Origin of the sequence: Ruegeria profundi (assembly GCF_001507545.1) — a bacterium.
Classification (GTDB): domain Bacteria; phylum Pseudomonadota; class Alphaproteobacteria; order Rhodobacterales; family Rhodobacteraceae; genus Ruegeria; species Ruegeria profundi.
Genome location: NZ_LQBP01000007.1, coordinates 111,287 through 166,336 on the forward strand (window position 1 = coordinate 111,287; position 55,050 = coordinate 166,336).

61 protein-coding genes (2 of these 61 only partly in view) are annotated in these 55,050 nt (G+C 57.4%); 29 read left to right on the forward strand and 32 right to left on the reverse strand.

Annotation, left to right across the window (positions count from 1 at the left end):
* From AVO44_RS14250 to mdh, 8 genes are all read right to left on the reverse strand, one after another.
* Positions 1-127, reverse strand: partial view of a 2-oxoglutarate dehydrogenase E1 component gene (locus tag AVO44_RS14250; RefSeq protein WP_068338098.1) — the 5' portion only. The gene continues 2,831 nt to the left of window position 1, outside the view; the window shows 127 of its 2,958 coding nt (coding positions 1-127); it begins with the start codon at positions 125-127; the stop codon falls past the left edge of the window.
* A 39-nt stretch (positions 128-166) separates the two neighbouring features.
* Complete coding sequence (locus AVO44_RS14255) at positions 167-871, reverse strand: sulfotransferase family 2 domain-containing protein (RefSeq protein ID WP_068338100.1); 705 nt, start codon at positions 869-871, stop codon at positions 167-169.
* 57 nt (positions 872-928) lie between these two features.
* Entirely contained in the window at positions 929-1,471 is a 543-nt protein-coding gene (locus tag AVO44_RS14260) for a DUF805 domain-containing protein (RefSeq protein WP_068338102.1), read from the reverse strand.
* Positions 1,468-2,013, reverse strand: a complete 546-nt coding sequence (locus tag AVO44_RS14265; RefSeq protein ID WP_068338104.1) for a DUF805 domain-containing protein — start codon at positions 2,011-2,013, stop codon at positions 1,468-1,470. The genes AVO44_RS14260 and AVO44_RS14265 overlap by 4 nt, the downstream gene beginning before the upstream one ends.
* A 19-nt stretch (positions 2,014-2,032) precedes the next feature.
* Positions 2,033-2,914, reverse strand: a complete 882-nt coding sequence (sucD, locus tag AVO44_RS14270; RefSeq protein ID WP_068338108.1) for a succinate--CoA ligase subunit alpha — start codon at positions 2,912-2,914, stop codon at positions 2,033-2,035.
* A 42-nt stretch (positions 2,915-2,956) separates the two neighbouring features.
* A complete protein-coding gene (locus AVO44_RS21065) occupies positions 2,957-3,118 on the reverse strand; it encodes a hypothetical protein (protein ID WP_157769983.1) in 162 nt (53 codons plus the stop codon).
* 234 nt (positions 3,119-3,352) lie between these two features.
* Positions 3,353-4,546, reverse strand: a complete 1,194-nt coding sequence (sucC, locus tag AVO44_RS14280; protein WP_068338112.1) for an ADP-forming succinate--CoA ligase subunit beta — start codon at positions 4,544-4,546, stop codon at positions 3,353-3,355.
* Between the two features lie 426 nt (positions 4,547-4,972).
* Positions 4,973-5,935 carry a malate dehydrogenase gene (gene mdh / locus AVO44_RS14285; RefSeq protein WP_068338114.1) on the reverse strand — a complete coding sequence of 321 codons (963 nt, stop codon included), beginning with the start codon at positions 5,933-5,935 and terminating at the stop codon, positions 4,973-4,975.
* Between the two features lie 161 nt (positions 5,936-6,096).
* Here mdh and AVO44_RS14290 point away from each other — a divergent pair, with 161 nt between their 5' ends.
* The gene (locus AVO44_RS14290; RefSeq protein WP_068338116.1) at positions 6,097-6,852 is read left to right on the forward strand and encodes a sulfite exporter TauE/SafE family protein; all 756 of its coding nucleotides are present in this window, start codon (positions 6,097-6,099) and stop codon (positions 6,850-6,852) included.
* On the opposite strand, the gene AVO44_RS14295 is transcribed toward AVO44_RS14290, so the two are convergent.
* Positions 6,849-7,148, reverse strand: coding sequence for a hypothetical protein (locus AVO44_RS14295; protein WP_068338118.1), 300 nt, complete (start codon positions 7,146-7,148; stop codon positions 6,849-6,851). The genes AVO44_RS14290 and AVO44_RS14295 overlap by 4 nt on opposite strands.
* 170 nt (positions 7,149-7,318) lie before the next feature.
* On the opposite strand from AVO44_RS14295, the gene AVO44_RS14300 reads away from it, so the two are divergent.
* From AVO44_RS14300 to AVO44_RS21330, 10 genes are all read left to right on the forward strand, one after another.
* Positions 7,319-8,176 (forward strand): HpcH/HpaI aldolase/citrate lyase family protein, encoded by an 858-nt coding sequence (locus AVO44_RS14300; protein WP_068338120.1) that lies wholly within the window; start codon positions 7,319-7,321, stop codon positions 8,174-8,176.
* Between the two features lie 6 nt (positions 8,177-8,182).
* Positions 8,183-8,737, forward strand: coding sequence for an NnrU family protein (locus AVO44_RS14305; protein WP_068338122.1), 555 nt, complete (start codon positions 8,183-8,185; stop codon positions 8,735-8,737).
* Between the two features lie 12 nt (positions 8,738-8,749).
* Positions 8,750-8,956 (forward strand): DUF1737 domain-containing protein, encoded by a 207-nt coding sequence (locus AVO44_RS14310; protein ID WP_068338124.1) that lies wholly within the window; start codon positions 8,750-8,752, stop codon positions 8,954-8,956.
* A complete protein-coding gene (locus AVO44_RS14315; protein WP_068338126.1) occupies positions 8,956-9,984 on the forward strand; it encodes a MaoC family dehydratase in 1,029 nt (342 codons plus the stop codon). Before AVO44_RS14310 ends, AVO44_RS14315 begins: the two co-directional genes overlap by 1 nt.
* A gap of 54 nt (positions 9,985-10,038) precedes the next feature.
* Entirely contained in the window at positions 10,039-10,710 is a 672-nt protein-coding gene (locus tag AVO44_RS14320) for a DUF1194 domain-containing protein (protein ID WP_068338128.1), read from the forward strand.
* Positions 10,711-10,914: 204 nt separating this feature from the next.
* On the forward strand, positions 10,915-11,298 hold the full coding sequence (sdhC, locus tag AVO44_RS14325; RefSeq protein WP_068338130.1) for a succinate dehydrogenase, cytochrome b556 subunit: 384 nt from the start codon (positions 10,915-10,917) through the stop codon (positions 11,296-11,298).
* Between the two features lie 11 nt (positions 11,299-11,309).
* Positions 11,310-11,681 (forward strand): succinate dehydrogenase, hydrophobic membrane anchor protein, encoded by a 372-nt coding sequence (locus AVO44_RS14330; protein WP_068338132.1) that lies wholly within the window; start codon positions 11,310-11,312, stop codon positions 11,679-11,681.
* Positions 11,682-11,706: 25 nt separating this feature from the next.
* Positions 11,707-13,515, forward strand: a complete 1,809-nt coding sequence (gene sdhA, locus AVO44_RS14335) for a succinate dehydrogenase flavoprotein subunit (RefSeq protein ID WP_068338134.1) — start codon at positions 11,707-11,709, stop codon at positions 13,513-13,515.
* 12 nt (positions 13,516-13,527) lie between these two features.
* Positions 13,528-14,307, forward strand: coding sequence for a succinate dehydrogenase iron-sulfur subunit (locus tag AVO44_RS14340; RefSeq protein ID WP_068338135.1), 780 nt, complete (start codon positions 13,528-13,530; stop codon positions 14,305-14,307).
* Between the two features lie 134 nt (positions 14,308-14,441).
* Positions 14,442-14,582: a hypothetical protein gene (locus AVO44_RS21330; RefSeq protein ID WP_169794860.1), complete on the forward strand. Its 141-nt coding sequence runs from the start codon at positions 14,442-14,444 to the stop codon at positions 14,580-14,582.
* Positions 14,583-14,839: 257 nt separating this feature from the next.
* Here the strand turns inward: AVO44_RS21330 and deoD are convergent, their stop codons facing one another.
* The 3 genes from deoD to AVO44_RS14360 all read right to left on the reverse strand — a co-directional run bounded on the left by deoD (position 14,840) and on the right by AVO44_RS14360 (position 17,980).
* Positions 14,840-15,553, reverse strand: a complete 714-nt coding sequence (gene deoD / locus AVO44_RS14350; protein WP_068338139.1) for a purine-nucleoside phosphorylase — start codon at positions 15,551-15,553, stop codon at positions 14,840-14,842.
* 17 nt (positions 15,554-15,570) lie between these two features.
* Positions 15,571-15,888 (reverse strand): H-NS histone family protein, encoded by a 318-nt coding sequence (locus AVO44_RS14355; RefSeq protein ID WP_068338141.1) that lies wholly within the window; start codon positions 15,886-15,888, stop codon positions 15,571-15,573.
* A 124-nt stretch (positions 15,889-16,012) separates the two neighbouring features.
* Positions 16,013-17,980 (reverse strand): protein meaA, encoded by a 1,968-nt coding sequence (locus tag AVO44_RS14360; RefSeq protein WP_068338143.1) that lies wholly within the window; start codon positions 17,978-17,980, stop codon positions 16,013-16,015.
* 143 nt (positions 17,981-18,123) lie between these two features.
* On the opposite strand from AVO44_RS14360, the gene AVO44_RS14365 reads away from it, so the two are divergent.
* From AVO44_RS14365 to AVO44_RS14390, 7 genes are all read left to right on the forward strand, one after another.
* Entirely contained in the window at positions 18,124-19,512 is a 1,389-nt protein-coding gene (locus AVO44_RS14365) for a 1-acyl-sn-glycerol-3-phosphate acyltransferase (RefSeq protein WP_068338145.1), read from the forward strand.
* A gap of 111 nt (positions 19,513-19,623) precedes the next feature.
* Complete coding sequence (gene ccrA / locus AVO44_RS14370; RefSeq protein WP_068338146.1) at positions 19,624-20,910, forward strand: crotonyl-CoA carboxylase/reductase; 1,287 nt, start codon at positions 19,624-19,626, stop codon at positions 20,908-20,910.
* Positions 20,911-21,116: 206 nt separating this feature from the next.
* Complete coding sequence (locus AVO44_RS21070; protein WP_157769984.1) at positions 21,117-21,338, forward strand: hypothetical protein; 222 nt, start codon at positions 21,117-21,119, stop codon at positions 21,336-21,338.
* Entirely contained in the window at positions 21,274-21,993 is a 720-nt protein-coding gene (locus AVO44_RS14375) for a helix-turn-helix transcriptional regulator (protein ID WP_068338148.1), read from the forward strand. Before AVO44_RS21070 ends, AVO44_RS14375 begins: the two co-directional genes overlap by 65 nt.
* Before the next feature lie 83 nt (positions 21,994-22,076).
* A complete protein-coding gene (locus AVO44_RS14380) occupies positions 22,077-22,715 on the forward strand; it encodes an acyl-homoserine-lactone synthase (RefSeq protein WP_068338151.1) in 639 nt (212 codons plus the stop codon).
* A 57-nt stretch (positions 22,716-22,772) separates the two neighbouring features.
* Entirely contained in the window at positions 22,773-24,305 is a 1,533-nt protein-coding gene (locus AVO44_RS14385; RefSeq protein ID WP_068338153.1) for an ATP-dependent DNA helicase, read from the forward strand.
* The gene (locus tag AVO44_RS14390) at positions 24,302-25,030 is read left to right on the forward strand and encodes an SDR family oxidoreductase (RefSeq protein WP_068338155.1); all 729 of its coding nucleotides are present in this window, start codon (positions 24,302-24,304) and stop codon (positions 25,028-25,030) included. The genes AVO44_RS14385 and AVO44_RS14390 overlap by 4 nt, the downstream gene beginning before the upstream one ends.
* 3 nt (positions 25,031-25,033) lie before the next feature.
* On the opposite strand, the gene AVO44_RS14395 is transcribed toward AVO44_RS14390, so the two are convergent.
* Positions 25,034-25,801, reverse strand: coding sequence for a TIGR02186 family protein (locus AVO44_RS14395; RefSeq protein ID WP_068338157.1), 768 nt, complete (start codon positions 25,799-25,801; stop codon positions 25,034-25,036).
* Positions 25,802-25,803: 2 nt separating this feature from the next.
* Positions 25,804-26,724: a sulfite exporter TauE/SafE family protein gene (locus tag AVO44_RS14400; RefSeq protein WP_068338159.1), complete on the reverse strand. Its 921-nt coding sequence runs from the start codon at positions 26,722-26,724 to the stop codon at positions 25,804-25,806.
* 13 nt (positions 26,725-26,737) lie between these two features.
* On the opposite strand from AVO44_RS14400, the gene AVO44_RS21075 reads away from it, so the two are divergent.
* On the forward strand, positions 26,738-26,896 hold the full coding sequence (locus AVO44_RS21075) for a hypothetical protein (RefSeq protein WP_157769985.1): 159 nt from the start codon (positions 26,738-26,740) through the stop codon (positions 26,894-26,896).
* A 163-nt stretch (positions 26,897-27,059) separates the two neighbouring features.
* Here AVO44_RS21075 and AVO44_RS14405 read toward each other — a convergent pair whose 3' ends face one another.
* From AVO44_RS14405 to trpS, 11 genes are all read right to left on the reverse strand, one after another.
* Complete coding sequence (locus AVO44_RS14405; protein WP_068338161.1) at positions 27,060-28,028, reverse strand: ABC transporter permease; 969 nt, start codon at positions 28,026-28,028, stop codon at positions 27,060-27,062.
* Positions 28,028-29,122 (reverse strand): ABC transporter permease, encoded by a 1,095-nt coding sequence (locus AVO44_RS14410; RefSeq protein WP_068338163.1) that lies wholly within the window; start codon positions 29,120-29,122, stop codon positions 28,028-28,030. Before AVO44_RS14410 ends, AVO44_RS14405 begins: the two co-directional genes overlap by 1 nt.
* Position 29,123: 1 nt before the next feature.
* Positions 29,124-30,653, reverse strand: coding sequence for an ABC transporter ATP-binding protein (locus tag AVO44_RS14415; protein ID WP_068338166.1), 1,530 nt, complete (start codon positions 30,651-30,653; stop codon positions 29,124-29,126).
* 85 nt (positions 30,654-30,738) lie between these two features.
* Positions 30,739-31,737, reverse strand: coding sequence for a BMP family lipoprotein (locus AVO44_RS14420; protein ID WP_068338363.1), 999 nt, complete (start codon positions 31,735-31,737; stop codon positions 30,739-30,741).
* Between the two features lie 159 nt (positions 31,738-31,896).
* The gene (locus AVO44_RS14425; protein WP_082677505.1) at positions 31,897-32,310 is read right to left on the reverse strand and encodes a GNAT family N-acetyltransferase; all 414 of its coding nucleotides are present in this window, start codon (positions 32,308-32,310) and stop codon (positions 31,897-31,899) included.
* A complete protein-coding gene (gene tsaB / locus AVO44_RS14430) occupies positions 32,307-32,891 on the reverse strand; it encodes a tRNA (adenosine(37)-N6)-threonylcarbamoyltransferase complex dimerization subunit type 1 TsaB (protein WP_068338168.1) in 585 nt (194 codons plus the stop codon). Before tsaB ends, AVO44_RS14425 begins: the two co-directional genes overlap by 4 nt.
* Complete coding sequence (locus AVO44_RS14435; protein WP_068338170.1) at positions 32,881-33,444, reverse strand: NifU family protein; 564 nt, start codon at positions 33,442-33,444, stop codon at positions 32,881-32,883. Before AVO44_RS14435 ends, tsaB begins: the two co-directional genes overlap by 11 nt.
* A 69-nt stretch (positions 33,445-33,513) precedes the next feature.
* On the reverse strand, positions 33,514-34,107 hold the full coding sequence (locus AVO44_RS14440) for a 2-hydroxychromene-2-carboxylate isomerase (protein ID WP_205626547.1): 594 nt from the start codon (positions 34,105-34,107) through the stop codon (positions 33,514-33,516).
* Between the two features lie 8 nt (positions 34,108-34,115).
* Entirely contained in the window at positions 34,116-34,571 is a 456-nt protein-coding gene (locus AVO44_RS14445; protein WP_068338174.1) for a universal stress protein, read from the reverse strand.
* A gap of 65 nt (positions 34,572-34,636) precedes the next feature.
* Positions 34,637-35,500, reverse strand: a complete 864-nt coding sequence (locus AVO44_RS14450; protein WP_068338176.1) for a branched-chain amino acid aminotransferase — start codon at positions 35,498-35,500, stop codon at positions 34,637-34,639.
* Between the two features lie 58 nt (positions 35,501-35,558).
* Positions 35,559-36,587, reverse strand: coding sequence for a tryptophan--tRNA ligase (gene trpS / locus AVO44_RS14455; RefSeq protein WP_068338178.1), 1,029 nt, complete (start codon positions 36,585-36,587; stop codon positions 35,559-35,561).
* A gap of 86 nt (positions 36,588-36,673) precedes the next feature.
* On the opposite strand from trpS, the gene AVO44_RS14460 reads away from it, so the two are divergent.
* Positions 36,674-37,360, forward strand: coding sequence for a rhomboid family intramembrane serine protease (locus AVO44_RS14460; RefSeq protein ID WP_068338180.1), 687 nt, complete (start codon positions 36,674-36,676; stop codon positions 37,358-37,360).
* Here the strand turns inward: AVO44_RS14460 and murJ are convergent, their stop codons facing one another.
* The 3 genes from murJ to AVO44_RS14475 are packed head-to-tail and all read right to left on the reverse strand — an operon-like array spanning position 37,361 to position 42,850.
* On the reverse strand, positions 37,361-38,902 hold the full coding sequence (murJ, locus tag AVO44_RS14465) for a murein biosynthesis integral membrane protein MurJ (RefSeq protein WP_068338182.1): 1,542 nt from the start codon (positions 38,900-38,902) through the stop codon (positions 37,361-37,363).
* A complete protein-coding gene (locus tag AVO44_RS14470) occupies positions 38,899-41,718 on the reverse strand; it encodes a [protein-PII] uridylyltransferase (RefSeq protein WP_068338184.1) in 2,820 nt (939 codons plus the stop codon). The genes murJ and AVO44_RS14470 overlap by 4 nt, the downstream gene beginning before the upstream one ends.
* The gene (locus tag AVO44_RS14475; protein ID WP_068338186.1) at positions 41,678-42,850 is read right to left on the reverse strand and encodes a penicillin-binding protein activator; all 1,173 of its coding nucleotides are present in this window, start codon (positions 42,848-42,850) and stop codon (positions 41,678-41,680) included. Before AVO44_RS14475 ends, AVO44_RS14470 begins: the two co-directional genes overlap by 41 nt.
* 86 nt (positions 42,851-42,936) lie before the next feature.
* Between AVO44_RS14475 and rsmI the strand changes: the two genes are divergently transcribed.
* The 3 genes from rsmI to gshB all read left to right on the forward strand — a co-directional run bounded on the left by rsmI (position 42,937) and on the right by gshB (position 45,161).
* On the forward strand, positions 42,937-43,794 hold the full coding sequence (gene rsmI / locus AVO44_RS14480; protein WP_068338188.1) for a 16S rRNA (cytidine(1402)-2'-O)-methyltransferase: 858 nt from the start codon (positions 42,937-42,939) through the stop codon (positions 43,792-43,794).
* A gap of 1 nt (position 43,795) precedes the next feature.
* The gene (locus AVO44_RS14485; protein ID WP_068338190.1) at positions 43,796-44,167 is read left to right on the forward strand and encodes a YraN family protein; all 372 of its coding nucleotides are present in this window, start codon (positions 43,796-43,798) and stop codon (positions 44,165-44,167) included.
* A 61-nt stretch (positions 44,168-44,228) separates the two neighbouring features.
* Positions 44,229-45,161 (forward strand): glutathione synthase, encoded by a 933-nt coding sequence (gshB, locus tag AVO44_RS14490; protein ID WP_068338192.1) that lies wholly within the window; start codon positions 44,229-44,231, stop codon positions 45,159-45,161.
* Here gshB and AVO44_RS14495 read toward each other — a convergent pair.
* Genes AVO44_RS14495 through cobU form a run of 4 tightly spaced genes read right to left on the reverse strand, consistent with a single transcriptional unit; the run spans position 45,158 to position 48,780 of the window.
* Positions 45,158-46,672 carry a YifB family Mg chelatase-like AAA ATPase gene (locus tag AVO44_RS14495; RefSeq protein ID WP_068338194.1) on the reverse strand — a complete coding sequence of 505 codons (1,515 nt, stop codon included), beginning with the start codon at positions 46,670-46,672 and terminating at the stop codon, positions 45,158-45,160. The genes gshB and AVO44_RS14495 overlap by 4 nt on opposite strands.
* 45 nt (positions 46,673-46,717) lie before the next feature.
* Positions 46,718-47,602 (reverse strand): glutathione S-transferase, encoded by an 885-nt coding sequence (locus AVO44_RS14500; RefSeq protein WP_068338196.1) that lies wholly within the window; start codon positions 47,600-47,602, stop codon positions 46,718-46,720.
* Positions 47,603-47,659: 57 nt separating this feature from the next.
* Positions 47,660-48,238 (reverse strand): histidine phosphatase family protein, encoded by a 579-nt coding sequence (locus tag AVO44_RS14505; protein ID WP_068338198.1) that lies wholly within the window; start codon positions 48,236-48,238, stop codon positions 47,660-47,662.
* Positions 48,235-48,780 carry a bifunctional adenosylcobinamide kinase/adenosylcobinamide-phosphate guanylyltransferase gene (cobU, locus tag AVO44_RS14510; RefSeq protein WP_420865721.1) on the reverse strand — a complete coding sequence of 182 codons (546 nt, stop codon included), beginning with the start codon at positions 48,778-48,780 and terminating at the stop codon, positions 48,235-48,237. Before cobU ends, AVO44_RS14505 begins: the two co-directional genes overlap by 4 nt.
* 76 nt (positions 48,781-48,856) lie before the next feature.
* Between cobU and AVO44_RS14515 the strand changes: the two genes are divergently transcribed.
* From AVO44_RS14515 to AVO44_RS14540, 6 genes are all read left to right on the forward strand, one after another.
* Positions 48,857-49,735: an RNA polymerase factor sigma-32 gene (locus tag AVO44_RS14515; protein ID WP_068338200.1), complete on the forward strand. Its 879-nt coding sequence runs from the start codon at positions 48,857-48,859 to the stop codon at positions 49,733-49,735.
* Positions 49,732-50,544 carry a ChaN family lipoprotein gene (locus AVO44_RS14520; RefSeq protein WP_068338202.1) on the forward strand — a complete coding sequence of 271 codons (813 nt, stop codon included), beginning with the start codon at positions 49,732-49,734 and terminating at the stop codon, positions 50,542-50,544. The genes AVO44_RS14515 and AVO44_RS14520 overlap by 4 nt, the downstream gene beginning before the upstream one ends.
* A gap of 63 nt (positions 50,545-50,607) precedes the next feature.
* Positions 50,608-51,819, forward strand: coding sequence for a bifunctional phosphopantothenoylcysteine decarboxylase/phosphopantothenate--cysteine ligase CoaBC (coaBC, locus tag AVO44_RS14525; protein WP_068338204.1), 1,212 nt, complete (start codon positions 50,608-50,610; stop codon positions 51,817-51,819).
* Entirely contained in the window at positions 51,819-52,274 is a 456-nt protein-coding gene (dut, locus tag AVO44_RS14530) for a dUTP diphosphatase (protein ID WP_068338206.1), read from the forward strand. The genes coaBC and dut overlap by 1 nt, the downstream gene beginning before the upstream one ends.
* On the forward strand, positions 52,274-53,341 hold the full coding sequence (locus tag AVO44_RS14535; RefSeq protein ID WP_068338208.1) for a HesA/MoeB/ThiF family protein: 1,068 nt from the start codon (positions 52,274-52,276) through the stop codon (positions 53,339-53,341). Before dut ends, AVO44_RS14535 begins: the two co-directional genes overlap by 1 nt.
* A 307-nt stretch (positions 53,342-53,648) precedes the next feature.
* A protein-coding gene (locus AVO44_RS14540; protein WP_068338210.1) for a M3 family metallopeptidase crosses the window boundary here: on the forward strand, positions 53,649-55,050 show its 5' portion. Its footprint extends 614 nt past the window's final position; only the first 1,402 of its 2,016 coding nucleotides appear in the window; the start codon lies at positions 53,649-53,651; its stop codon lies off the right edge, out of view.

Sequence of the window (55,050 nt, forward strand, 5' to 3'; positions counted from 1 at the left end):
CCCATGCGGCGTCTACCGCACCGGGGTTCTTGGTGTATTGGGCATATAGCTGCTCCAGATACTCGGCATTGTGTCCCTGCATAAAGCTAGAGGCGTGAAATGCGGAATTGGGCGTATGTTCGGTCATGTGCGAACCTCGAATGGGTAGGCGGTTTCGGTTTTGGTTTCAGTGTTGCGGCTGGTCTGGATAACCCAGTGTATCAAATACCCAGGCCATGTTTCGTCGAACGACATCTATTGTTTCAGGGTCATAATAGTCTGGCACAGGTATGCCCTTTCGTCTTTCTTTCATGGATTTGTCGTGTCCGAGTTTAAAACCGTTTTCCGGCAGACCAAATCCAGCGAGCGTTTCTTTCAAGTCGGCGACAAGGTGTTCTTTGCGAATGAAACGATCAACAATCAGTTTATTATCGATCGAAACGATGTCCCAATCTATCGACCATGTGCCCGACAAGACGAACGATCTGAACTGCTCGAATTCGGTTTTCGCGTCCTCCGAAGGCAGATTCTTCTGGTATTTCATAAAATGAAACTGCGACACCACCCGGTCGAAAGGATCGCGGACATTTGCGATCTTGGTATAGCTGTCAAATGTCTTGGCACCCAGGTTTTCCCTTACGTTTATGGCCGACATATGATTGCGCCAAGGGTGTTTGTGCCTGTGCCACAACCGCAGAATGCGATGGGTGTTCTGCGTTCTGGGTCCACGTGCCCCCACAATCCCATGTTTTGAGATCCTGACCTCTCCGTTCGGCAACTCACCCAGCCCCGGTTTTTCACACAAGGGCTGCAGGGCTTTTTCGGTCGAGGTGCCCGCCGTTTTGGTCGTCTTCAGGTAAATGAACTTGTGCTTGTGGCAAACCAGGACCATCTCATTGATCCTTTCCGGTTTGTGGCTGAGTGAAACCAGATTTTCCTGCGTGTCCGATCATGGGGCAACCTCATGCGGGTTCGGGCCGTATTGGTTGGCGCCCGGTTGGCTGGGGCGGGTCAGCCACCACAGCACCAGAAGAGGCGACACAAAAAGGATCAGCAGTGTCGGAATGACGATCAACAGCGTGGCGCGGGTGAACAGGATGTCCAGATTGCCGCCATGCTGGAAATGGGACGCCAGGCCGATGCCGAAGATCAGAACCGCGCCAGCGCCGAGGATCAAAAGGATCGGCAGCAAGGCATAAAGCCCACTGCGCCCGGTATCATGCATCCGCCGCCACGCGACGGCCAGATGTGGGAAGAATACGATCAGGCTGACGATGCTTTGCACCGGTTGCGAGGACGTTGCGGTAACGGATTTCACCTCATCGCTCTGGCTGACCGAGACTTGCGTGAAGAACTGCCAGTCGATGATCCCTGCGATGATGTTCCAGATCACGATGAACAGGAAAAAGAACCAGTATTCGGGCCGCGAGGCTCTCCCAGAGAATGTGAAGAACTTGGAGAAACAGGTGCGGATGGCGTCGGAGAAGGTCATGCGGTTAACTCCGAAGCATTTGGCCCGTATTCGTTGGTTCCGGGTTCAGAAGGAGTTGTGCCCCACAATACGATTACTACGAATCCCAAGAGCGAAAGCACAAGTTGTGGTACCCCTAGCAGGAAAGCAAAAATCAAAGCTAATTTCACCGAAATCAGCCCTAACAGACCCACAAAAAAGGACAGCATAGGGCCAAAGAAAAAAGCTAGAAAAAGCGCGAGCCAAGCATACCAACCCGGGAATCCAATATCGTGCACTCGACGTGTGAGCATTGCCGCAAAAGGTACGAGGACCAAAAGCGACACAACGAGGCTTCCAATTCGAGGGCTGTAATCAGTGACATTGGATATCTCGTGCGTCTGTTCACCGGTCAGCAAATCTGTAGTCGTGGTAAACTCTTGATAAGTCGTCGGACCAAGAGCCAATAGATCGAATGTCAGAGCAGCTAACAGCAATAACAATATCGGAGTCACATACATCCAGTATTCCGAGCGGGAGGCCCGCCCGGAAAATGACAGAAGTGTTTTGACACTAAACTGCATAGCTCTGCGCTGATTCCTATCAACCAATCGCTTCCAGCACAGCCTCGCCCAGCTGCGCCGGGCTTTCGGCCACGACGATACCGGCGCTGCGCATGGCTTCGATCTTGTCCTCGGCACCGCCTTTGCCGCCGGCGACAATCGCGCCCGCGTGGCCCATGCGGCGGCCCGGAGGGGCTGTGCGGCCTGCGATGAAACCGGCAACTGGCTTTTTGCGGCCCTTCTTGGCCTCATCCGCCAGGAACTGCGCGGCTTCTTCCTCGGCCGAGCCACCGATTTCACCGATCATGATGATCGACTCGGTTTCGTCATCGGCAAGGAACCATTCCAGCACGTCGATATGCTCGGTCCCTTTGATCGGGTCGCCGCCGATGCCGACGCAGGTGGATTGGCCCAGACCCACATCAGTGGTCTGCTTGACGGCCTCATAAGTCAGGGTGCCCGAACGTGACACAACACCGACCGAGCCGCGCTTGTGGATGTGACCGGGCATGATGCCGATCTTGCAGGCGTCAGGCGTGATGACACCGGGGCAGTTCGGGCCGATCAGGCGCGATTTGCTGCCTTCCAGCGCGCGTTTCACCTTCATCATGTCCAGAACCGGGATGCCTTCGGTGATGCAGACGATCACTTCCATCTCGGCATCAATCGCTTCGAGGATCGAGTCGGCCGCAAAGGGAGGCGGCACGTAGATCACGCTGGCATTGGCTTCGGTCACATGCTTGGCCTCGTGGACCGAGTTGAACACGGGCAGGTCAAGATGGGTCATCCCGCCTTTGCCGGGGGTCACACCGCCGACCATCTTGGTGCCATAAGCAATGGCCTGTTCAGAGTGGAATGTGCCCTGCGAGCCGGTAAAGCCCTGACAGATCACTTTGGTTTTTTCGTCGATGAGGACTGCCATTTTTAGGAGTCTCCTGAATTTGCCGCGCGATGAGCGCGAGTGTTAAGCCTCCGAGGCGATAACCGCCCCTCCAAGTTTTTTTCCTTCGGCTTTGCCGCCATGGGAGTGATGCAAACGAATGACTTCAAAACGTTCTGCACCATTCGATTGAACAAACACGGAGTCGATCTTGGCGCGGCTCATGGACTTTTCGATTTCGGCCATCGCGTCTCTCCAGTGATCGAAGAGTCCCAAATCTCGGTAAAGGTTGCCGGATTGTCTGACTAGCGCTGCGGAGACAGGGCCATCTTTCAATGAGCATACTTCTCGCATTTGGGAAACGTAGATTGTGTCAGCTCGATTTGGGTCAGCTAGACGGTTCTCCTTCGCAACAAAGATCACGATGACCAGTGCAGCGAAGGCTAACAGCGCTATGGCTTCTCCCACTCCCATTTCAGCTTAACCCTTAACCGCTTTCACGATCTTCTCAGCACCGTCTTTCAGGTTGTCCGCCGCGATCACGTCCAGGCCAGAGGTGTTGATGATCTCTTTGCCTTTCTCGACATTCGTGCCTTCCAGACGTACGACCAGCGGAACCTGCAGGCCGACCTCTTTCACCGCTGCGACAACGCCCTCGGCGATGACGTCACAGCGCATGATGCCGCCGAAGATGTTGACCAGAATGCCTTTGACGTTCGGGTCCGAGGTGATGATCTTGAACGCTTCGGTCACTTTCTCTTTGGTCGCGCCGCCGCCCACGTCGAGGAAGTTGGCAGGCTCAGCCCCATACAGCTTGATGATGTCCATGGTGGCCATCGCCAGACCGGCACCGTTCACCATGCACCCGATCTCACCATCCAGAGCGATATAGTTCAGGTCGTATTTCGACGCTTCCAGTTCCTTGGGGTCTTCCTCGGTCTCGTCGCGCAGTTCGGCGATGTCGGGGTGGCGGTAGACTGCGTTGCCGTCAAAGCCGACCTTGGCGTCCAGCACTTTCAGATCACCTTTGTCCGAAATGATCAGCGGGTTAATCTCCAGCATCTCCATGTCCTTCTCGACGAAGGCGGCGTAAAGCTGGCTCATCAGTTTGACGCATTGCTTGACCTGCGCGCCTTCCAGCCCCAGCGAAAAGGCGATGCGGCGGCCATGATAGGGTTGGTAGCCGGTCGCAGGATCGACCGAGAAGGACAGGATTTTCTCGGGCGTGGCAGCAGCAACCTCTTCAATGTCCATGCCGCCCTCAGTCGAGCAGACGAATGAGATGCGACTGGTCTGACGATCTACCAGCAGGGCCAGGTACAATTCGCGTTCGATGCCAGACCCGGCTTCGATATAAATGCGGTTGACCTGCTTGCCTGCGGGGCCGGTCTGATGCGTGACCAGTGTGCGGCCCAGCATCTTCTTCGCTTCTTCGGCGGCTTCTTCCACCGACTTGGTCAGACGTACACCGCCCTTTTCGCCGGCATCGGCTTCTTTGAAAGACCCCTTGCCGCGACCACCTGCGTGGATTTGTGCTTTGACAACCCAAAGGGGGCCATCCAGTTCACCGGCTGCGGTTTTGGCTTCCTCGGCGCGCAAAACCGCGCGACCTTCGGAGACCGGAGCGCCATAGCTGCGAAGAAGAGCTTTGGCCTGATATTCGTGAATGTTCATCGAAACTGTCCCGTCTGACTACGATTAAGTCGTTATAGACGGCTGTAGAGCAGAAATATAAAGGCTTTTTTGCTGCCTTAGGACTTTTTCGCTAAGATTTTCGACTTTTGTGATCACAGAATTTTTGGGTGTGATCACAAGATACCCGTTGATGTGGGCCGATTGATTTGAGCAGCCGCATCGATTCTTCAAATCAACACCTGGGGCAATCGCCTACCCGATAGTCCTGAGTGCGGTTACGACCCGAGAAAAATGATCGCGTCGTGTTGCATTCCGCAGACCAGGTTTGGAGGCATGTCGGATTTTATCAGAGTTGACGGAAAGAATGTTAGACGCGCGCCGATAGCAGAACCCGAACAGGTCAGCCAAACAAAAAATGCGCGCCCGAAGACGCGCATTCAGAATCATAGTCGGTTACACCGAGTTTTATGCCAACGAGTTGTCGATGCCTTTGCAAGCCTCGATCAGACCCTTCACAGCATTGACCGAGTTGTCGAATCCGGCTTGCTCTTCATCGTTCAGGGTGATGTTGACGATTTTTTCAATGCCGCCAGCCCCGATTACGGTGGGGACACCTACGTACATGCCAGTCACACCAAGCTCACCATCGCAATAGGCGGCGCAGGGTAGGACGCGTTTTTGGTCTTTCAGATATGCCTCGGCCATTTCAATCGCCGACGTTGCCGGGGCGTAGAAGGCTGATCCTGTTTTCAGCAGACCAACAATCTCGGCGCCGCCGTCGCGGGTGCGCTGTACGATCGCGTCCAGCTTGTCTTGCGAGGTCCAGCCCATTTTGACCAGATCGGGCAGCGGGATGCCCGCAACGGTCGAATAGCGAACCGACGGCACCATGGTATCTCCGTGGCCGCCCAGAACGAAGGCAGTGACGTCTTTCATGGACACACCGAATTCTTCGGCCAGGAAGTGCCGGAACCGGGCCGAGTCCAGGACGCCAGCCATGCCGCAGACCTTATTGTGCGGCAGGCCAGAGAATTCGCGCAGTGCCCAGACCATCGCATCCAGCGGGTTGGTGATGCAGATGACGAAGGCGTCAGGCGCATGGGCGGCGATGCCTTCACCGACGGATTTCATGACTTTCAGGTTGATCCCCAGCAGATCGTCACGGCTCATCCCCGGTTTGCGCGGTACACCTGCCGTTACGATGCAGACATCGGCACCTGCGATATCCTCGTAGGACTGGGTGCCTTTCAGCTTGGCATCAAAACCCTCTGAGGGCCCGGATTCAGCGATGTCGAGCGCTTTGCCTTCGGGGATGCCTTCGGCGATGTCGAACAGGACGACATCACCCAGTTCTTTCATTGCTGTGAGGTGGGCGAGCGTGCCGCCGATCTGACCTGCGCCGATCAGCGCGATCTTGGGTCTGGCCATTTGGATTGTCTCCGGTCGGTTTTGAAGTCGCGGTTGTGCTAGTCGGTAAATGACTTTCGCGCAAGGGTTATGCAGCGCGGCATGCAACCGCATACAGTTTGCACCGGGCGCGCTGATTGCGCTAAACGGCTTTTTAGACAAGCCAATATACGGGATGCCGCATGTTCGAACTGAACCTGATGTTTTTTGCCGTCGCAATTCCGGCGGTGATCTTTGCGGGCATCTCGAAGGGCGGGTTCGGGTCAGGCGTGGCCTTTGCGTCGTCGTCGATTCTGGCGCTGATACTTGAGCCGGGGCAGGCGCTTGCACTGATGCTGCCCATTCTGATGGTCATTGATGTGGCGACCCTTGGCCCGTATTGGAAACGCTGGAGCTGGCCTGACTCGCGCTTGTTGATTTTGGGTGCAGTCCCTGGGGTCGCGCTGGGCGCTTGGCTATACCGCGCGACCGATGATGACCTGCTGCGTTTGCTGATTGGCGGAATCTCGGTCGGATTCGTAGCCTGGCATTTCGCCCAGAGCAAAGGCCTGATCCGCGGCTTTGAAAAAAGACTGCCGCCAACTGCCGGGTTGTTTGCCGGGCTGGTCGCCGGGTTTACCAGTTTTGTCAGTCATGCCGGCGGGCCGCCTGCAGCTGTTTATCTGCTGTCGCAACGCCTGACGAAGACCGAGTTTCAGGCATCCACTGTGCTGGTCTTCTGGGTCATCAACATCACGAAATTCGTTCCCTACGCCTTTCTCGGTATGTTTACCTGGCACACGGCATGGGCTGATCTGCTGTTGACACCTTTTGCACTGCTGGGTGCCTGGCTGGGCGTCCGGGCGCATTTCATGCTGTCCGAACGGCTGTTTTTTGGCATTGCCTATGTATTGCTGATCATTACTGGCAGCAAACTGATCTGGGATGCCTTGACTTAGATATTGGGTGGAAGGGCTTCTGTGATTGCCTCATAGTCCCGACCCGCTGCGACCAGGCAGCTTGTTCCGTCCGGCAGCGTTACCGTGATCGTCCAGCTGCCGGTCTGATCCGAAGCAAAAAGCTCCATTATCGCACCTTGTCGCGCGAGTCCGATGGCGTGGCGCGTTTCGCCATACGTGCCTGCCAGTCGTTTCACCATTTCGTCGCGTGGGGCGCAGGTGCGGGCCTGTACCTGCTGAGCGGCCAGCACCATGATACCAAGGCCCGTCGTCAATTTGATCAGCATGTTTTTCATCTGCAAACTCTCCTGATTCCATCTGGCCTTCAGCTTGGGGTTGGCGGACCCAAATTAAGTTAAGCCTACGCACGTTGCTTGGCTCATGCTGCGTTGCGGCGATTTTGTCCTTGAACTTTCCAGAAAAAAATGCCCCATTTCGCGCAATTTTGTTGCAAAGGGAGAGGCCAATGGACGCCCGTCAGCGCCCCTATCGCTCAGTTTTGTACATCCCCGGCTCGCGCGAGCGGGCACTGGACAAAGCCCGCACCTTGCCGGTGGATGCGATCATCTTTGATCTCGAAGACGCGGTGGCCGCTGAGGAAAAGGCAAATGCGCGCCAAACGCTGAGCGGGGCGCTGGCGGCTGGTGGCTACGGTGAACGCGTCAAGATCGTACGCATCAACGGCTTGGATACAGAATGGGGCCGCGCCGATGCCGAGGCGGTCCGTGATATGGACGCTGATGTTGTGTTGCTACCCAAGGTGAACGCAGCCGCTGACGTGGACGCCCTTGCTGCCATCACGGGTGACAAGCCGGTCTGGGCGATGATGGAAACGCCGCGCGGCATGCTGAATGCAGCTGAGATTGCGGCTCATCCGCTGATGGCAGGTTTTGTGATGGGCACAAATGATCTGGCCAAAGACCTGCAAACCCGGTTCCGCGCCGACCGCCTGCCGCTGATGACCTCATTGGGTTTATGCCTGCTGGCCGCCAAGGCCGAGGGGCTGATCATTGTCGACGGGGTATACAACGCGTTCAAAGACACTGATGGTCTGGCCGCTGAATGTGAGCAGGGCCGCGATATGGGTTTTGATGGCAAGACTCTGATTCACCCGGCGCAGATCGATATCGCCAACGCGGCTTTTGCGCCATCGCAGGCTGAGATTGATCTGGCGCGCCGTCAGATTGCTGCGTTTGAAGAGACCGAGGCGCAGGGTCAGGGTGTTGCAGTGGTCGATGGGAAGATCGTTGAAAATCTGCATGTTGTAACAGCCCGCGAAATTCTGGCAAAAGCAGAGGCGATTTCAGCTTTGCAAGCGGGGTAGGCCAGTATGGGCTTTGTTCTTCTGATCCTTGGGGTGGCACTGTGGTGGGCCGCCCATTTGTTCAAACGTGTCATGCCCACGCAACGCGCGGCGATGGGCGACGCGGGCAAGGGCGCGGTGGCGCTGTCACTGGTTGCTGCAATCCTGTTGATGATCTTCGGCTATCGCATGACCGATTTCATCTATGTCTGGGCGCCACCGGCATTCATGATCCACATCAACAACCTTTTGGTGCTTATCGCGATCTATCTGATGAGCCCGGCCGGAACCAAGGGCCGCTTGCTGCACAAGCTCCGCCACCCGATGCTGGGCGGGTTCAAGCTGTGGGCTTTCGCGCATCTTCTGGTCAATGGCGATCTGGCTTCGATCATTCTGTTCGGCGGCCTGCTGGCTTGGGCGGTGGTCGAGGTGATTGTCATCAACCGCTCCGAGCCTGAATGGACCCCCGGTGAGCCCGGCACCTTCGGCAAGGACGCGATGTTCTTTGCTGGCTCGATCGTGCTGTTGGGCATCATCGGTTACATCCACGGGCTGGTTGGTCCTTGGCCATTTCCGTCGTAAGGAGCTGATGCAATGGCAAAACTCTACCGGCTGCTGACCGAGGAAGACACGTCAGCCTTCTGCCACAAGGTCTCGGACGCGCTGGCCAAAGGATGGGAGCTGTATGGCGACCCCTCATACGCGTTTGACGAATCCAGCCGTATGATGCGGTGCGCGCAGGCCGTGATCAAAGAGGTCGATACCGACTATTCACCCGACATGAAACTGGGACAGCAGTAATGGCAAAAACCAATCCGGGCCGCTTTTTCGAGGATTACTCAGTTGGGCAGGTGCTGCACCACGCTGTGCCGCGCACCGTAACGGATGGAGAGCGCGCGCTGTATCATGCGCTGTATCCCGCACGGCATGCGCTCTATTCCTCGGACGAGTTCGCCCGGAACTGTGGCCTGCCGCAAAGCCCGATTGACGATCTGGCCGCGTTCCACGTGGTTTTTGGCAAAACCGTACCTGATATCTCGCTGAACGCAGTGGCAAATCTGGGTTATGCCGAAGGGCGGTGGCTAAAGCCGGTCTATCCCGGTGACACGTTGCGCGCGGAGTCTGAGGTGATCGGCGTCAAAGAGAACTCGAACGGTAAGACCGGGGTGGTGTGGGTCCGCACGCGTGGCTTTAACCAGCGCGACGAGGTTGTGATCGAGTATGTGCGCTGGGTCATGGTGCGCAAATCGAACCTTGACGCCCCTGCACCCGAAGCCGTTGTTCCGGATCTGAAAAAGGCGCTTGATCCGCAGGATCTGGTGGTACCATCGGGGTTGGATTTCTCGAATTACAACTTTGTTCAATCGGGCGAGGGACATCGCTGGGGCGACTATGAAATTGGCGAAACCATTGATCATGTCGATGGCGTAACTGTGGAAGAGGCTGAGCATATGCTGGCCACGCGCCTCTGGCAAAATACGGCAAAAGTGCATTTTGACCTGACGTTCCGACCAGATGGCCGACTGATCTATGGTGGGCACGTGATTTCGATGGCGCGGGCCTTGTCGTTCAACGGGCTTGCAAATGCGCAGATGATTGTCGGTCTGAATGGCGGGGCGCATGCCAACCCTTGTTTCGCCGGCGACACGATCAAGGCTTGGTCCGAAGTTCTGGACAAGGCTCAAACCACTGTGCCGGGCATTGGGGCCATTCGCTTGCGACTGGTTGCAACCAAGGGCGGTGAGCCGTTTGTTTTGAAAAACGAAGACGGTCGGTATCAACCAAATGTCCTGCTTGACCTTGATTATTGGGCTCTGATGCCGGTCTGAGGTGACGCACACTCATGTGATCACAGCTTCCCCTATTCGTGCTAGGCTGCGGCTATGGTCCTGCTGCGTTCCCTTCTTGCCTGCCTGTTTCTGACACCGCCTGCGCTGGCGTGTGATCTGGCTTTGGCGTTGGCCGTGGATGTATCGGGATCGGTCGACACAAAAGAATACCGCATCCAGATGGACGGATTGGCCGAAGGGTTGCGTGATCCTCTTGTGTCAGAGGCACTGGTGCGCGGGCAGGCACAGTTGATGCTTGTGCAATGGACCGGCTCGTCGCGCCAGAAAGTGACGATCCCCTGGACCAGAATCGACAGCTTTGACGCGCTTGAACGTTTTGCCGCTCAGGTCGCCAGCGATCCCAGAGTCTGGCGCAACTTTTCCACGGCCATTGGTGAAGCGCTTGAGATGACGATGTCCAGTTTTGATGCTGTGTCAGACTGCAAACGCCATCTGATAGACATTTCGGGTGATGGGGTCTCAAACGAAGGGGTAGAGCCGTCCGAACTACACAATACGCTGCGGAGCAGGGGTGTCACGGTCAACGCCATCGCGATCGAAGAAAGCGAACCGGATCTGACGGCCTATTTCTTTGAAAACGTCATTGTCGGTGAGGGCGCGTTTGTTGTCTCGGCCGCGGGTTTTGCGGACTACCCTGACCGTATCCGGAAAAAGCTGCTGCGCGAGGTTGTGCAACAGTCGGCAGCTTTGGAGCAGCGGCAATAGATTCGTGATCACGATGCTTTTCCCCTGAAAACGCTAACATAATGAGGATTGAATAAATTTTGTGATCACAGTGCGATTTAGTGTGATCACGTATTGGCAAAATTTTCGATTTTGAGCCCATTTTACCCATTTTTACTCAAGCAGCACGTGACAGAGGATCAAAAAAGGGTAAAACCACCGGTAGCCAATGAAAGAGGAGCCGACATGGCCGATGTCAATCGGGGCAACCGCCCGCTCTCGCCACATATTATGATTTACCGCCCGCAGATGACGTCCGTGTCATCGATCATGGTCCGTTTTTCGGGGCTGGGTGTTTTCGCCGTTGCAATCCTGATCGTCTGGTGGCTGCTGGCCGCTTCGACCTCGGAAAGCGGGTTTGTTGCCATTGACGGATTTCTGCGCAGTGGGTTCGGGGATATCCTTCTGACCGTAGCGACCTGGGCGCTTTGGTATCATACCTTGGGTCGCCTGCGGCACGTCTTATGGGATTTCGGATATTGCCTTGACGTTAAAGTCGCCGAAAAACTGGGTCTGGGCATGTTCATTGGCGCGACCCTCCTCACCGTTATCACCGTGCTTGTGGTGTAAGGAGACGGCACATGCGATATCTGACAGACCGTAAACGCGCACAGGGTTTGGGCGCAGGTAAATCCGGCACACGAACACATTGGCAGGTGATGGTTCGGGCAATGATCCTGACCGTGCTGATTCCGATATTCATATTCACGTTTGGCGCAGGCCTTGGCGGCACCTACGAAGAGGTTGTGGCCTATTTCAGCCGCCCCTTCCCGGCGATCGTAACTGCCCTAACTCTGATAGTGGGCATGCTTCAGTTGATGTACGAAGCTCAGGAAACGATCGAGGATTATGTTCACGGAATTATGGAAAAAGTCTCTCTCGTTGCGATGTGGGCCCTGGGCTACACGCTGATTGCGGCCGGGCTGTTTGCCTTGGTCAAGCTGGCCCTTTAACGGCGCGCGATAAGGAACAAGAAGAATGACAGCAGCATATGAATATGAAACCCACGAATACGACGTCGTTGTCGTAGGCGCAGGTGGTGCGGGTCTGCGTGCAACGCTTGGCATGGCAGAGCAGGGCCTGCGAACAGCCTGCGTCACCAAGGTGTTCCCGACACGCTCTCACACAGTCGCTGCGCAGGGCGGTATCGCGGCATCCCTGTCCAACATGGGCCCAGACCATTGGCAGTGGCACATGTATGACACCGTCAAAGGCTCGGACTGGCTGGGCGATACCGATGCAATGGAATACCTCGCCCGCGAAGCACCCAAGGCGGTTTATGAGCTTGAGCACTACGGCGTGCCGTTCAGCCGGACCGAAGAAGGCAAGATCTATCAGCGCCCTTTCGGCGGCCACACTACTGAGTTTGGGGAGGGTCCCGCAGTTCAGCGTACCTGTGCCGCCGCAGACCGGACCGGTCACGCGATCCTGCATACGCTTTACGGGCAGTCGCTGAAGAACAACGCCGAGTTTTACATCGAATACTTCGCCATCGACCTGATCATGTCAGACGATGGTCAGTGTCAGGGTGTCGTCTGCTGGAAGCTGGACGACGGCACGATGCATGTCTTCAACGCAAAGATGGTGGTGCTGGCGACAGGCGGCTATGGCCGGGCTTATTTCAGCGCGACCTCCGCCCATACCTGCACCGGCGACGGTGGCGGCATGGTGGCCCGTGCGGGTCTTGCGCTGCAGGACATGGAATTCGTTCAGTTCCACCCGACCGGCATCTACGGCTCGGGCTGTCTGATCACCGAAGGCGCGCGCGGCGAAGGCGGTTACCTGACCAACTCGGAAGGTGAACGGTTCATGGAGCGTTATGCGCCCCAGTATAAGGACCTGGCGCCGCGCGACTATGTCTCGCGCTCGATGACCATGGAGATCCGTGAAGGCCGGGGTCACGGTGAGAATGGCGACCACATTCACCTGAACCTCAGCCACCTTCCGGCCGAAGCACTGGCCGAGCGCCTACCGGGAATCTCGGAATCGGCGCGTGTATTTGCGGGCGTCGATGTGACCAAGGAGCCGATCCCGGTTCTGCCGACCGTGCACTATAACATGGGCGGTATCCCAACCAACTATTGGGGTGAGGTTCTGAACCCGACGGCCGACAACCCGACCGCTGTTGTCCCCGGCCTGATGGCCGTGGGTGAGGCTGGCTGTGCATCGGTCCATGGTGCGAACCGATTGGGTTCGAATTCGCTGATTGACCTTGTGGTGTTTGGCCGCGCGGCAGCGATCCGCGCTGGTGAGGTTGTTGATGCGAAGGCTCCGAACCCGGTTCTGAACCAGGCGTCGGTCGACAAGGCCTTTGATCGCTTCGACGCGGTGCGAAACGCAAGCGGAGCCATCCCGACCGCCGATCTGCGGCTTGAGATGCAGCGAACCATGCAAGAGGATGCTGCCGTATTCCGGACCGCCAAAACTATGGCCGAAGGCGTCGAAAAGATGACAGCGATTGCCGCCAAGATGGACGACCTCAAGGTCAGCGACCGCTCGTTGGTCTGGAACAGTGACCTTATGGAAACGCTGGAACTGACCAACCTGATGCCAAGCGCGCTGGCCACCATTGTCGGAGCTGAGGCGCGCAAGGAATCTCGCGGTGCCCACGCGCACGAAGACTACACCGAACGCGACGATGAAAACTGGCGTGTTCACACCGTCAGCCGGGTTGAGGGCAACAAGGTTGAACTCAGCTATCGCCCGGTCATCGTCGACCCGCTGACCACCGAAGACGAAGGTGGCATCAGCCTCAAGAAAATCGCGCCCAAGGCGCGGACGTTCTAAGGAGAGGAACACATGGTACAACTGACCCTCCCCAAGAATTCACGGATCACGACGGGGAAAACCTGGCCCAAGCCTGAGGGTGCCAAGAAAGTTCGTAAGTTCCAGATTTATCGCTGGAATCCGGATGACGGCAAAAACCCACAGCTCGACACCTATTTTGTCGATATGGACAGCTGTGGCCCGATGGTTCTGGATGCTCTGATCAAGATCAAGAATGAGATCGACCCGACCCTGACCTTCCGCCGATCATGCCGCGAAGGCATCTGCGGGTCCTGCGCGATGAACATCGACGGGATCAACACGCTGGCCTGTATCTATGGTATGGATGAAATCATAGGCGACGTGAAGATTTATCCGCTGCCGCACATGCCGGTGGTTAAGGACCTGATCCCCGATCTGACCCACTTCTACGCGCAGCATGCGTCGATCATGCCGTGGTTGGAAACCAAGACCAACCGTCCTGCGAAAGAGTGGAAGCAGTCTATTGAGGACCGCAAGAAACTGGACGGCCTGTATGAGTGTGTGATGTGCGCCAGTTGCTCGACCTCGTGCCCAAGCTATTGGTGGAACGGCGACCGCTATCTTGGGCCCGCAGCGTTGCTGCACGCCTACCGCTGGATCATCGACAGTCGTGATGAAGCCACGGGTGAGCGTCTGGATGAACTTGAAGACCCCTTCAAGCTGTATCGGTGCCACACGATCATGAACTGCGCCAAGACCTGCCCGAAAGGTCTGAACCCGGCCAAGGCGATCGCTGAAATCAAAAAAATGATGGTCGACCGTTCGATCTAGGTACCCAAAGAAATGCACTTGCCGTTTTGCGGCAAGTGCATGGCGAGGTTGCAAAACTATGCGATGTTGCCAGCCCTGAACGTGACTATCTTGCGTGCAGGGAGGAGTGATTGAACCGAAAAGGGATCGCTCCGATGGAAAAACAAACCTCTAAAACAAAAGCAGCCGAAGCGCTGGAATTGCTGGAACAGGCTTGGGCCTACTACACGCCAGAACCCGCACCGGTATCAGGTGCTCGTGAGCCTGAGTTGTTTGAGTACGCAAACGCCGCCTGACGCTTGAAATCGCGGTTGGGTTGGGCAACTGATAGAAATGCCCTTCTTGTTGCTACTGCTGGCCGCCGGAGTGTTCGCCTATTTCTTTTGGCGGTCGCGGACGACTTCTTTGACGCGCGATTGCAGATGGCGGCAGCATCGTAAGGAAGGCGTCTGGAAATGCGCCTATTGCGGCGCGCAGCAAAAGGGCGAGGATGCGCCCACTATTTGCTTAAATGGGAAATAGAAGGGCAGGGCGCTAACTGCGCCCTGTTTATTCAGTCATTGTCCGAAAAAGCTGAGTGCAGGGCGATCTCGACCATATCGCCGAAACTGCTTTCACGTTCTGACGAGGGCAAGGCCTCACCGGTCAGCAAGTGATCAGACACCGTCAGAACGGCCAACGCCCGGCAGTTGTGGCGCGCGGCCAGAATGTAAAGCTCGGCGGCCTCCATCTCGACCCCAAGAATGCCGTGGCGCACCATCTGTTCGTTCAGATCGGGGCGTTCATCGTAGAATACGTCCGAGGAGTATATTCCGCCGACATGGATGGGCGTTCCCTTGGTCGCCGCCGCTTGTGCGGCCGCTTGAAGCAATCCCCAATCGGCGCAAGGCGCAAAGTTCAGTTCTTTAAGGATACCACGAGACGGAGTGCTGAGCGTTGTCGAGGTCATCGCCAGGATCACATCGCGGATTTTAACGCTTTCCTGCATGGCCCCGCAGGACCCGATGCGGATCAGGGTTTTTGCGCCGAAATCACGGATCAACTCGTTGGCATAGATCGACAAGGATGGCATGCCCATCCCGCTGCCCTGAATCGTAACCCGGTTTCCCTTCCATGTTCCAGTGTAGCCCAACATACCCCGGACGTTATTGACCAGAGTCGCATTCTCTAGAAAGTTTTCCGCTGCCCATTTTGCCCGATACGGATCACCGGGCATAAGAACCGTTTCAGCGATTTCACCTTGTTTCGCGCCGATATGAATTGTCATTCTTCAGTTAATTCCTGTCAGATTTCCAAGTCCGAAATATCAGCGCCGGCTTTCAAAGCGTCATGAACCCATTGCGGTTTGCGCCCCCGGCCTGACCAGGTTTGTTCTGGGTTGGCAGGGTTTTTGTACTTAGCGTTTGCCTTTTTTCCTTTTGATGACTTTGAGCTGACACCCGATAGTTCCGCAAGAGAAAACCCAAATTCCGCCGCGGCCTTTTCAGCAGCTTTCAAAGCCTCTTGGCGTTCGCGTTTTTCTGCATTTTTCAGTGCTATTGCGACTTTGTCGCTCAATTCAAGAAGTTCCTTTCGCGACATTTTTTCAAGGTTGATCGCCATTCGTCTTCTCCATTCCGAAAATTGACCCAAGCAGACGTAATGGCCCACCGTTGTTTCAAATTCGGTATCTATCCATCTCTTGCCAAAAGGCAATAGATATAGACATTATTAAGTTGTTGTAGTGTTATTCTGCCGCCATATTTTGCGGATCAACCAGCGTTATGATATCCCCCATTATCGAATTAAGCTCAAAATTCTTGGGTGTATAGATTTTGGAAACACCCATTGCCCTGAGTTTTGCAGCATCTTCATCCGGGATAATCCCGCCTACAACAACGGGGATATTGTCCAGCCCGGCATCGCGCAAACGACTCATGACATCCTGCACCAGCGGTATGTGGCTTCCTGACAGGATCGACAGGCCGATAACATGGGCTTGGTCTTCAATCGCGGCTGTTACGATTTCTTCCGGAGTTAATCGGATGCCCTCATAACTGATATCCATGCCGCAGTCGCGGGCGCGAAACGCGATTTGTTCGGCGCCGTTGGAATGGCCGTCCAGCCCGGGCTTACCGACCAGAAATTTTAGACGGCGGCCCAGCTTGTCACTGACAGCGTCAACAGCGGCACGCAAATCCTCAAGACCCTCTGTCTTGTTCGAGACGGACCCGGATACACCTGTTGGACCGCGATAGGTTCCGAAAACCTTGCGCATCTCTTCCGCCCACTCACCTGTTGTCGCTCCGGCCTTGGCTGCGGCGATCGAGGGTTCCATCACGTTAGCTCCGGATTGGGCCGCTTGGCGCAGCGCGGCGAGGGCTGTGGCAACGGCGGTGTCATCACGTTCGGCACGCCATGTGTTCAGTCGGTCGATTTGGTCCTGCTCCACCGCGGGATCGACAACCATGATCCCGCCATCCTCGGTTTGCAGGGGTGACGGCTCTCCCTCAGTCCATTTGTTCACACCAACGACAACGGTTTCGTTACGTTCAATACGGTTGAGGCGTTCGGCGTTGGAATCCACAAGACGAGACTTCATGTATTCGATAGACGCGACCGCACCGCCCATCGCATCCAGGTTTGCCAACTCAGCGCGTGCACCGTCCTTAAGCTCTTCAACTTTTGCGTCCACCACGGGGTTTCCGTCGAACAAATCTCCGTATTCCAACAGGTCGGTTTCATAGGCCAGGATCTGCTGCATCCTCATAGACCATTGCTGATCCCATGGGCGCGGCAGGCCAAGGGCTTCATTCCATGCGGGCAACTGCACGGCACGGGCACGGGCCTTTTTTGACAGGGTTACAGCCAACATCTCGATCAGGATGCGATAGACGTTGTTTTCAGGTTGCTGTTCGGTCAGGCCAAGCGAATTCACCTGAACCCCGTAACGGAATCGGCGGAATTTTGGGTTCTCGACGCCATAGCGTTGTTGCAGGATTTCATCCCAAAGATCGACAAAAGCCCGCATTTTGCACATTTCGGTAACAAAGCGAATTCCAGCATTCACAAAAAACGAAATTCGGCCACAGAGTGCCGGGAAATCCTCGGCCGGAACACGTGGGCGCAGCTCGTCCAGAACGGCGATGGCTGTTGCAAGCGCGTAGGCCAGTTCCTGTTCCGGTGTCGCGCCCGCCTCTTGCAGGTGATAGGAACACACATTCATCGGGTTCCACTTGGGCACGTTCGAGTAGCAGTACTCAGCTACATCCGCGATCATCTTGAGCGACGGCTTGGGCGGGCACACATAGGTGCCACGGCTCAGGTATTCTTTGATCAGGTCGTTTTGCACGGTTCCCTGCAACTGAGAGACATCTGCGCCCTGCTCCTCGGCCACCGCGATGTATAGCGCCAGCAGCCATGGCGCTGTCGCGTTGATCGTCATCGAGGTGTTCATCTGCTCCAACGGAATCTCGTCGAACAGAACGCGCATATCCCCAAGATGGCTGATCGGTACACCGACCTTGCCAACTTCGCCGCGTGCCAGCGTGTGGTCGCTGTCATACCCGGTCTGGGTCGGCAAATCGAATGCGACCGACAAACCGGTTTGCCCCTTGGCCAGATTTCCACGGTACAGCGCATTTGACGCCTTGGCGGTGGAATGACCGGCATAGGTTCGGATGAGCCAGGGGCGATCTTTCTGCGACTGCGTCATATCTGATCCTCGTGAATCGACTGAGTAAGAATATTGCGTTACAAGGTTCTAAATCGTAATTTTAGCGATATGTCAATTCGCTGCGTCGCGGCATCCGGACTGTTCAGATTGTAGGGCAGGAGGATTGGTGGCAGTGTGCAGCCATGACTCAGACCGTTGAGCTTCCGCTTTGGCTGTTTTTGCTGATCCTGGTGTTTGCCGCGGTCACGTTTGCCTCGCATTTCCTTTTTCCTTCTGTGCGTTGGTTTTTCCGGCGTCGTCTTGAGCGGGCGGTCAAACGCCTGAACGAACGCCTGCAGCGACCGATACAGCCGTTCAAACTGGCGCGTCGGCACGACATGATTCAGCGCCTGATATATGACCCTCAGGTCGGACACGCCGTTCAGAGTTTTGCAAAGGAAGAAGGCGTTCCCGAGGCCGTGGCGTTCGAAACCGCGCGCCGCTACGCGCGAGAGATCGTTCCATCCTTTTCCGCGGTGGCTTATTTCAGCGTCGCCATTCGTCTGGCGCGTATGTTGAGCAATGCGTTTTATGACGTGCGGCTAAGCTATATGGACGAAAAAGCCCTGCGTAATATCGACCCCGAAGCCACGGTTGTTTACGTGATGAACCACCGCAGCAATATGGACTATGTCCTGGTGACTTATCTTGCTGCCAATCAATCAGCCCTGTCTTATGCGGTGGGGGAATGGGCCAGAGTTTGGCCTCTCAGCCGCTTGATCCGCGCAATGGGGGCGTATTTTATTCGCCGCAAGTCGGGCAGCGAGCTCTACCGTCAAGTACTGGCTTGCTATGTGCGGCACGCGACCGAGGCCGGTGTTACCCAGGCAATGTTCCCCGAGGGCGGGCTGAGCCTGACCGGTGGATTGGGGCGACCGAAGCTGGGCCTGCTCAAGTACATCATTGATGCCACCGACCCCGAAGGCCGGGACGTTGTGTTCGTGCCGGTTGCCTTGAATTATGACCGCGTGCTTGAAGATACGATTTTGACCAAAGCGGCACTGGGAAACCAACGTCGTTTCCGAGCGAGGATCGGGGTCATTGCGTGGTGGATAATCAAACAGATCGGGCGACGGCTAGTCGGTCGTTACAAGCGCTTTGGCTTGGCATCCGTCCGGTATGGGCAGCCGATCTCGCTGAGCGCATTTCGGGCGGATCACGAAGCGGATCTTACAACGGATCTGGCCCGCGATCTGATGGCAGGGCTTACAGACGCTCTCCCACTGGTCCCGAGTCCTGCGGCGTGTTGGCTGGTGCAGGAGAAAGGTGAAATCCCCGAGAGGGATCTAGTTACCCTGATCGACAAGCTATTGCGAAACAACGGGACCGAGACGCCAATCGATCGTGAAGCGATTGAAAGTGGCGTTCAGCAATTGGTGGATCGTCGCATTCTGAAACGTGAAAATGGAAAGATATCCTCATCCGGGCAAAGGATTGATCTTCTGAACTACTACGCATCGTCAGCAGCCCTAAGCGAAGAGCGTGTTCTTTCTGCATCTGCAAAGGAAGTTTCTGCAGTCGCTGGGTCATAAAATTACAAAAACGGATCAAAATGGGTTGCAATATTGCTTGATGGAAAATAACCATCGGGTAAAGCTGGCGATTCTGCATCGCGGCAAGAATTTTGGACAAGGGAGGCCAATATGGCTCTGGACACCGACAGTGGCATCGCGTCGTACGAGGCACCGGAAAAAGACCTTTATGAGATGGGTGAGATCCCTCCGATGGGATATGTCCCGAAGCAAATGTATGCGTGGGCCATCCGCAAAGAGCGCCATGGCGAGCCAGATACCGCCATGCAGTTGGAAGTGGTCGACGTTCCCAAACTGGACAGCCACGAAGTGCTGGTTTTGGTGATGGCTGCTGGTGTGAACTATAACGGTGTCTGGGCGTCACTTGGCAAACCGATCAGCCCGTTTGACGGTCACGGACAGCCGTTCCACATCGCCGGGTCCGATGCGTCCGGTATCGTTTGGGCGGTGGGCGACAAGGTCAAGCGCTGGAAAGTAGGGGACGAGGTTGTCATTCATTGCAATCAGGATGACGGCGATGACGAATACTGCAATGGCGGCGATCCGATGTATTCCCCAAGCCAGCGAATCTGGGGTTATGAAACACCGGACGGCTCGTTTGCTCAGTTCACCAACGTACAGGCCCAGCAGTTGATGCCGCGCCCAAAGCACCTGACCTGGGAAGAAAGCGCGTGCTACACCCTGACCCTGGCCACCGCATACCGGATGTTGTTTGGGCATGAACCGCACGACCTGAAGCCGGGTCAGAATGTTCTGGTCTGGGGCGCGTCGGGTGGTTTGGGCTCGTACGCGATCCAGTTGATCAATACCGCAGGTGCCAATGCGATCGGCGTGATCTCGGACGAAAGTAAACGCGATTTCGTCATGGGGCTTGGCGCCAAAGGCGTGATCAACCGTAAAGACTTCAACTGCTGGGGGCAGCTGCCTACGGTGAACACTCCGGAGTATTCAGAGTGGTTCAAAGAGGCCCGCAAATTCGGCAAAGCCATCTGGGATATCACCGGCAAGGGTGTGAATGTCGATATGGTGTTTGAACACCCGGGCGAAAGCACATTCCCGGTTTCAACCTTCGTGGTGAAAAAGGGCGGTATGGTCGTGATCTGCGCTGGAACCACCGGCTATAACCTAACTTTTGACGTGCGCTATATGTGGATGCATCAAAAGCGTCTGCAAGGTTCTCATTTTGCGCATCTGAAACAAGCCGCAGCCGCGAACCAGTTGATGATCGAGCGTCGTCTTGATCCGTGCATGTCCGAGGTTTTCTCGTGGAAAGAGTTGCCCGAAGCGCATATGAAAATGATGCGAAACGAACACAAGCCCGGCAATATGTCGGTTCTGGTTCAGGCACCGCAGACCGGGATGCGTACCTTGGAAGAGGTGTTACACGCACGCGGTTGAGCCAGAGTTAAAAAGGCGCTGACGCCCGCAAATCGTTACAACGGTTTGCGGGCGTCCTCTTTTTCGCGGGCAGGTTCAGGCTTTCTAAAGGGTTAGAAACGACAGCCCCGCTATTTTTGGGGAGTAGAAAGCAGTGAATATGCCGAAAATTATTGCTCATGCTATAGTTGTGTTAACCCTTCGTTAACCGTTTCGGAGAGACCTTGATGGCGCAAAATGAGTGGATACTGGACGTGTTGTCGGACCTCAACGCCTTCGCCGTTGAGAACGGTTTGATCGCGCTGGCCGAGCAGTTGGATGACACCAAACTGATCGCCGCGGCCGAGATCGCGTCCATGCAGGCTAAGGTGCGGACGCCAGCGGATGGGAACAAAACTAGATTTGAGCCAGGTTCTGGAGGAATTGGAAAACACCAGCACGCTGGATGAACTCAGCGATGTTGCCGTTCGGCTGCGGGACAGCCTGAGGGTTGAACACCTCATTTATCATTGGGTCGATGGTGCCGGTGATCAATATGGCTATACGACTTATCCAGATGCTTGGGTCCAGCGTTATCTGGAAAGAAGCTATCATCGCATAGATCCGGTGATCGTGGGATGTTTTCAGCGGTTCCATCCGGTTGATTGGAAAAAACTAGACTGGTCTAGTAAACCGGCTAAGGCATTCCTGAAAGATGCGCAAAGCCACGGCGTCGGCAATCAGGGATATTCGATCCCGATCCGGGGGCCTAACGGGCAATTTGCCTTATTCACCGTCAACCATTCCTGTGACGACAGCACATGGCAGGATTTTGTTGAAAGCCACGGGCGTAGCCTGATTTTGATCGCGCATTATTTCAACCGAAAAGGATTGGAATTTGCGAGTGACCGGCAACCCGGTTCACCTCGGGGGCTTTCACCGCGCGAGGTGGACGCAATGACTTTGCTGGCGCTGGGCTACAGCCGGGCGCAGGTGGCGCATTCTCTGTCAATCTCCGAGCATACGCTGCGGGTGTATATTGAGGGCGCGCGCGCAAAACTCGGCGCCCAAAACACCACCCACGCCATCGCGACGGCACTTAGCCGGGGATTAATAGTGGTTTAAAGAGGCGCGCGGTCTCAGAACGAGAATTTAACTATGCTTCCGTACCCCTTTCGTTCCTGCAATGGGCGACAAGGGGAAAAGTCATGTTGCGCTATCTTTACGCCGACGAATTGTACAAATTTCCGGATTTGGCGGACGGGATGTTCCGGGACCGGGCAGACCAGTTCAAAACCCGGTTGGGCTGGGATGTTCACGTCGATGTACATGGGCAAGAGAAGGACCAGTACGACGACCTGAACCCGTTATACGTCATTTGGGAAGAAGACGATGGCAGTCACGGCGGCTCGATGCGCGTCATGCCCACCACGGGTCCGGTCATGGTAAATGATGTGTTTGGGCATCTAACAGGGGGCCAGCCGATCTGCAGCCCGTTGATCTGGGAGGTTACGCGGTTCTGCCTCTCTCGCACGGCCAGCCCTCATACGGCTGGCGCGATCATGTTGAGCGGGGGCGAGATGATGGAGGGGTTTGGCCTGACCCATATTGCCGGTGTCTTTGATGCGCGCATGATTCGGATTTACCGCCTGATCGGATCGTCGCCGGACGTGCTGGGATCAGAAGGAAAAGGACGCGATCAGATTTCTGTTGGGCTGTGGCCCTATTCCGCCCAGGATTGCACCCGCGTGGCAGAGCGCGCGGGTATTCCGCGTGAGCTGTCCCGGCTGTGGTTTAAGACAGCTTTTGGCACCGGGCGGCAGCAAAGGTTCCCTCTTTCGGCGTGACGGGGAAACCCAAATCATTCTCTGGTGATAGCTGGCGTGGGCCTGTAGGGTCGCGCCATGTCTTTACCTCCTGTAACTTTCTCTGACGATCAGGCCGCCGCCTATGACAACATCTCCGAGATGTTGAAAGCGGCCGGTGTCGACCTGGATGATGACGCGCTGTTGAAATTGCCGGGTGGCGGCAAGTCTGGTGTCATGGCGGTGATCGGAAAGGCAGGATCGGGCAAAACCCTGCTATTGGCCGAGCTCTACAAGGCGCTTGCGGGAACCGGTGTTCAGATCGTTTCGGGCGATTTCGAAAGCCGCAAAGCGCGGGATAAGCGAAGCCTTGCGATTTTGGCGCCCACCAACAAGGCCGCAAGCGTCCTGCGTCTGCGCGGTGTGCCGGCCACAACCATTCACCGGATACTCTATACCCCGGTCTATGATCCGGAATACGAGAGAATCGCCGAATGGTTGGCGGGCAATGATGAACGCCCCGAGATTGAGGGCCTGACGGATGAGGCTTTGGATCGCGCCGCCGCGTTTTATGAAAAGAACAAATCAATTCCCGGCGCGCTGGCGGCGGCTGGCTTGCGCGGGTCTGATTTCATCACTGGCTGGAAACGCCGGGATGAGCCGCTGGATATCGGGTTCGTTGATGAAGCCTCAATGCTGGACGACCGGCAATTCGAAGACCTGAAAGAAATCTTTCCGACCCTTCTTCTGTTTGGTGATCCGGCGCAGCTGGCCCCGGTTAACCAATCGGGTGGCATGGTGTTTGACGCTCTGCCGGAGCCACGCAAGCAAATCCTGCACAGGGTACACCGGCAGGATGCGGACAATCCCATCCTCGATCTTGCGCACGCATTAGCAGATCCTCAGATGGGGTTCGAAGACTTCGAACGTCTTGTCGAACGGACTGCACGGCAGGATGACCGCGTGGTCTGGGGGCAGCGGGTTGAGGTTGATCTTATGGCGCGCAGCCCGGTTCTGGTCTGGCGCAACGCGACGCGCATTCGGTTGATACAGGCGTTCAGAAATGTACACGGCGCGCCGGATACGGAGTTGTTGGAAGGTGAACCCCTTATCTGCGACGGTATCGAACTGCCCCTGAAGCACCGCAAAAAGCGGCTGGACCTTGAGGCGCGTGGTTTGATCAAAGGTGCCCAGGTTATTTACCTGGGGCCGGGACGCAAGCCGGGGTTTTCTCGTTTGCATGTGATGGGCGCCGAAGACCCTCAAGTCAGTGCCGCGTCGATCGTCAAGATCGAGAAACCTGACGAAGAAGAACCATTTATCCCATACGCCGCGCGCATGGGCGCAACCTTCCTGCATGGGGCCGCTGTAACGATACATAAGGCCCAAGGGTCGCAGTGGGACACGGTGCAGGTTTTTGCTCCGGACATTTACGCGGCTGCACGAATGGGCCGGACCGAGGCTGGTCAACCCTTGTGGAAGCGGCTGGCTTATGTGGCAATCACCCGCGCGCAGCAAAGGTTGATCTGGGTGGTCCGCAACCGGCTGGCTAAACCCACCCATGCGCTGCGTGTGGACGATCTGCGCGCCGTCCCGGCGGCGGCGCTGGAATTAGAGGCAGAAGAGACATGAACACCATCATCGTTACCGGCGCAAGCTCGGGCATTGGCCGTGCGACGGCCGAGCTGTTTTTGAACGAAGGCTGGACCGTTGGCTTGCTAGCCCGCAGCGCGGACAAGCTGCATGACATGGCGGCGGACCATAAAAATGCGCTTCCCTTGGCCGCTGATGTTACAGACCCGGATGCGGTACAGGCAGCCTTCCGGGCTTTTCAGGACAAAGCCGGCCGGTTGGATGTTCTGTTCAACAATGCCGGGATATTCGCCCCCGGCGGTACGATTGATGAGATCGAGCTGGAAGATTGGTATCAAAGCGTGAACGTGAACCTGAATGGTATGTTCCTCTGTGCGCGCGAAGCCTTTCGGATCATGCGGCACCAGACCCCTCAGGGTGGGCGTATCATCAATAATGGTTCAATCGCTGCTTACGTGCCGCGACCGAACTCGGTGCATTATTCAGCGACGAAACATGCCATCACGGGCCTGACCCGAAGTTTGTCTTTGGACGGGCGCGATTTCGGGATTGCCTGCGGTCAGATCGATATCGGCAATGCACGCACGCCAATGGTGCAAGGGTTGGTGGATGCCGCGATTGAGGCAGGGCGACAGCCCGACCCGACTATGGCCGTCGAAGATGCGGCGCGGTCGGTGCTTCACATGGCGACCCTGCCTCCTGAGGCAAACGTACAGTTCATGACCGTCATGGCCACGACAATGCCCTATATCGGGCGCGGTTAGGTTTTAGTTCTCGCGTAGCAGGCGGAATGCCGTCGACGCGCCCCACCCTGCGGCGATCGCGATGACCAACGACATCAAACCATACCAGACCGGCTGCTCGCGGGACATGCTATAAAGGAGTCGTTCCAGCCCGACCTTGCGCACATCAATAACCGTTTCGTATTGCGACACGACCTCGCCGCCCCGTGTCAGAAAGATACGCGCGGAATAGTTCCCTTCGGTCAGGTCGGCGGGCATCGCGATTGAGGTGCGGAACAGGGTCTGTTCATCCACGGCCACGGTGTTTTCGCGAATAGAATACAAACTCTCGCTCTCACGAATGCGAATGACCGCATCGGCAAATTCCTGTGCGCCACGGATATGCATAGCTGCCCCGACCGAGCGGATAGCGCGTTCGATGGAAACGCGATAGCGCAGGTCTTCGGTATCGGTAAGGATGTCGTCCAACGGGCCGCTCGTGGCAACGGCGTAGAAGCTGGGCGCAAGATCGACAAGAACACTGTCAGTGTTGACCCAAATTCCCAGCTTGCGTTCCTTGCGCCGGACGGTCACAGGACCCGATGGCCCGGCCACGGCGACGATCACCTCAAGCGGGGGGCCTTCCGGAATAGGCGTTTCCCGTTTCACAGCACCAAAAATCAGAATTTCAGATCCGTCAAATGTCGCTGTAATGGCCACGCGATCCTGGCTGAGGCCCAGCACAACTTGTTCTTCAACAGCCAAGGCCGGGGTGCAGCACAGAACCAGCAGGACAATCAGGCGTTTCAGCATGATCAATGGCCCCCTGCGGTGCCCAGAGAATAAAGCTCGGACGGTTCAATCAACAAATCCAACGCCAGTTTGCCGCAAACCACCAGAACCAGGGCGGCCAACAACACCCGCAACTGCTCGGCCGGCATGCGCGCACCGATCACCGTGCCAATCTGCGCGCCGACAACACCGCCGATCAGAAGCAGGACGGCCAGAACGATATCGACGGTATAGTTCGTTGTCGCGTGCAACATCGTTGTAAAGCCGGTCACGAAGATGATCTGAAACAGTGACGTCCCAACCACGACTTTCGTGGGCATCCCCAGCAGGTAGATCATTGCAGGCACCATGATGAACCCGCCGCCTACGCCCATGATGGCTGACAAGACACCAACGCAAAGCCCGACCAGGATGGGCGGAATGACCGAGATGTAAAGCCCCGAGGTACGGAATCGCATCTTGAACGGCATGGAGTGTACCCAACCGCGCTGTCGCCGCTTTGAAGGTGCCGCTATGCCCTTTCGCGATTTACGCAGCGCACGCAGGCTTTCGATGAACATCAGGCTGCCAACCACACCAAGAAAAATGACGTAGCACAGCGTCACCAACAGATCGACCTGGCCCAAACTTTTGAGATAGTTGAACACCACAACCCCAAGTCCGGCACCAGTTAACCCGCCGACCAACAAGACCGTGCCCATCCTCAGATCGACTGTCTTTCGTCGAAGATGCGCCAGCACGCCGGAAAAGGACGAGGCAACGATCTGGTTGGCTTCGGTTGCGACGGCAACCGCTGGGGGGATGCCGATGAAGAACAGAAGCGGGGTCATCAAGAAACCGCCACCCACACCGAACATGCCCGAAAGCACGCCGACCATTCCCCCCAACCCCAGCAAGAGAAAGGCATTCACGGAAACTTCGGCAATAGGAAGGTAAATCTGCATTTGGAATTACCGGATGACCACGGACGGATCACGCGGGGCGATCCGGCCCGTCTCATACCACTGGGGTGAGGCATTAATACGGCGCACAGAAAGTGGCGGTATGGCGAATATCGGCGTGACCGAAGTGTATTCGATCAACCTGTTTGGCTGGTCAGAAAAGCAACCCCCGTGATCGGGGTGTTCACGTGTTTCCATCCCCCCGATGGGGTTTGATCCGCGCTGGGCTATCACAGGAAATACGCACATACCCCTTTAGAACGGTTGCGGCATTCAAAATCAACTCTGTATGCCGCTCTGCAGCAAACAGGAATGAAATGAGTTCGCAACTGGACTTATCAGCGCTCCTTCACATAGGGCTCTCCCCCGGCACGGGGCGGGATGGCTTTGCCCACGAAACCGGCTAGAATGACCACCGTCAGGATATAGGGCAGGGCGTCCATGACCTGAACCGGGATAATTATGCCCCCAAGGTCAATGTTCTGGAATCGCAGCGCAATCGCTTGCAGCAGGCCGAACAGCAGGCAGGCCCACATCGCATGCCAAGGCCGCCATTTCGCAAAGATCAGCGCAGCAAGCGCGATGAAGCCGCGCCCGGCGGTCATCTCTTTGACAAAACCGGCCTGCAGGGCCGTGGCAAGGTAAGCCCCGGCTATTCCGCACAGGACACCACAGATGGCGACTGCGGCGAAACGCAACCCAACGACCGACACACCGGCTGTATCCACCGCCGCAGGGTTCTCGCCGACCGCGCGCAGGCGCAGGCCAAACCGGGTACGGTACAAAACCCACCATGTCAGCGGGACCATCAGGAACGCGACGTAAACAAGGATCGAATGACCTGACAAAAGTTCCGAGTAGACCGGTCCGATGATCGGAGCTGCATCAAGCGCTTCGGCAAAAGGAAAACTGATCGGTTCAAACCGGCCTCCGCCAAACAGTGATGGTGTTCGGCCGCCCTGCTGGAACCAACTTTGAGCGATAAGTACGGTGAGACCCGAGGCCAGGAAATTGATCGCGACGCCCGATATTAGCTGATTGCCCCGGAACGTGATCGAGGCGACGCCGTGCAGCGCGGACAGAATCAGCGACGCGCCAATACCTGCCATAAGGCCCAGCCAGACAGATCCCGTCACCGCAGCCACGGCGGCTGAGAAAAAGGCAGACATCAGCATCTTGCCTTCCAGGCCGATATCAAAAATGCCCGCGCGTTCGGAATAGAGCCCAGCCAGACAGGCCAATAGCAGCGGTGTCGCCAGGCGGATTGTCGAGTCGAGGACCTGAACCAGAGTAACAAAAAACTCCATCACTCTGCCCCCTTCCGCAGACCAAGAAACAGTTTTTCAAGCGGTATCCGCACCATGTTGTCCAACGCCCCGGTGAACAAAATCACCAATGCCTGAATCACCACGATCAGCTCGCGTGGGATCGACGTCCAAAGCGCCAGTTCCGCACCGCCCTGATACAGAAAGCCGAACAGGATCGCCGCCAGGAAAACGCCGAATGGATGTGAACGGCCCATCAAGGCCACAGCGATGCCGATAAAGCCCGCGCCCTCGGTCGCGTTCAGAACCAGACGTTCCGCTTCGCCCATCACGTTGTTGATCGCCATAAGGCCCGCCAGCGCGCCCGAGATCAGCATCGCGATGATCGTGATCCGAACCGGTGAAATACCGGCATAGACGGCTCCGGTTTCAGAATGGCCATACGCGCGGATTTCATAGCCCAGCCGCGTGCGCCAGATCAGCGCCCAGACAACCACGCAGGCCAGCAGCGCGACGAAGAATGAGATATTCGCGGGCGCGCCCCGGAAAACAGCATTTTCCGCAGTTGAGAACATCGATTGGAATGTCGGTAGGTGCACAGCCTCGGGGAAGCGCGCTGTAGCCGGATCCTGTGAGCCCTGCGGGCGCATAACGTTGACCAGCATATAGTTCAGGAACGCAGCCGCGATAAAGTTGAACATGATCGTGGTGATCACGATATGGCTGCCCCGCTTGGCTTGCAGATAGGCCGGGATCGCGGCCCATGCAGCCCCGAACAGCATCGAGGCCGCGCAGGCGGCAAGCAGCGCGATGCTCCAATGTGGCCATGGAATGTAAAGACAGGCCACGGCGACACCAAGACCGCCCAGCATCGCCTGACCTTCGCCCCCGATGTTGAACAGCCGGGCGTGGAAGGCCACGGCCACAGCCAGCCCGGTGAACATGAAGTTGGTTGCGTAATACAGCGTATAGCCCCACCCATAGGTGGACCCCAACGCCCCCGTGACCATCAGGTTCACCGCCTCGACAGGGTTTTCACCGATGGCCAGAATGACCAGTGTCGAAAGGATTGCGGCCAATATCAAACTGATCAGCGGGATCAGAACAACGTCGGCCCATTTGGGCATTTTTTCCATGTTACGCGGCCTCTCCCGCAACACCGGCCATCAGCAGGCCCAGTTCTTTTTCATCCGTCTCATGGGGCAGGCGCTCGCCCATGATATGTCCGTCAAACATCACCGCGATCCGATCCGACAGCGAGAAGATCTCCTCCAGCTCGACCGAGACCAGCAGGATTGCCTTCCCCTGATCACGCAGCGCGACGATTTGCTTGTGAATGAACTCGATCGCGCCGATATCCACGCCTCGGGTGGGCTGACCGACCAGCAGCAGGTCGGGGTTGCGCTCGATCTCACGTGCGACGACGATTTTCTGCTGGTTGCCGCCCGAAAAGTTTTTCGCGGTCAGCCAGGCATTGGGCGGGCGCACGTCAAACTTTTCAATCTTGCGTTCGGTATCGGCGCGCAGGGCAGCGTTGTCCATGAACAGACCGCGTTTGTAAGCCGGGTCGCGGTGATAGCCGAACGCGACATTCTCCCACGCGTGGAAATCCATGATCAGACCCTCGCGCTGCCGGTCTTCGGGTACGTGAGCAATGCCTTGTGCCCGTCGGGCCTGACCGTCAGACCCATGCCCTGAAAGTGCCAGCGGTGTGCCGTTCAACCTGATCGTTCCTTGACCGGGGCGCATGCCGCCCAACACCTCAAGCAGCTCGGACTGACCATTACCCGCGACGCCGGCGATGCCGACAATCTCGCCTGCGCGCACTGTAAGGTCGATTCCCTTGACGCGCTCAACACCCGCTTCGTCGACCACCCGCAGGTTCTCAATCTCGAGAATGGGTTTGCCGGGTTGTGCCGGAACCTTATCCACCTGCAACAGGACTTTCCGGCCCACCATCAGTTCAGCCAACTCCTGCGGGCTGGTTTCTGCGGTTTTCACGGTTGCGGTCATCTGACCACGGCGCATAACGGAAACGGTATCCGTGGCCTCCATGATCTCGCGCAGTTTGTGCGTGATCAGAATAATCGTCTTACCTTCTTCGCGCAGGCGATGAAGAATTCGGAAAAGCTGATCGGCCTCGGACGGTGTCAGAACTCCAGTGGGCTCATCAAGGATCAGAATTTCTGCCTTGCGATAAAGCGCTTTGAGGATTTCGACGCGCTGTTGCCGGCCCACGCCGATTTCATCAATGCGCTTGTCCGGGTCTACGAACAGCTCGTATTCTTCTTCCAGGGCTTTCAGTTCCTTGCGCGCTTTTGCCAGCGACGGGGCGAGCATGCCGCCATCCTCGGCGCCCAGAACGATGTTTTCCAGTACGGTGAAATTCTCGACCAATTTGAAATGCTGGAACACCATCCCGATGCCGGACGCGATTGCCGCCTGGCTGTCGGGGATGTCGGTCTTGGTGCCGTTGATCCAAATCTCACCTTTGTCGGCCTTGTAAAAGCCGTAGAGAATACTCATCAGCGTTGACTTGCCCGCGCCGTTTTCACCGATGATCCCATGAATGGTACCGGGGGCGACGCTGATGGAAATGTCCTTGTTGGCCTGGACTGGCCCAAAGGCTTTGGAAATCCCTTTGAGCTCAATGGCGGGGACTGTCATGTCTTGTCCTCAATAGCCGAAGGGCCGCGCCCATTGCGCGGCGAAGTGGATGCGAGGCGGAGGATCACCACCGCCCCGCGCGATATCAGAACTGTAGTGCCGGGCAGCTGTCGTTTTCGTAATAGCTGACCACCGTGATATTGCCATTGATGATGTCGCTGCGTGCGTCTGCAACGGCTGCGCTCATCTCTTCGGTGACCAGTTCAGCGTTGTTTTCGTCCATCGCGACACCAACGCCTTCTTCCGCCAGACCCATGGTGAATACGCCGGTTTGAACGTCCTCACCTGCTTTCATCGCGTCGTAAACGGCAACGTCCACGCGCTTCAGCATCGAGGTCAGAACCTGGCCCGGGTGCAAATGGTTTTGGTTGCTGTCCACTCCGATCGACAGGATGCCTTCATCAGCGGCAGTTTGCAGGACACCAACACCGGTGCCACCAGCCGCAGCGTAGATCACGTCCGCGCCCTGGCTGATTTGTGCTTTAGTCAACTCGGACCCTTTGACAGGGTCATTCCAGGCTGCCGGGGTCGTGCCTGTCATATTTGCAATGATGTTCACATCCGGGTTCACCGCCTTGGCGCCCTGCGCATAGCCGCAGCCAAAATGACGGATCAGGGGTATGTCCATCCCACCAATGAAACCAACGGTTCCGGACTTCGACGCCATCGCCGCCATCATCCCGACAAGGTAAGAGCCTTCGTGTTCGGCAAAGCTGACCTGGCGGATATTCGGTGCATCCAGCCAGTTCACGTCAACGGCAACAAACTTGGTGTTCGGGTAATCACCGGCAACCGCAGCCAATGGATCGGCCATCGCAAAACCCATGGTGATGATCGGGTTCGCACCCGCTTCGGCGAAGCGGCGCAGCGCTTGTTCCCGCTGGGCTTCGGATTGAAGTTCGATTTCGCGATAGGTTTGACCGGTTTGTTCCGCCCAACGTTGCGCGCCGTTATGCGCGGCTTCGTTGAACGATTTGTCGAACTTGCCGCCCAGGTCAAAGATCAGGGCTGGCTCGGCCAAACTTGCACCTGCGGTCAGCGCTACGGCGGCAGCTGCACCCATCAAGGATTTTATCAGGCTCATTTCATACTCCCGTTTGTTTTTGTTGATCGCGGCCACGATAGCCGCGATTACCCGCTGCGAGCGAGCATAATTGTTGTGATGGCGGGAATTAAGGCTGTTTGCAACCGATGTGGTCAATAGGTTTTTGACCGTTTGGTCGAAAAAAAACAGAAATATCGCTTAGGTGAGCATGCGCGCCATAGCGATAGCGTCGATTTTTGTTCCGTTTTCAGACATATAGTAGCCCTTGCGACGACCGCAGGGTGCGAACCCGCAGCGTTTGTAGAGCGCGATTGCCGGTTCATTGTCTGTCGCAACGTCCAGAAAAGCCCGAGTTGCACCAAGTTGCCGGGCACGCGCCTGCCAGTCCTGCATGCAACGCAAGGCCAGACCTTGACGCTGATGGTTGGGGCGCGTGGCGATTGTCAGCAGTTCAGCCTCATCCGCGATGACTTGAAAAACGGAAAAACAACAAGCATTACCAACGGCATAGGTAAACCTGTTGGCCAAAAGATCACTGAATTCTTCGGCCGTCCATGGGCGGGATCGGGTGAATGCCGCCGCGTGGGTGCTCGCCATCTCTTGTGGGGTCATCCGTCCAGCAAAACCGGTGGCGTGTCTTTTGACGGTGCAGCATCGGCAGGTCGCAGATACAGCGGTGCTGGCGGCTCGGTCACCGTGGGCCATCTTTGAAGTGTCAGGCGGGCAATTGCGCGAACCTGCTGTTCGGGGGAGTCGTTCAGGATCAAAGCCCCGAATGATTCTGCCTTTTCCTGTGCCATCAGTGTCGGGTCTTGCCCGGGCAGCGCGATATAGACTTGGCCGCGCGGAGCACGGATTGCGGGCAGTTCTTGCCCAATTTCGGCCAGCGCATCGAAGCCTGAAACCCCAACGGCTGGAATCCCGAGACCGAGCGCAAGCCCTCGCGCGGCAGACACCGATATTCGGATGCCGGTGAAATTCCCCGGCCCGATACCCACGCCGATAGCCGTGAGGTCGGACCATGTGCAGCCCGCCTCGGCCAGAATTTCCTCAAGCAAAGGCATCAGTCGTTCGGCCTGTCCGCGTGACATAGCCTCGGTTCGGGATGCGATTACTTCGTCACCCTGCAACAAAGCGGCCGCGCAATGCGCGGCCGATGTGTCAAACGCCAGAATGAGCGGATCAGACGGCAACGGGGCGCACCTCGGTCACTTCGGGGATGTAGTGACGCAACAGGTTCTCGATCCCCATCTTCAAGGTAAGGGTTGAAGACGGGCAGTTCGCGCAGGCCCCTTGCATATGCAGATAAACAACGCCGCGGTCGAAGCCATGAAAGGTGATATCACCGCCATCCTGGGCCACGGCTGGCCGCACGCGGGTATCCAGCAGATCCTTGATCTGATTAACAACTTCCGCGTCTTCACCCGAGTGTTCAGCGTGACCTGAATTGGTCGTCGCTTCGGAATCCATAACCGGTTGACCGGATTGGTAATGTTCCATCACGGCGCCCAAGATAGCAGGTTTAATGTGATCCCACTGAACGCTGTCCGATTTGGTCACGGTTATGAAATCATTGCCAAAGAAAACGCCTGTCACGCCGTTCACCGTGAATATCCGTCGTGCCAGAGGCGATTTCTCGCTGGCTTCGGCCGAAGGGAAGTCCGCGGTACCGGCCTCGAGCACCGTTTGACCGGGCAGGAATTTAAGCGTTGCGGGGTTCGGCGTGGATTCGGTTTGGATGAACATGTCATGGCTCCGTTACAGATGCTCCTGATATGCGGGTCAGGGCTGAGGAAGTCAAGATTTGGAACGGTTCTAAACTTCTGCCGCAAGTTGAATTGCATCATCCAGCCGGTCATCGCCCCAGAACAGCTCATCCCCGACCAGAAAGCTGGGGGCTCCGAAAATGCCCTTGGCCTGGGCCGTTTTCGTTTGCTCCATCAGCGCGGCCTTGATCGCAGGTTCCTGGCACTGATTCAGTGTTTCAGCGGCCAGGCCAACTTGGGTGAGGCAGGTGATCAGCACCTCGTCGTCTGAAATGTTCCGACCTTCGGCAAATTCAGCAGAATAAACAGCCCGGATAAACGCCGCTTTTTGAGATTGGTCTTTGATCGCCAAAGCCAGCCGCGCGGCTTTCAGCCCATTCTGGGGAAACGGGTCGGGACGCGTGAACACCAGGCCCCGCTGTGCGGTTAACCGTTCCATATCACGCCACATGTATCTGCCCTTGTCGGGGTAGATGTTGAACGGGGTATTGTCCAATCCCTGCGCCGCGAAAATCGGGCCAAGCAGGAAAGGGTGCCATTCAACAGCAACGCCGTGCTGAGCCGCAAGCTCTTCGATCCGCATCGCGCTCAGGTAAGAATAGGTCGAAGCGAATTCGAACCAGAACTGAATCTTGTTTGTCATGGGTTGTCTCAGGTTATTTCTTCCAGTTTTTCCTTGCTCAGATCACCGGGGACGATGGTGATCGGGATCGGCAGGCTGCCCGAGTTCTTGGTCAGCTGCGTGACCAGGGGACCTGGGCCTTTCTTGTCGACGCCAGCACCCAGAACCAGAACGCCGATTTCGGGGTCTGACCGCACATGCTCGATAATCTGGGCGACCGGTTCACCTTCGCGGATCGCAAGTTCAGGGTCGATATTCTGTTTGTCGCGCATCCACTTGGCGAACACTTCGTAATGGGCATGGATACGCTCGCGCGCCTCTTCGCGCATCACCTCGGCCACTCCGATCCAATGATTGAATTCATCTGGTGGGATGACGGACAGGATGGTCACACCGCCGCCAGTATGGGCCGCGCGCATGGCAGCAAAGCGCATCGCGTTCAGGCATTCGCGACTGTCATCCAGAACAACCAGAAATTTGCGCATGAAGTGTCCTTGTTCATTTCCGGCGATCATGCCCGACCAATTGCGGACTGGCAACTAAAGCGTGGTCAGCGGGTGCTCAGGGCCCAATCCCAGTACATTTCCCGCGCGCGGCGGGCGATCGGGCCGACTTGATACTGCGTATCCTCAAGTGCGGTGACCGGTGTAATTTTGTTCATGTTGCCAGTCATGAAGACTTCATCCGCCTTGTGAAAATCATCAAAGCCTAGGACCGATTCGTGCACCTTGACCCCGTCAGCGCGCAGGTTTTGGATGTGGCGCGCGCGGGTAATACCAGCCAGAAAAGTGCCGTTGGGGATGGGGGTGAAAACCTCTCCGTCACGGACCATGAAGATGTTGGCAGTTGCGGTTTCGGCCACATTCCCCATGGCGTCAGCCACCAAAGCGTTCGTGAACCCCCTTCCGCGGACCTCTTTCAGCATGCGCGCGTTGTTGGGGTAGAGGCATCCGGCCTTGGCGTTGACCACAGCGGATTCCAAAATCGGGCGGCGGAACCGCGTGTATCCCAGCGTGACCGAGGCTGTCTCGGGCGCCATTGGGATTTCCTCAAGACAGATAGCAAAACCGGTGCTGTTTTCCATTGGAACAATGGCCGTCGCGTCGCCGTCGATACCCCAGTACATCGGGCGGATGTAAACGGCTGCGTCCGGACCGTAGGAAGCTAGCCCCTCCTTGGTGATCTCAACCATCTGCTCTGTCGTCACGAACGGTGTCAGCATCAGCGCCTCGGCCGAGCGGTTCACGCGTGCACAATGCGCCTCAAGATCCGGGGCCATGCCGTCAAAATAGCGTGCCCCGTCAAAGACTGATGATCCCAGCCAGGCGCCGTGATCGGCCGCGCGCATAATCGGGGCATCCCCATCGTGCCACTGACCTTCGAAATAGGTGCGGATATTCTTGCCGACTGCCATGACGCCCTCCCAAGCTTTTGCGCAACCTAGGAAGACGTCGCGGCAACGTCCAGCGCAATCAACCCTGTTTTGCGCCAACCATGCCTACGATTTCGTAGGTCTGCCGCAAGATCGGGGCTGCAATTGCGCGGGCTTTGTCCGCGCCTTTGGCCAGAATCCGGTCAATCTCGGCCTCTTCACCCATCAGGCGGGCCATTTCGGTTGAGATCGGCGACAGTTTTGCGACTGCCAGATCGGCCAGCATCGGCTTGAATTCACCGAACTGCTTGCCACCGACTTCGGCCAGCACCTCATCGGTGGTCTGATTGCTGAGGGCTGCGTAGATGTTCACAAGATTGCGGGCTTCGGGGCGTTCTGACAGGCCGTCCACCTCAGATGGCAGGGCGTCCGGGTCGGTCTTGGCCTTGCGGATTTTCTTGGCGATGGTATCGGCATCGTCGGTCATATTAATCCGGCTCATATCTGACGGATCGGATTTCGACATTTTCTTTGATCCATCCCGCAGGCTCATGACGCGCGTCGCCGCGCCTTCGATCACGGGTTCAGTGATCGGGAAGAAATCAACGCCGAAATCGTTGTTGAACTTGATCGCGATGTCGCGGGTCAGTTCAAGATGCTGTTTCTGGTCGTCGCCCACCGGCACATGGGTTGCGTGATAGACCAGAATGTCAGCCGCCATCAGCGACGGATAGGCAAGCAGGCCCAGCGAGGCGTTCTGCTGGTTCTTCCCTGCCTTGTCCTTCCATTGGGTCATGCGTTGCATCCAGCCCATGCGCGCGACACAGTTGAAGATCCACGCTAATTGGGTGTGTTCGGGCACCTGGGACTGGTTGAACAGGATCGACTGTTCCGGGTCGATGCCGGCGGCGATGAAGCCTGCACACAGTTCGCGCGTGGAATGCGCCAGTTCCTTGGGTTCCTGCCAGACGGTGATCGCGTGAAGATCGACCATGCAGTAGACGGTCTCTTTCTCCGGTCCCTGCATGTCCACAAAACGCTTGAGGGCACCAAGGTAGTTGCCTAGGTGCAGGTTTCCCGAAGGCTGGATGCCGGAAAACACGCGCGGCGTGAACTTGGTTTCGGTCATCGAAGGGAACTCCCGTCTGGAAAAATCAGCCCCCGTCGCTTACCCATGAGGTTAAGGGACGTCAACAGCCGTGAAAGGCCAGCCCAATGAGCAGTGAGCATTATACACCCGCCGTGAACCCTTTGCCGCCTGTCGTGGTGGCTTTGACCCTGTTTATCATGGGGGTGGAGCTGGCCTTTACTTTGGGTACGCGTGGATTGGTCGGCGGCCCCTCGGCAGTGGGGTGGCGGCTGGATGCGTTGCAAAGCTATTCTTTTTCGCCCGATATCTTCTACTGGATGATCGAGAACGGGCGCTGGCCGATTGAGCATGTCATCCGTTTCGTGACCTATCCGTTTGTCTCGGGCAGTTTCACGCAGGCCATCTTTGTCTGTGTGTTTGTGCTGGCGATGGGCAAGATGGTGGCTGAGGTCTTTGGCGGGGCTCAGATGCTTGTGATCTTCGTTCTGTCAGGCGTCGGCGGAGCACTGGCCTACGCGCTTTTGCTGGACCCCAACTATCCGCTGGTCGGGGGGTTCCCGCCCGTGTATGGCCTGATCGGCGCATTCACTTGGCTGCTGTGGCGCAAGCTATCGCTGGTCGGGGAAAATCAGTCGCGCGCGTTCAGCCTGATTGCAGTCCTGATGGGCATCCAACTGCTGTTCGGTTTGTTGTTTGGCGGCACGTCCGACTGGGTGGCCGATTTGGGTGGTTTTGCCACGGGGTTCTGCCTGTCTTTCTTTTTGGCACCCGGCGGCTGGGCACGGATCGTGCGGCGCATTCGCCGCGACTGATCACGACCGCCGCAACGCCTTTTTGAACTCAGACAGCTCAAAAGCACCAAGCAGGTGACCAAGGAAGAAATAGGCGGCTGCTGCAACCTTGATCGTAATGATCAGCGCCAGGTATCGCCATCCCGGTAGATCGAAGGTCCAGCCGAACAGGTGAATGCCTGCATATAGGATGGCCCCCATGCCCAGCGACGCAGCAACGATGCGCCATGCCCGGTGTTTGAAGCGATCGTCAAAGCGTGCCTCCTCACCCATACGCCGCGCGCCAAGGAACAACAGGCCAACCATCACCCAACCGGCAGCCGAGGCCGCTATGGCCGGGGCAATCCAGCCCACCAGTGGAAAAAGGCCGAAGGCCAGCACCGCATTCACGATCATCGCCACAACCGCATAGTGGAACGGTGTTCGCGTATCTTCACGCGCAAAATAAAGCGGTTGTAGTAGCTTTTGCAGCATGAATGCTGGCAAGCCGATACCATAGATCGCAACAGCCAGCGCTGTGGCCGTGGTATCCTGAGCGCTGAACTGCCCGCGTTCGAAGAGGACCGACACCAGCGGGCTGGGCAAGACCACAAAAGCCACCGTTGACGGTATCGTCAGCAACAGCGTGAATTCACCCGCACGTGAAAGCGCATTTCGGGCTCCGTCTTTGTCATCGGCCCGCAGGCGACGAGACAGATCCGGTAGCAGCACGATCCCGACGGCAATGCCCACCACGCCAAGGGGCAGTTGGTAAAGTCGGTCTGCTGCGAACAGCCAACTTACGGCCTTTTCGGTTTTTGAGGCCACAAGTTGCCCCACCACAAGATTGACCTGCGTTACCCCCATGGCGAGTGCGGCCGGAACGGCGATACGGACCATACGGCGCATTTCGGGGCTGAGTTTGGGAATGCCGGGGCGTATGCGATACCCTGCACGTTCGGTCGCTACCCATACCAATGCCAGTTGCGCAACTCCGGCCAGCGGGATCACGGTGATCAGCCAACGAATTACCTCTCCGCCGGCGGCTGCTCCGGCGATGAGGGCGCTACAGGCGAATATGTTCAGCAGCACCGGCGCGGCGGCCGCGGCAGCAAAGCGACCGGTGGCGTTCAGAACGCCAGAAAACAGCGCTGCAAGCGACATGAACAGGATGTAGGGAAAGACCACGTACCCGTAGCCCACCGCCAGATCGAATCTTTCATCGCCATAAAACCCCTCGGCTGTGATCCAGACCAACCCGGGCATGAACACCATCGCCAGCCCGACCAAAGCCAGAACGGCGATGGCAAGCAGGTTGAACGCGTCCTGTGCAAAGCCTTCGGCGTCTTCTTCCCCCTCCAGCCGTTTTGAAAACATCGGCACAAAAGCTGCGTTGAACGCGCCTTCGGCAAAGAACCGGCGAAACATGTTGGGCAGGCGGAAAGCGGCGACAAAGGCGTCCATCACCGGACCCGGCCCGATATAGGCGGTCAGCAGGATTTCCCGTAGAAAGCCCAGTATCCTGCTGGCCAGGGTCCAGAAACCGACCGTGAACAGGCCTGAAAACAGTCGGATCTGCTTCATGAGGCCGCGCGCTCGGCGCCTTCGGTAATGGCTTTTCGCAGCTTATCCTCAAGCGTGCGCTGTTTGCTTTCCGAATAGTATTTCAGCCCGAACATATCCTTGACGTAGAACGTGTCCACCACCTGTTCGCCATAGGTCGCGATCACCGCGTTGGCGATATAGACATTGGCCGCCGCCAGCGTACGGGCCAGATCATACAGCAGGCCGGGACGGTCGCGGGTGTCGACTTCGATAATCGTGTAGATTTCCGATCCGTCATTGTCGAATGTGATGTGGGTCGGCACGTTGAAGGCGCGTTCGCGTTTCTTGATCTTGTCGCGCGACTTCAACGCATCCTGCGCGACGACCTCGCCCCTCAGCGTCTTGTGGATCATCTGGGTCAAGCGCGGCAGGCGGCTGGATTCGAAAGGCCGGCCTTCGGCATCCTGAATCCAGAACACATCGGTCACATAACCGTCCTTGGTGGTATAGCTGCGGGCGTCGACCACATTCGCCCCAACCAGTGCCAGGGCCCCGGCGATCCGCGCAAAAATGCCGGGGTGATCGCCCATCGCAAAGCAGGCCCGTGTTGCATCGCGGTCTTCGTCCGGATGTAGCCGGATTTCCATTTCACCCGGGTCACCGCTGATTTCCAGCGATCGCAACATCTCGGCAAATTCTACGTGGGTCGAGACATTCAAACCCTGCCAATACGGCGCGTAATGCCGCGCGGTTTCAGCCTTGAGGTCAGACTTGGACCAGTCTGCAAGCTCGGCCCGCAGCGCCTTTTTCGCCACGGTGCCGCGATTGGCGCGGTTTAGGTCCTCCATCCCCGTTTCCAGGGCGCGCTTGGTTTCAGCGTGCAGCGCCCTCAGCAGGGTAGCTTTCCAGTTGTTCCAGGTATTCGGCCCCACGCCACGAATGTCGCAAACCGTCAGAACGGTTAACAGGTCCAGCCGCTTGACCGTCTGGACCGCCTTGGCAAAGTCCCGCACCGTGCGCGGGTCTGAAATGTCGCGTTTTTGCGCCATGTCCGACATCAAAAGATGATAGCGCACCAGCCATTCCACGGTTTCCGAGTCCGATTTGTTCAGACCCAGCCGCGGGGCAACCTTGCGGGCGATCTGCGCACCAAGGATCGAGTGATCCTCGGCGCGGCCCTTTGCGATGTCATGCAGCAACAAGGCCACGTACAGTACCTTGCGATTGACGCCGCCTTTCAGGATCGACGAGACCAGCGGCAGTGTCTCGACCAGCTCTCCGCGTTCGATCTGGGCAAGGTTGACGATACACTGAATGATATGCTCATCCACGGTATAGCTGTGATACATGTTGAACTGCATCATCGCAACAATAGGCTCGAATTCGGGCAGAAAGGCCGACAAGACACCCAACTCGTTCATCCGCCGCAAAGCGCGTTCGGGGTTGCCGTGCTTGAGCATAAGATCAAGAAAGATGCGCCGCGCCTCTTTGTTTTCGCGCATTTCCTCGTCAATCAGGTTCAGATTCGCGCTGACAAGCCGCATCGCATCCGGGTGTATCAGCATACCCGTGCGTAAGCCTTCTTCGAACAGGCGCAGCAGGTTCAGCTTGTCCGACAGGAATGTCTCGGGGTCGGCTACATCCAAACGTCCATGCACCACCTTGTAACCCGCCTTGATCCGACGGCGGCGGCGAAAAATGCGCTCAAGCAAAGCCTCGCCCTTCAGATGCGAGGCTTCGAGTTTGGTCAGAAAAATTCGGGTCAGATCGCCGACATAGGTTGCCTCGCGGAAATAGCGTTGCATGAACACCTCAACAGCGCGGCGTCCGGCCCGGTCTTCGTAGCCCATCCTTCTTGCCACCTCGACCTGTTGGTCAAATGTCAGCTGTTCGGTGGCGCGCCCCGTAACAAGATGCAGATGTGCCCGCACTGCCCACAGGAAATCTTCAGCCTGAACAAATGTTCTGAACTCTTCAGGCGTGAAGAGGCCCAACGGCACCAACTCGGCCACATCCTGAACCCCGTAAATATATTTGGCAATCCAGTACAGGGATTGCAGGTCGCGCAAGCCGCCTTTGCCCTCTTTTACGTTGGGCTCGACCACATAGCGCTGGCCTTGCTTTATGTGCCGTTCATCGCGTTCCTTCAGTTTGGCTTCGATAAATTGACGCTCGGTGCCCTTGAAAAGATCGGATTTCAGGCGCTTTTCCAGATCCGCCGCAAGCTTGGTGTCACCGGCCAGGTAACGCTGCTCCAACATGGCCGTTCGGATCGTGAAATCATCGGCACCAAGACGCAGGCAGTCTTTTATCGTGCGCGACGAATGGCCAACCTTCAGCCGCAAATCCCACAAGATGTAAAGCATGGATTCGATCACGCTTTCGGCCCATGCCGTGATTTTGTAGGGCGTCAGAAACAGCAGGTCTACGTCGGATGAGGGCGCCATCTCGCCGCGCCCATAACCGCCCACCGCCAACACAGCGATCTTTTCGCCCTGCGTGGGTGTGGCCAGGGGGTGCAGATCCTCGCTCGAAACCTTCATGGCGGTACAGACCAGCCCGTCAGTCAGATAGGTGTAGGAACGGGTCAGTGGCCGCGCATCAAACGGGCGTTCGGTAAAAGCATCGGCAATCGCCTTGCGCCCAGCTTTCTGGACGTCACGCAGAATGCGCACAGTCTCTTGCCGCCGTGCGACATTGTCTGAAATTTTCTCGAAAGCATCCGACAGCTGCGCCAGGACGGCGTTGCTGTCGAAAATTTCATCGGCCGGACAGATCAACTCACCCCTTGGGGCAAGCGTCAGAGCCGGTAGATCAGAAACCGGCGCCGGAGAAGCTTTGTGGGGCAGGGTCAATCACTACTACCTGTTTATTCTGGATCGTGGCGACGGCCAGACCGCGTTCATTGGTACCGTTCGGCCGCAGGCGGAATATACCGCCGACACCCTGAAAACCAGCGTTTTGTGTCAGCGCCGAAGCGGTGAGCGCGTTGGACCTTCCTTGACTGACCAGGGCAGCGATTGCAGCGATACCATCATAGGCCAAACCGCTGATCGGGTGCGGGGCTTCGCCATAGGTATTGTTATACCGCTGCCGGTATGCCTGTGCTTTGGATGGGTCCGGCAGAGCAAACCACCCACCTTGTACACCCGGCAGGTCCAAAGTTTGTGGCGGGATGTCCCAGCGCGTTAGACCGATAAACTGTGTGTTCGCCGGTGAAACGCCTGCTTCGGGCAGCAACTGCGTAAAAAGCGGCAATGCGCCGGCAGTGGTTGCTGTCAGAAACAGGGAGTCCGCACCAGACGCATCTATGGTTGCTTTGACTGACGGAACCGAGTTGATGACACCTTGCTGAGAACGGTCATAGCCCACCGAGCCTGCATTGTTCACGCGGCTGCCACCAAGTGCATTGGAAATGGCAGCTTGACCCAACCGCCCGGCAGCATCGTTGCTATGAACGATGACCATGTTGGATTTGCCTTGCGATCCGGCAAAACTGACAAGACGATTGGCTGTATTGTCGAAAGTTGGCCCCAGCACGAACACATTGCCGCCTGCAATGCTGGTGTTGTTCGAAAAGGACAATACATTCACGTTGTTGCTCAGCGCCGCAATACCTGCGGAATTTGCAGCCTGCGCATACACAGGCCCAAGTATGATCTTCGCTCCGTCAGCCACCGCCTGCTGCGCAACCGCCGCAGCTGTATTTGAGCTGCCCCGCGTGTCATAAACGCGCAAATCAATCTGAACATTCGGCAAGTCCGCAATAGCAAGGCGAGCCGCGTTTTCCAGGCTGCGCGCTAACGCGGCGTCACCAGCTTGCCCTGATCCCGCAGGGACCAACAAGGCAACAGGCACGGGGTCGGAGGTATCGATCGAAGGCCCGCCGCCAATGGTGCCGACTTCGCAAGCGGCCAAAAATGCGGCGGTTGCCAGAACGGCGGCTGTACGCACCAGTTTGCGAACGGGCTTGCAAAGGCTAAACATCTGAATGAAAACTCCCTGTCCGGGCGGCTAGGGGACCGCCACTCTGTTGCTCGGGATAATAAACGTCACGCTGTGAGGGTCCAGCTTTGAATTTCCAAAAAGTCAGTTTGGGCGCCGGCCTGTATTTTGTTGCCACCCCAATCGGGGCTGCGCGCGACATCACGCTTAGGGCGCTGGACGTGCTGGCGTCGGCTGACGTTATTGCTGCTGAAGATACGCGCAGCCTGCGCCGCTTGATGGAAATTCACGGAATCCCACTGGAAGGCCGGCGTATTCAGGCATACCACGACCACAGTGGTGCCGCGGCGCGTGGGAAGGTTCTGGATGCGCTAGCGGAAGGAAAGTCGGTGGCCTATGCATCGGAGGCTGGGATGCCGTTGATTGCCGATCCCGGCTATGATCTGGGGCGACAGGCCGCGGAGGCAGGGCATCTTGTAACCTGCGCACCGGGACCGTCCGCTGCCTTGATGGCACTGACGCTTGCAGGGTTGCCAACGGACGCATTCTTTTTTGCCGGTTTTCTGCCAAACGCCTCTGGCGCGCGACGAACCCGCATCGAAGCCTTGCGCGACGTGCCGGGAACGCTCGTGTTCTACGAATCGCCTAAGCGCGTGGCGGCCTGTCTTTCAGACTTGGCCGAGGTGCTGGGTGAAGACCGCAGCGCCGCGATGTGCCGCGAATTAACCAAGAAATTCGAAGAGGTCCGGCGCGGCACTTTGGGCCAATTGGCGTCTGAGCTGCACGGTCAGACACTCAAAGGCGAGATTGTGTTGCTTGTGGATCGCGGACATTCGGACTCCGTTAACGAATCCGACGTAGAAGAAGCTCTGAAACGGGCCCTTGAAACCCACTCGGTCAGGGATGCGGCGGACTTGATATCTGAGATGTTCAAACTGCCTCGACGACCGATCTATCAAAAGGCCCTGAAGCTCGGGAAGGGATGACATGACAGCGCGATCCGTCCGAAGCTCGGTCTCTTACCACGCAGGGCAAGCGGCAGAGCTGCGGGTTGCAGCCGACTACGAACGCCGCGGCTTTGCCATCGCGCATCGACGCTGGCGTGGAGCGGGTGGTGAAATTGACCTGATCGCACGCGACGGCGAAGACTTGGTGTTCATCGAGGTCAAGAAAAGCACCAGGTTCGACATGGCAGCCGCCCGGATCAGCCAGCGTCAGATTGATCGCATTTGTGCCTCGGCCGCTGCGTTTTTAGGCAGCGAACCTCGTGGTCAACTGACAAATGTTCGGTTTGATGTTGCGTTGGTGGATGGCAGCGGTGCCGTTCAAATTATAGAAAACGCGTTCGGCACCGCGTGATCCCCATTGAACCCCCGGTCGCGCTGGGCCATGTAACGGGCGAGAAACTGAGGGACACGCCATGAAAATCGCCTTTCAGATGGACCCGATCGGGGCCGTGGATATCAACGCAGACAGCTCTTTCCGTTTGGCCGAAGAGGCACAGGCCCGCGGCCATACGCTGTTTTTCTACAGCCCGGATCACCTCGCCTATCAGGAAGGACGGATTACCGCGCGCGGTTATGACATGAAGGTCCAGCGCGTTGCAGGCAATCCAGCCGTGCTCGGGTCTGAACGTGAAGTTGATCTGGCGGATTTTGATGTGGTCTGGCTGCGTCAGGACCCACCGTTTGATATGCATTACATTACGTCGACCCATATTCTGGATCGCCTTAAAGGGAAGACGCTGGTGGTCAATGATCCGTTCTGGGTGCGGAACTACCCTGAAAAGCTGTTGGTTCTGGACTTCCCTGAATTGACCCCGCCGACAACGATTGCGCGCGATCTTCAGACGATCAAAGCGTTCAAGGAAAGGCACGGTGACGTCATTCTGAAGCCGCTTTATGGCAACGGTGGCGCAGGTGTGTTTCGGCTTGACGCAAACGATCGCAACCTGACCTCGCTGCACGAGTTGTTCACGGGTTTCTCGCGTGAGCCTTTGATCGTGCAGAAATTCCTGCCTGATGTAAGCAACGGCGACAAGCGTGTGATCCTTGTGGATGGCGAAGCTGTCGGCGCAGTCAACCGCGTTCCGGCCGCGGGCGAGACCCGTTCGAACATGCATGTGGGGGGTCGCCCGGAAAAAATTGGCCTGTCAGAGCGCGATCAGGAGATATGTGCCGTAATTGGCCCCCTGCTGAAGGAAAAAGGGCAGATTTTCGTCGGGATCGATGTAATCGGCGACTATCTGACCGAGATTAATGTGACCTCGCCAACCGGTATTCAGGAACTGGAACGGTTTGACGGCGTCAACATTGCTGAAAAGATATGGCAGGCGATTGAGGCCAAAGTCTAAGACGCGATCTTGGCGCTGATGCGAAAGCTCAGCGCCTCTGCGACATGCGGTCGTTTGACATCCCTTTCGCCATCGAGATCAGCGATTGTGCGCGCGACCCGCAGGATGCGATGAAAGGCGCGGGCTGACAGGCCAAAACGTTCGGCAGCTTTCAACAACAGTTCTTTCCCCTCTGCGTCCGGGGCGGCGATTTCCTCGAGAACGTTGCCCTCGACATCCGCGTTCTGGCGGGTTGCGGGCGTTTCCCGAAAACGGTCGGCCTGAATTGACCGTGCCTGTTCAACACGTGCCGCAACAATGGCTGAACTGTCGCCGGAGGGCGGCAGGTCGAGGTCGGTAAACCCGACTGGCGGGACCTCAATCCGCAGGTCGAACCGGTCCATAAGGGGGCCGGAGATTCGGCCAAGGTAGTCTTCGCCGCAGACCGGCGCTCGCGAGCAGGCGCGGGCAGGATCGGTCAGATACCCGCATTTGCAGGGGTTGGCCGCAGCCACCAGCATGAACCGGCAGGGATATTTCACATGGGCGTTGGCGCGGGCCACCATGACCTCGCCGGTTTCGATAGGCTGGCGCAGGGTTTCCAGCACCGTGCGGGGGAATTCTGGAAACTCGTCCATGAACAACACGCCATTATGAGCCAGCGAAATTTCGCCCGGCTTTGCGCCCTTGCCGCCGCCGACAATGGCAGCCATCGACGCGGTATGGTGTGGTTCCCTGAACGGGCGGCTGCGGCTGATACCGCCTTCATCCAGCAGCCCACAAAGGGATTGTATCATCGAGGTTTCCAGCGCCTCGACCGGGGTAAGCGGTGGTAGAATACCCGGCAGTCGCGCAGCCAGCATGGATTTGCCGGACCCTGGTGTGCCGATCATGATCAGGTGGTGGCGCCCGGCGGCCGCAATTTCAAGGGCGCGCTTGGCCCGTTCTTGGCCTTTAACGTCGCGCAGGTCCCGGGTGCTGGACGCAAGGCTAACCTCTCCTGGTTTGGCCACAGGCAAAGGCGACTGGCCCGAGAAATGGCGCACGACATCGCCAAGAGACTCTGCACCGATCACCTGAGTGGCATCCACCCAAGCAGCTTCGGCGCTTGAGGCGCGCGGGCAAAGCAGGCTGCGATCCTCGGCCGCAGCAGTCATGGCCGCGGGCAGCGCCCCGAGGACGGGCACAAGTGAGCCATCCAATGACAATTCGCCCAGCGATACCGTACCTTCGGCGGCGTCGGCAGGAATGATTTCAAGCGCCGACAACAAGGCCACGGCAATGGGTAGATCGAAATGGCTACCTTCTTTTGGCAGATCGGCGGGTGAGAGGTTGATGGTGATCCGCTTTGAGGGCAGCGCAATGGCCATCGAACTGAGCGCACTGCGAACTCTGTCGCGCGCCTCGGACACCGCCTTGTCGGGCAGGCCGACGATGGAAAACGCCGGCAAGCCCGGTGAGACGGCGCATTGCACCTCGACCGGGCGGGCATCGACACCTTGGAAAGCGACAGTGTGGGAGCGGGTGACCATGAACGACCTTTTTGGTTAACAGGTCGTTGCTGCCATGGTCGCGGTTTAAGAATGGTTAATACCGGTGATCATTGATGCGAATTCTGGCCACGCGCCGGGGTCTGCAACGGTTTTGTCCCGGCAGAACCGGTTGCAAAAGCCCCAGCGTTGGCCGTCCAGCTCAAGTACGTGAGTGATCGGCTTACCAGAATACGGGCATGTGTCGTTGACGGATTGTGTTCCCTCGACTGGGCGAGCACCGGACTTAGCGCCTATTGGCCAAGCACGTGATGGCAAATCCAACGCATAGGGAACGGGGTCATAAGCAACCGTCAGACCCATGGCACGCCATTGCCGTACCGAGATGTCTGACAGCAGCTCTAGGCAGTACGCGCGGTTGGCTTCTGAAACAGGCAGGCCGTACCCGATAATCCGGGCGGCTACCGGGGTATAGAAAACATCGGCCAGGGAATAGCTGCCGAACAGCGGGCCGGTTTCCGCGCCCGATACGGTGCGGGCGTGGGACCACAGGGTTTCAATCCGCTTCAAATCCGCCAACGTCTCAGAGGATGGCTGAAAACCCTGCCAACACTGGATCAATTGCATTGGACATTCTCCGCGCAAAGCATGAAACCCGGCAACCATCTCGGCACAAAGCCACCGCGCGGTTGCCCGGGCAGCAGGGTCCTTGGGCCACAACCCGGCCTTTGGGTGCCGTTCTGCCAGTGTTTCCGCCATGGCGAGGCTCTCGCCCACGACTGTGCCATCCGGCAGACGCAATGCTGGCACAAGACGGGCCGGGGCAAGGGATTTCATATCTTCGGCCATGGTGCCGGAATACAAGCCAATCATGTGGCTTCGGTAGGGCAGGCTGAACTTTTCCAGCATCAACCAGCCGCGCATGGACCAGCTGGAAAACAGGCGGTCGCCGATAAACAGATCATAAGTCATACCTGACGATGGCGCGGTCTGACCCTTCCGTAAATCAGTTATTTGTGCGGGCTGTGATCACGGGCAGTGATTGATCCGCCCCACTGACCAGCGATCGCCGTGATGGGTTATGTCCGTTACGGAAAGGTTGTCGATGCGGTGGCCAAACACCTCTTGCGCTTCGATGCCAAGGGCACGCTGAACCTGTGTCAGGATGACACCGAAATGGGCCACGATAACCAGATCGCGCCCGGAGTGATCGACTATCAGCCGGTCTATCACGGCATCGACCCTCGCCCGAACCTCATTCCAGGTTTCACCGTTCGGGGGGCGAACGTCACCCGGATTGTCCCAATAGGCAAAGGCAAGATCGGGGTCTTCTGCTTCGATCTCTTTGAACCCGCGTAGCTCCCACGTGCCAAAATGAATCTCTCGCAAGTCGGGATGATGCGGCAGCCTTTGCCGCTGGCCCTGAATGGCCGAGGCGGTGTCGGCAGCGCGTGAAAGGTCGGACGATATAACCAGCGCCTCAGCCGGCAAGTGCCCATGCAGTCGGGCGATGGCCGCATGATCGCTTAGGTCCGCAGGCAAGTCGGACCATCCAACCATTGATTTAGCGTGGGTTGGGCCGTGACGAACAAGGTAAAGGTGCGTCATGGCAAATGCCCTTTCAGGACTAACGGCAACCCGACCGTCACCTGCACAACCAGATCAGCCTGCGCGGCCAACGCGATGTTCAACCGGCCCTGCGCCTCGCGGAACCGGCGGGCCATGGCGTTGTCCGGGACAATGCCGTACCCGACTTCGTTTGAGACGATGACAACCGGAGCGTGGCAAGCCCTGAGGTCGTGCAGCAGCTTAGTCTGCGCCTGTTCCAGATCGTTTTCGGCAAGCAGATGATTGGTTAGCCACATGGTTCCGCAATCGATCAGGCAGATATCATTCGCGGTCAGGTCGCTCAGCGCAGGGGCCAGATCAAAGGGTGCCTCAATGGTCGTCCAACTACCCCCGCGCTGTGCGATATGGCGTTGAACCTTGTTGCGCATCTCATCATCAAACACTTGTGATGTGGCGATGTACGAACGCTTTTTCCCAGAAGATACAACAAGTTGTTCAGCGTATGACGACTTTCCCGAGGCCGCGCCACCCAGCACAAAGGTCAAATCCGGATACACTGCATAGCCTTTCTGGTGATCCACCCGGTCGTTTTCTGCGTACCTATTTCAAGTCGGTAAAACAAGCCCGGCTCGCGCCTGTAAATAAGGAGAGATTTCAATGGCACTCGACAATGCGAACGATTTCTCGATGTCCCGGCAAGCGATGAAGGCCGAACTGCTGGACGCAGAGACCGAATTGAAACTTGCATATGCTTGGCGAGACGACCGCGACGAACAAGCGTTGCATCGACTGATCACCGCCTACATGCGGTTAGCTATTTCCATGGCGGCGAAATTCAAGCGCTACGGAGCACCCATGAATGACCTGATCCAAGAGGCGGGGTTGGGTTTGATGAAAGCTGCGGACAAATTCGATCCGGACCGCGGCGTGCGCTTTTCCACCTATGCGGTCTGGTGGATCAAGGCGAGCATTCAGGATTACGTGATGCGCAACTGGTCGATGGTGCGGACAGGGTCGACCTCGTCTCAAAAATCGCTCTTTTTCAACATGCGCAGGGTTCAGGCACGGCTTGAGCGCGAAGCAGCCACTGAAGGGACTGAGCTGGATCGCCACCAGCTGCACCAGATGATTGCGACCGAGATCGGCGTGCCTTTGCGGGATGTTGAAATGATGGAGGGCCGACTGTCTGGCTCTGATTTCTCGCTGAACGCCGTTCAATCCACGGACGAGGATGGGCGTGAGTGGATTGACGCCCTTGAAGATGATCGGGAGCAAGCTGCCGAGACAGTGGAAAACAGCCATGATACGGAACAGTTGCGTGAATGGTTGGTGACGGCCATGCAGGCGCTGAATGACCGCGAACGGTTTATCGTACGTGAGCGCAAACTGCGCGAACCGGCCAGGACGCTGGAGTGCTTGGGTAAGGAACTTGGCCTTTCCAAGGAGCGGGTACGCCAGCTTGAGGCTGCAGCGTTTGTGAAAATGCGAAAGAACCTTGAAGCTCAATCGCGCGAGGTGCAACAATTCATCGCATGAAACGATTTGCGATTCTGCTGTGTGCACTTGTGGTTATGGCCAATCCTGGCCATGCCGACCTCATTCCGAATGACATTCTGAACGCGATGAAATCATCGGATGTGGTTATCTTGGGTGAAATCCACGATAACCCGCAGCACCACATCGTTCAGGCAGAAGCCTTGAAAGCCATCATGCCATCGGCGGTTGTATGGGAGATGGTGACCGAAGAAGGCGCGCAGCGTCTTGCGAACAAGGCGGTGTCCGATCCGGAAGAGCTTGCGCGCATATTGAAATGGATCGAGTCCGGCTGGCCACCGCTCAGCATGTATTACCCGGTTTTTCAGGCGTCGGATGCACCGATTTATGGGGCGATGGTGCCGCGTGCTGCGGCGCGGGCAGCGATGGAACGCGGCGCGGCAACCGCTTTGGGTGCAGATGCCGCGCGGTTTGGTTTGACCATCCCGCTTCCGCCTGCCGAACAGGCCGCGCGTGAGGCAGATCAGCTGGCCGCGCATTGCGACGCTATTCCGGAAAGTGTGCTGCCACAAATGGTGGCGATTCAGCGTTTGCGGGATGCCGTGCTGGCGCGAGCCGTCCTGCGGGCTACGGATGAAACCGGCGGGCCAATTGCGGTGATTACGGGCAATGGCCATGCGCGCAAGGATCGTGGCATCCCCACTTACCTGTCCCGTCTGCGTCCGGGATTGAAGGTATTTGTGCTGGGTCAGTCCGAAGATGGTGTTGTGGATGGCGAATTCGACGCGGTGCTCGATAGCCCGGCAGTCGAACGGGAAGACCCTTGTCTGGCGTTTCAGCAGCAGAATTAACCGCTGGAACTGTCCGGCCCGCTTGCCTAATGTCAGGGCCGAGCTGGACGGGAAGGGGTCAACATGCTGGCATCGAAACGCATTCTGCTGATCATTGGCGGTGGGATCGCGGCCTATAAATCGCTGGATCTGATCCGGCGTTTGCGCGAACGCGGTGCGTCGGTGACCCCTGTCTTGACCCGCGCGGCAGAAGAATTTGTGACACCGCTTTCTGTGTCGGCCCTGGCCGGAGAGAAAACCTATCGTGACCTGTTCGACCTGACGGATGAGGCTGAGATGGGCCATATCCAGCTGTCTCGTTCCGCCGATTTGATTGTCGTGGCCCCGGCTACTGCCGATCTGATGGGCAAGATGGTTGCAGGGCTGGCGAATGATCTGGCCTCGACGTTGCTGATGGCGACCGATACGCGCGTTCTGTGTGCGCCCGCCATGAATGTACGGATGTGGGATCACCCGGCAACTCAGAGAAATCTAAAACAATTGCAAGCGGATGGTGTCCACTTTGTTGGCCCGAATGAGGGTGACATGGCCTGCGGTGAATACGGCCCCGGTCGCATGTCAGAACCGCTAGAGATTGTTGCGGCGATTGAAACCGAACTTGGCGCCGGTCCGTTGCGCGGCAAGCGCGTTCTCGTGACCTCGGGCCCAACGCATGAGCCGATTGATCCGGTGCGCTATATCGCCAACCGATCATCGGGGGCGCAGGGAACGGCTGTTGCCCGGGCGTTTGCGGCACTGGGCGCTGAAGTGGTGTTTGTAACCGGTCCTGCGGATGTTGCCCCGCCCGAAGGTGTGCAGGTTACGCGGGTTGAAACTGCACAGCAGATGTCAGACGCCGTGGACGCCGCGCTGCCGGTTGACGCGGCGGTGTTTGCTGCGGCGGTTGCAGATTGGCGGGTGGTTGGAGCATCGGACAAGAAGCTGAAGAAAAGCCGGGACGGAATGCCAGCGCTGGAATTTGCCGAGAATCCGGACATCCTCAAACGCGTCTCGCACCTGAAAACAGGACGACCACCACTGGTCGTAGGCTTTGCTGCCGAGACGGACGATGTAATCGAACACGCTACAGCCAAACGGGACCGCAAGGGCTGCGACTGGATCGTTGCCAATGATGTCAGTCCGGCAACGGGCATCATGGGCGGGTCCGAAAATGCGGTGATCCTGATATCAGATGAGGGCGCCGAAGAATGGCCCCGTATGGGTAAGGACGCTGTGGCAGAACGATTGGCGCGCAAGATCGCTGACGCTTTGATCAGCAAACAAGAGGAGCAGTGATGGTTGCAATTCGTGTAATTCGCGAGGAAGGCGCTGATCCGTCGGTCCCCCTGCCGTCCTATGAAACTACGGGTGCGGCCGGCGCAGATGTTCGGGCCAACCTGCCAGACGGCGCGGCGATCACGCTTGAACCCGGTCAGCGTGCCTTGGTGCCTACCGGCCTGCGTATCGAAATCCCGCAGGGATTCGAGGTACAGGTGCGCCCGCGATCAGGGCTTGCGCTCAAACACGGCATTACGCTGCCCAACACACCGGGCACGATTGATAGCGATTATCGCGGTCCATTAGGCGTGATTGTTCTGAACGCGGGGCAGGAGGTATTCGAGATCACCCATGGTGAACGGATTGCCCAACTGGTCGTCGCGCCGGTTGTTCAGGCCCGGTTCGACGCAGTCGAGTCGCTCAGCGATACCGTGCGCGGTGCCGGTGGCTTCGGCTCGACCGGGCGCGGCTAATGCTGCTGGTTCTGATCCTAGCGGCGGCTCTCTGGGGTATCGGCTATCTTGCCGGTGTGTCCCGGACAGCACGTATGACGTCTGTCGCGGTTCTGTTGGTGGGCGTGGTTCTGGCACAGCTGGTTTTGCCCGTCAGTCACCCCTTACGCGCGGCGACGGGTGGTTCTGCGGCACCTTGGCTTTTGCTAGGCGGTGCCGCGCTGCTCATATTGCTATACAGGCAGCTTCTGAGGGCGCTGCGCAATCGGGCCGCGCCGACTTCGGAACAGAGCATTACGCCATCCGGCCAGTTCTCAGAAACTGAGCTTGAGCGCTATGCCCGCCACATCGTCCTGCGCGAGCTGGGGGGGCCGGGTCAGAAACAGATGAAGCAGGCAAGGGTGCTGGTCATCGGGGCCGGTGGGCTGGGCGCGCCCGCCCTGCAATATCTAGCTGCTGCCGGGGTGGGTACGATCGGCGTGATCGACGATGATGAGGTCGAAAATGCCAACCTGCAACGGCAGGTGATCCATCGCGATGCCGATATCGGAATGCCCAAGGTGTTTTCGGCGCAACAGGCAATGCTGGCGCAGAACCCAAAGGTTACGGTTTTGCCCTATAACCGCCGCCTGACCGATGAAATCGCATCCGATCTGTTTGCGGATTTCGATGTGATCCTTGACGGCACCGACAATTTTGAAACCCGCTACCTCGCCAACCGTACAGCCGTAGCCCTGGGTAAGCCGCTGATCTCCGGTGCGCTGTCGCAGTGGGAGGGGCAGCTCAGCGTCTTTGACCCGGCCAACGAAGCGCCATGCTATCAGTGCATCTTCCCCGAGGCGCCTGCGCCCGGCCTTGCACCCTCCTGCGCCGAGGCGGGGGTCATTGGCCCGCTGCCCGGTGTGGTAGGGTCGATGATGGCGGTTGAGGCGATAAAGGTAATCACCGGTGCGGGCCAGGCTCTGCGGGGTGAAATGCTGATCTACGATGCGCTTTATGGCGAAAGCCGCAAGATCAGCCTATCACGCCGTGCCGATTGCCCGATCTGCGCAGGGTCTGAAGACCGGGCACAGACGCCGGGCGCGTAAGCGCGCGGCCCGGCCCAACGCCGCCAAGACGCATCTTTGATGCGCGCGGCGGAGGCGGGAGCACCCAGCTTGGGGCAGTCTCCAGATTGGCGATAAGATCGTCGCCAGCGCGGTCGCGATAGTCCTGCTGCTGCTTAACCTGCAGCCGCTATTTCACTCCCTCATGTCACGTCTGCCTTTCAGGTGACGTCGCGTATTGCGATGGGGTTGCACAAAAAAGCAGAGCAAAGGAATTTGCCGCGATTGGTCCGCCACCTCTGGACCATCCGGGGTAGCCTCCCTAGCTTCACCGGTAAAGGAGAGCTGCATGACCAACCCGATCCTGTCCGACTGGACCACGCCGTTTGAAATCGCCCCGTTCAACGCCATTTCAGATGACGATTTTACACCTGCGTTAGAACAGGCCATGCAGGCCCACAACGCTGAAATCGATGAGATCGCCAACAACCCGGATACGCCCACATTCGCGAACACGATCGAGGCGCTTGAGGCGGCAGGCGAACAGATGGATAAGGTGCTTTCGGTGTTTTTCACCGTCGCCGGAGCCGACAGCAATCCGGCACGGGAGAAGTTACAACGGGACTTCTCGCCCAAACTGGCCGCGCATTTCTCGGGTATATCGTCGAACAAAGCACTGTTCCACAGGGTCGCGGACCTGTGGGCGCGTAAAGACGACCTGAACTTGACCGAGGAACAGGCGCGCGTGCTGATGCTGACTCATCGCGGTTTTGTCCGTGCAGGTGCCGCGCTGGAGGGTGATGCGGACGCACGGATGCAGGACATCAAGGCGCGGCTTGCCTCGTTGGGAACCTCTTTTACGCAGAACCTGCTGGCCGATGAACGGGACTGGTACATGGACCTGTCCGAAGCTGATTTGGAAGGCCTGCCTGATTTTGTGGTGGATGCTGCGCGCGCGGCGGGGCAGGAAAAAAACGCGAATGGGCCGGTTGTGACGCTCTCACGCTCTTTGATTGTGCCGTTTTTACAGTTTTCGCCGCGGCGCGACCTAAGGGAAAAGGCGTATAAGGCATGGACTGCGCGAGGCGCAAATGGCGGTGAAACGGATAATCGGGCGATTGCTGCTGAAATCCTGACCCTGCGGGAAGAACGTGCAAATCTGCTAGGTTATGATAGTTTTGCCGATTTCAAGTTGGAAACAGAAATGGCACGTACGCCCGACAAGGTCCGTGATCTGCTTTTGCAAGTGTGGCAGCCAGCCAAGGCGCGTGCGGATGCGGATGCCGAGATCCTGACGCAGATGATGCAGGAAGATGGCGTAAACGGTCCGCTGGACGCGTGGGACTGGCGCTATTACGCTGAGAAACGTCGCAAGGCCGAGCATGATCTGGATGAAGCGGCACTAAAACCCTACCTACAGCTTGATCGAATGATCGAAGCGGCGTTTGCCTGTGCCAACCGTCTGTTCGGGCTTGAATTCGCGCCGCTGGACGTTCCGCTCTATCACGCGGATTGCCGCGCGTGGGAAGTCACGCGAAACGGACAGCACATCGCGGTGTTCATCGGTGACTATTTTGCGCGGGGATCGAAACGCTCGGGCGCGTGGTGCAGCGCGATGCGATCGCAGGCCAAGTTCCCCAAGGTTCAGGCGCCGGTCGTGATTAATGTCTGCAACTTTGCAAAAGGTGATTCCGCGCTGTTGTCTTATGATGACGCACGAACGCTGTTTCACGAATTCGGCCATGCGTTGC

What these genes read in the sequence shown, in the direction of transcription:
- AVO44_RS14320 (WP_068338128.1), top strand. Translation starts at nt 10,039, where the DNA reads ATGGTCCTGCTGCGTTCCCTTCTTGCCTGCCTGTTTCTGACACCGCCT.
- AVO44_RS14420 (WP_068338363.1), bottom strand. Translation starts at nt 31,737, where the DNA reads ATGAGCCTGATAAAATCCTTGATGGGTGCAGCTGCCGCCGTAGCGCTG.
- gshB (WP_068338192.1), top strand. Translation starts at nt 44,229, where the DNA reads ATGAAAATCGCCTTTCAGATGGACCCGATCGGGGCCGTGGATATCAAC.
- AVO44_RS21070 (WP_157769984.1), top strand. Translation starts at nt 21,117, where the DNA reads ATGGCGCAAAATGAGTGGATACTGGACGTGTTGTCGGACCTCAACGCC.
- AVO44_RS14355 (WP_068338141.1), bottom strand. Translation starts at nt 15,888, where the DNA reads ATGGCGATCAACCTTGAAAAAATGTCGCGAAAGGAACTTCTTGAATTG.
- AVO44_RS14450 (WP_068338176.1), bottom strand. Translation starts at nt 35,500, where the DNA reads ATGGCAGTCGGCAAGAATATCCGCACCTATTTCGAAGGTCAGTGGCAC.
- AVO44_RS14310 (WP_068338124.1), top strand. Translation starts at nt 8,750, where the DNA reads ATGGCAAAACTCTACCGGCTGCTGACCGAGGAAGACACGTCAGCCTTC.
- AVO44_RS14495 (WP_068338194.1), bottom strand. Translation starts at nt 46,672, where the DNA reads ATGGTCACCCGCTCCCACACTGTCGCTTTCCAAGGTGTCGATGCCCGC.
- AVO44_RS14375 (WP_068338148.1), top strand. Translation starts at nt 21,274, where the DNA reads ATGGGAACAAAACTAGATTTGAGCCAGGTTCTGGAGGAATTGGAAAAC.
- AVO44_RS14435 (WP_068338170.1), bottom strand. Translation starts at nt 33,444, where the DNA reads ATGTTCATCCAAACCGAATCCACGCCGAACCCCGCAACGCTTAAATTC.
- AVO44_RS14460 (WP_068338180.1), top strand. Translation starts at nt 36,674, where the DNA reads ATGAGCAGTGAGCATTATACACCCGCCGTGAACCCTTTGCCGCCTGTC.
- dut (WP_068338206.1), top strand. Translation starts at nt 51,819, where the DNA reads ATGGTTGCAATTCGTGTAATTCGCGAGGAAGGCGCTGATCCGTCGGTC.
- AVO44_RS14520 (WP_068338202.1), top strand. Translation starts at nt 49,732, where the DNA reads ATGAAACGATTTGCGATTCTGCTGTGTGCACTTGTGGTTATGGCCAAT.
- AVO44_RS14300 (WP_068338120.1), top strand. Translation starts at nt 7,319, where the DNA reads ATGGACGCCCGTCAGCGCCCCTATCGCTCAGTTTTGTACATCCCCGGC.
- AVO44_RS14400 (WP_068338159.1), bottom strand. Translation starts at nt 26,724, where the DNA reads ATGCAGATTTACCTTCCTATTGCCGAAGTTTCCGTGAATGCCTTTCTC.
- AVO44_RS14415 (WP_068338166.1), bottom strand. Translation starts at nt 30,653, where the DNA reads ATGACAGTCCCCGCCATTGAGCTCAAAGGGATTTCCAAAGCCTTTGGG.
- AVO44_RS14410 (WP_068338163.1), bottom strand. Translation starts at nt 29,122, where the DNA reads ATGGAAAAAATGCCCAAATGGGCCGACGTTGTTCTGATCCCGCTGATC.
- deoD (WP_068338139.1), bottom strand. Translation starts at nt 15,553, where the DNA reads ATGACAATTCATATCGGCGCGAAACAAGGTGAAATCGCTGAAACGGTT.
- AVO44_RS14360 (WP_068338143.1), bottom strand. Translation starts at nt 17,980, where the DNA reads ATGACGCAGTCGCAGAAAGATCGCCCCTGGCTCATCCGAACCTATGCC.
- AVO44_RS14365 (WP_068338145.1), top strand. Translation starts at nt 18,124, where the DNA reads ATGACTCAGACCGTTGAGCTTCCGCTTTGGCTGTTTTTGCTGATCCTG.
- AVO44_RS14305 (WP_068338122.1), top strand. Translation starts at nt 8,183, where the DNA reads ATGGGCTTTGTTCTTCTGATCCTTGGGGTGGCACTGTGGTGGGCCGCC.
- AVO44_RS21065 (WP_157769983.1), bottom strand. Translation starts at nt 3,118, where the DNA reads ATGGCCGAAATCGAAAAGTCCATGAGCCGCGCCAAGATCGACTCCGTG.
- AVO44_RS14255 (WP_068338100.1), bottom strand. Translation starts at nt 871, where the DNA reads ATGGTCCTGGTTTGCCACAAGCACAAGTTCATTTACCTGAAGACGACC.
- AVO44_RS14445 (WP_068338174.1), bottom strand. Translation starts at nt 34,571, where the DNA reads ATGCGCAAATTTCTGGTTGTTCTGGATGACAGTCGCGAATGCCTGAAC.
- AVO44_RS14295 (WP_068338118.1), bottom strand. Translation starts at nt 7,148, where the DNA reads ATGAAAAACATGCTGATCAAATTGACGACGGGCCTTGGTATCATGGTG.
- AVO44_RS14395 (WP_068338157.1), bottom strand. Translation starts at nt 25,801, where the DNA reads ATGCTGAAACGCCTGATTGTCCTGCTGGTTCTGTGCTGCACCCCGGCC.
- AVO44_RS21075 (WP_157769985.1), top strand. Translation starts at nt 26,738, where the DNA reads ATGACCACGGACGGATCACGCGGGGCGATCCGGCCCGTCTCATACCAC.
- AVO44_RS14500 (WP_068338196.1), bottom strand. Translation starts at nt 47,602, where the DNA reads ATGACTTATGATCTGTTTATCGGCGACCGCCTGTTTTCCAGCTGGTCC.
- AVO44_RS14440 (WP_205626547.1), bottom strand. Translation starts at nt 34,107, where the DNA reads ATGACAAACAAGATTCAGTTCTGGTTCGAATTCGCTTCGACCTATTCT.
- AVO44_RS14505 (WP_068338198.1), bottom strand. Translation starts at nt 48,238, where the DNA reads ATGACGCACCTTTACCTTGTTCGTCACGGCCCAACCCACGCTAAATCA.
- AVO44_RS14260 (WP_068338102.1), bottom strand. Translation starts at nt 1,471, where the DNA reads ATGACCTTCTCCGACGCCATCCGCACCTGTTTCTCCAAGTTCTTCACA.
- AVO44_RS14425 (WP_082677505.1), bottom strand. Translation starts at nt 32,310, where the DNA reads ATGACCCCACAAGAGATGGCGAGCACCCACGCGGCGGCATTCACCCGA.
- AVO44_RS14515 (WP_068338200.1), top strand. Translation starts at nt 48,857, where the DNA reads ATGGCACTCGACAATGCGAACGATTTCTCGATGTCCCGGCAAGCGATG.
- AVO44_RS14315 (WP_068338126.1), top strand. Translation starts at nt 8,956, where the DNA reads ATGGCAAAAACCAATCCGGGCCGCTTTTTCGAGGATTACTCAGTTGGG.
- AVO44_RS14380 (WP_068338151.1), top strand. Translation starts at nt 22,077, where the DNA reads ATGTTGCGCTATCTTTACGCCGACGAATTGTACAAATTTCCGGATTTG.
- AVO44_RS14385 (WP_068338153.1), top strand. Translation starts at nt 22,773, where the DNA reads ATGTCTTTACCTCCTGTAACTTTCTCTGACGATCAGGCCGCCGCCTAT.
- trpS (WP_068338178.1), bottom strand. Translation starts at nt 36,587, where the DNA reads ATGACCGAAACCAAGTTCACGCCGCGCGTGTTTTCCGGCATCCAGCCT.
- AVO44_RS14265 (WP_068338104.1), bottom strand. Translation starts at nt 2,013, where the DNA reads ATGCAGTTTAGTGTCAAAACACTTCTGTCATTTTCCGGGCGGGCCTCC.
- ccrA (WP_068338146.1), top strand. Translation starts at nt 19,624, where the DNA reads ATGGCTCTGGACACCGACAGTGGCATCGCGTCGTACGAGGCACCGGAA.
- AVO44_RS14485 (WP_068338190.1), top strand. Translation starts at nt 43,796, where the DNA reads ATGACAGCGCGATCCGTCCGAAGCTCGGTCTCTTACCACGCAGGGCAA.
- sdhC (WP_068338130.1), top strand. Translation starts at nt 10,915, where the DNA reads ATGGCCGATGTCAATCGGGGCAACCGCCCGCTCTCGCCACATATTATG.
- AVO44_RS21330 (WP_169794860.1), top strand. Translation starts at nt 14,442, where the DNA reads ATGGAAAAACAAACCTCTAAAACAAAAGCAGCCGAAGCGCTGGAATTG.
- coaBC (WP_068338204.1), top strand. Translation starts at nt 50,608, where the DNA reads ATGCTGGCATCGAAACGCATTCTGCTGATCATTGGCGGTGGGATCGCG.
- murJ (WP_068338182.1), bottom strand. Translation starts at nt 38,902, where the DNA reads ATGAAGCAGATCCGACTGTTTTCAGGCCTGTTCACGGTCGGTTTCTGG.
- sdhA (WP_068338134.1), top strand. Translation starts at nt 11,707, where the DNA reads ATGACAGCAGCATATGAATATGAAACCCACGAATACGACGTCGTTGTC.
- AVO44_RS14330 (WP_068338132.1), top strand. Translation starts at nt 11,310, where the DNA reads ATGCGATATCTGACAGACCGTAAACGCGCACAGGGTTTGGGCGCAGGT.
- AVO44_RS14340 (WP_068338135.1), top strand. Translation starts at nt 13,528, where the DNA reads ATGGTACAACTGACCCTCCCCAAGAATTCACGGATCACGACGGGGAAA.
- sucD (WP_068338108.1), bottom strand. Translation starts at nt 2,914, where the DNA reads ATGGCAGTCCTCATCGACGAAAAAACCAAAGTGATCTGTCAGGGCTTT.
- AVO44_RS14405 (WP_068338161.1), bottom strand. Translation starts at nt 28,028, where the DNA reads ATGGAGTTTTTTGTTACTCTGGTTCAGGTCCTCGACTCGACAATCCGC.
- AVO44_RS14535 (WP_068338208.1), top strand. Translation starts at nt 52,274, where the DNA reads ATGCTGCTGGTTCTGATCCTAGCGGCGGCTCTCTGGGGTATCGGCTAT.
- AVO44_RS14390 (WP_068338155.1), top strand. Translation starts at nt 24,302, where the DNA reads ATGAACACCATCATCGTTACCGGCGCAAGCTCGGGCATTGGCCGTGCG.
- AVO44_RS14290 (WP_068338116.1), top strand. Translation starts at nt 6,097, where the DNA reads ATGTTCGAACTGAACCTGATGTTTTTTGCCGTCGCAATTCCGGCGGTG.
- sucC (WP_068338112.1), bottom strand. Translation starts at nt 4,546, where the DNA reads ATGAACATTCACGAATATCAGGCCAAAGCTCTTCTTCGCAGCTATGGC.
- mdh (WP_068338114.1), bottom strand. Translation starts at nt 5,935, where the DNA reads ATGGCCAGACCCAAGATCGCGCTGATCGGCGCAGGTCAGATCGGCGGC.
- AVO44_RS14475 (WP_068338186.1), bottom strand. Translation starts at nt 42,850, where the DNA reads ATGTTTAGCCTTTGCAAGCCCGTTCGCAAACTGGTGCGTACAGCCGCC.